The following is a 42,111-nucleotide window of genomic DNA, read 5'->3' on the forward strand; positions in this document are numbered from 1 at the left end:
CTGATCGCTGATTTTATTCGCCTGATTGAGAAGCTGGGCCTGCGGCCGGTGCTGCTGCCCTTTATGCCCAACGGCAAGGCGCAGCATGTTAAAGGCTTTCTGCAGCGCTTTGCCCGCACCGCCGGAAAAACCGCTGACTTTCTTAATCGCGTGGCGAAGCTCGGTATGCCGATGGTCGGGGTCGATCCGGCGACGGTGCTCTGCTATCGCGATGAATACCGACAGACGCTCGGTGAGAAGCGCGGCGACTTTCATGTACAGCTGGTACATGAGTGGCTGCGCGACGTGGTCAGCCCGCGCGCCGTCCAGCCGGGCAGCGGCGAAAGCTGGTATCTGTTTGCGCACTGTACCGAAGTGACGGCGCTGCCAGACACGCCGAATCAGTGGCAGGCGATCTTTGCACGCTTCGGCGCGAGGCTGGAGAATATTAACGTGGGCTGCTGCGGCATGGCGGGCACCTACGGGCACGAAAGCAAAAACCTCGACAACTCGCTGGGGATTTACGGGCTGTCGTGGCATCCGCAGCTGCAGAAACTGCCGCGCCAGCGCTGCCTGGCGACCGGGTTTTCCTGCCGCAGCCAGGTCAAAAGGCTGGAAGGCAACGGCATGCGTCATCCGCTACAGGCGCTGCTGGAGTTGATGTAACAAAATTGTGCGCGACGTCACGGCGCGGCTGGATTAGAATATCCAGCCCGCGTGACGCACGAAGTCGCTCTGCAGCGCGGTGGCTTTGTCCCACTCTCCGACCAGCGCCAGCTGATGGCACAGGCGGGTGAGGGAGAGGCGCGCCAGCTGATAGGCCTGGATGCGGAACAGCCTGTCGCGCTCGCTGTTGCCCATCTCCTGCACCAGCCGATGATGCAGTTTGCCCATGGCGTGCAGATAACTTTGATCGTCTCCGTTGATCTGGCAGATTTCGGCCATATCCAGACAGGTATCGTTAAACTGACGAAGCTGATGAATGGTGCAGTCGGCCCGGTTCAGCTTTGCCTGAGCCAGATAGAAGTCAACGGTGATATCGCGAACGGAAAATTTATAATCGTCGATTTTGCGCTGTAACCAGGCGGAGACGGAAAGCGTCATGGCGCCACCTCAAGTGGTTAATGATAATAATTATCATATTCAACTGGATGAGGATTGCAATTACGCAAGGCGAAAAATTTTACGATTTACTTAGCCTGTTAATAAAATCGGCAAGAACAATCCCCGGACAGGCGATAAAGGCGTAACCTATTAATAAGAAGTTATTAATAACTAGCCGAAAAAAATTTTACGTAATTTTAACAAGTTAGGGCGACCTCTGACGCCCGCACTGCCTCGCCGCAAAGGTCTGCGAAGCAGCTATGCTTAATAAAGCACCGATTAAAAACAGCACAAGATGATTATCCCTGCAAAACAAGAGGTTGAAGTGATCGCCCAGATCCTTACCATAGGGGGATAGCCTGAAAAGGTCCGGACTTACGAGGTATCAACATGGCATCTGTAAATGCAGCAACGTTCTCTCCTGATGATTTTGTCTGGAAAGGGGTCACGCTGACTGATTCCGCGGCAAAGCAAATTCTTAACCTGGTGGCGCAAGACCCTGAAGTCAAGGGACTGCACCTTGGTGTGAAACAATCCGGCTGCGCCGGTTTCGGTTACGTCATGGATCTGGTGAAAGAGCCTGCCGATGACGATCTGCAGTTTACCCATAACGGCGCAACGCTTTACGTGCCGCTTCAGGCGATGCCGTTTATCGACGGCACCGAAGTGGATTATGTCCGCGAAGGCCTGAACCAGATTTTTAAATTCAATAACCCTAAAGCTCAGCACGCCTGCGGGTGCGGTGAAAGCTTTGGCGTCGAGTAAGTGAAATATGTCACGACACAGCGAAACATCTGACGATGTACAAATGTGGGAAGGCAAGCTCAATTACAAAGAGGGCTTCTTTACCCAGTTGCAAACCGACGAAATGGCGCACGGCATCAACGAGGATGTGGTGCGCGCGATCTCGGCTAAACGTAACGAGCCAGAGTGGATGCTGGAGTTTCGTCTTAAAGCCTTTCGCGCCTGGCTCGAAATGGAAGAGCCACACTGGCTGAAAGCGCATTACGACAAACTGGATTATCAGGATTACAGCTACTATTCGGCGCCTTCATGCGGCAACTGCGACGACAGCTGCGCTTCAGAGCCGGGCGCGCTGCAGTCATCGGGCATCGAAGAGACCAACAACTACCTGACGCAGGAAGTTGAGAAAGCCTTCGATCAGCTCGGCGTGCCGGTGCGTGAAGGGCGTGAAGTGGCGGTTGATGCGATTTTCGACTCCGTTTCCGTTGCTACTACCTACCGCGGCAAGCTGGCGGAGCAGGGCATTATTTTCTGCTCGTTCGGCGAAGCGATTCAGGAACACCCTGAGCTGGTGCAGAAATACCTGGGCACCGTGGTTCCGGCTAACGACAACTTCTTTGCGGCGCTGAACTCTGCGGTCGCCTCTGACGGCACCTTTGTCTATATCCCGAAAGGGGTGCGCTGCCCGATGGAGCTGTCGACCTACTTCCGTATCAATGCGGCGAAAACCGGTCAGTTCGAGCGCACCATTTTGATTGCGGACGAAGACAGCTACGTCAGCTATATCGAAGGTTGCTCCGCGCCGGTACGCGACAGCTATCAGCTGCACGCAGCGGTGGTGGAAGTCATCATCCATAAAAACGCGGAAGTGAAGTACTCCACCGTCCAGAACTGGTTCCCGGGCGGCGAAGGCGAAGGCGGTATCCTGAACTTCGTTACCAAGCGCGCGCTGTGCGAAGGCGAGAACAGCAAAATGTCCTGGACGCAGTCTGAGACCGGTTCCGCCATCACCTGGAAATACCCGAGCTGCATCCTGCGCGGCGATAACTCGATTGGCGAGTTCTACTCGGTCGCACTGACCAGCGGTCGCCAGCAGGCCGATACCGGCACCAAGATGATCCACATTGGTAAAAACACCAAATCGACCATCATCTCCAAGGGTATCTCCGCCGGCAAGAGCCAGAACACCTATCGTGGCCTGGTGAAAATCATGCCGACCGCGACCAACGCGCGTAACTTTACCCAGTGCGACTCGATGCTGATCGGCCCTGACTGCGGCGCGCATACCTTCCCGTATGTGGAAACCCGCAATAACACCGCTCAGCTGGAGCATGAGGCGACCACCTCGCGCATCGGCGAAGATCAGCTGTTCTACTGCCTCCAGCGCGGTATCAGCGAAGAAGATGCGATCTCAATGATCGTTAACGGCTTCTGTAAAGACGTTTTCTCTGAGCTGCCACTGGAATTCGCCGTGGAAGCACAAAAACTGTTAGCCATCAGCCTTGAGCACAGTGTGGGCTGATGCCGTCACACGCGTTGCCGGAAGCAATGTGAAGGAATAAGTATGTTAAGCATTAAAGATTTACAGGTTAGCGTTGAAGATAAAGAGATTCTGCGCGGTCTTAACCTCGAAGTGAAACCGGGCGAAGTACACGCCATTATGGGCCCGAACGGCTCAGGCAAAAGTACGCTCTCTGCAACGCTGGCTGGCCGTGAAGATTACGAAATCACCGGCGGTTCCGTGAGCTTCAAAGGCAAAGATCTGCTGGAGCTTGACCCGGAAGATCGCGCGGGCGAAGGCATCTTTATGGCGTTTCAGTATCCGGTAGAGATCCCAGGCGTCAGCAACCAGTTCTTCCTGCAGACTGCGGTCAATGCGGTGCGTAAGTATCGCGGCCAGGATGAGCTGGATCGTTTCGACTTCCAGGACTTTATCGAAGATAAAATTCATCTGCTGAAGATGCCGGAAGACCTGCTGACCCGTTCGGTCAACGTCGGCTTCTCCGGCGGCGAAAAGAAACGCAACGACATCCTGCAGATGGCGGCGCTGGAGCCGGAGCTGTGCATCCTTGATGAAACTGACTCTGGTCTTGATATCGATGCGCTGAAAATCGTAGCGGAAGGCGTTAACAGCCTGCGCGACGATAAGCGCGCCTTTATCATCGTTACCCACTACCAGCGCATTCTGGATTACATCAAGCCAGACTTCGTGCACGTGCTGTACAAAGGCAAGATCGTCAAATCTGGCGACTTTACTCTGGTGAAACAGCTGGAGGAGCAAGGCTATGGCTGGCTTACCGACGAAGAGTGATAACGCCCTGCAGCAGTGGCACCACCTGTTTGAATCGCGCGGCGAGTCACGCTCGCTGCAGGCTCAGCAGCACTGGCAGCAGCTGATGCGCGTCGGTCTGCCGACGCGTAAGCATGAAAACTGGAAATACACCGCACTGGACGGGCTGTTCGCCCACCAGTTCGTGCTGCCGCAGGCGCAGAGCCTGAGTCAGGCGCAGGTCGATGCGCTGGCGCTGCCGCTGGACGCCATCCGTCTGGTGTTTGTCGACGGCCTGTTTCAGCCGTCGCTGAGCGCGGCCGATACGGAGCTGTTTGCGATCCAGCACAGCCGCGCCGCTGAGCGTCGCCCGCTGCCTGCGCCGGTTCAGCCGGAAGTGTTCCTGCACCTGACCGAAAGCCTGGCGGAAGAGGTAACCTCGATTCGCCTGGCGCGCGGCAAGGCGGCGGCGCGTCCGCTCTACCTGCTGCATATCACCAGCGGCCAGGCGGATGCGCTTAATACTGTGCATCATCGTCACCATTTTGAGCTGGAAGAGAGCGCGCAGGCGCAGGTTATCGAGCATTACGTGACCCTGGACGGCGCGCAGCACTTTACCGGCGCGCGCTTTACCTTCGCGGTCGGCGACAATGCCCAGCTGAAACACATCAAGCTGGCGTTTGAAGAGAGCAGCAGCTACCACTTCGCCCATAACGATATCGTTATCGGACGCGATGCGCAGGTGAGCAGCACCAGCTTCCTGCTAGGTGCGGGCCTCTCTCGTCACAACACCAGCGTGCAGCTCAACGGTGAAAATACCCAGCTGTCGCTGAACAGCCTGGTACTGCCGATGAATTCGGAAGTGGCGGACACCCGCAGCTATCTGGAGCACAACAAAGGCTACTGCCTGAGCCGTCAGCTGCATAAAACAATTTCGCGCGACAAAGGCCGCGCGGTGTTTAACGGCCACATCAAAGTGGCGCAGCACGCGCTGAAAACCGATGGACAGATGACCAACAACAACCTGTTGCTCGGTCGTCTGGCGGAAGTGGACACCAAGCCGCAGCTGGAAATCTACGCTGACGACGTGAAGTGCAGCCACGGCGCGACTATCGGCCGCATTGATGATGAGCAGATGTTCTACCTGCGCTCGCGCGGTATTGCAGAGGACGCGGCGCAGCAGATGATTATTCACGCTTTCGCAGCCGAGCTGACCGAAGCGCTGGATGATGAGACGCTGCGTCAGGCGGTTCTGCAGCGTATCGCGGCGCGCTTCCCTGGAGATGCCTCATGATGAACTTCGATCTCGAACGTATCAGGGCCGACTTCCCGATCCTGAAGCGTGAGGTCAACGGTCATCCGCTGGCCTACCTTGACAGCGCGGCCAGCGCCCAGCGTCCGCTGGCGGTGATTAACGCCGAAAGTCATTTTTATCAGTACGGCTATGCGGCCGTACATCGCGGCATTCACAGCCTGAGCGCGCAGGCCACTACCGATATGGAAAACGTCCGCCTGCAGGCGGCACGTTTTCTCAATGCCTCTTCACCGGAAGAGATTGTGTTCGTTAAAGGCACCACCGAGGGCATTAACCTGGTGGCGAACAGCTGGGGCGCAAGCCAGCTGAGAGCCGGCGACAACCTGATCATTACCGAGATGGAGCACCACGCCAATATCGTGCCGTGGCAGATGGTGGCGCAGCGCACCGGCGCGGAAATCCGCGTGCTGCCGCTGAACGACAGCGGAGAGCTGGCGATCGACGCGCTGGCGGGGCTGATCGACAGCCGTACGCGGCTGCTGGCGGTGACGCACGTCTCAAACGTGCTCGGCACCGTTAACCCGGTCAAGGCGCTGGTGGCGCAGGCGAAAGCCGCTGGCCTGGTTACGCTGGTGGATGGCGCGCAGGCGGTTATGCATGGCAAAGTTGACGTGCAGGATATCGACTGCGACTTTTACGTCTTCTCCAGCCATAAAATCTACGGCCCCAACGGCGTCGGCATTCTCTACGGGCGCAAAGCGCTGCTCGACGAGATGCCGCCGTGGGAAGGCGGCGGCTCCATGATCGATCAGGTCATGCTGCCGACTGGCACCACATGGAATAAAGCGCCCTGGCGATTCGAGGCGGGTACGCCTAATACCGGCGGTATTATCGGCTTCGGCGCGGCGCTGCGCTATGTGGAAGAGATTGGGCTTGATGCGATTCAGCAGCGCGAGCAGGCGCTGATGCGCTACGCGCTCGACAAGCTCGCTTCGGTGCCGGACCTGGTAATTTATGGTCCGCAGGAGCGCGCAGGCGTGATTGCCTTCAACCTGGGCAAGCATCACGCTTACGACGTCGGCAGCTTCCTTGATCAATACGGTATCGCCATTCGTACCGGCCATCACTGCGCGATGCCGCTGATGCGCCATTTTGCCGTACCGGCTATGTGCCGCGCCTCGTTCGCCTTCTACAACAGCGAAGAAGAGGCCGATCGTCTGGCGGCTGGTTTGACCCGTATTCATCGTCTGCTGGGCGGTTGAGCAGAGTTCTGGAGTAAGTCATGGCCACGTTGCCAGATAAAGAGAAGCTGGTGCGCAACTTTAATCGTTGCGCCAACTGGGAAGAGAAGTACCTCTACATCATCGAGCTGGGCGCGAAACTTCCAGAATCATCTGAAAGCCTGCACCAGCCGGAAAACGTTATCTCCGGCTGTCAGAGCCAGGTATGGATCAAGATGACGCCTCAGAGCGACGGTACGCTCGCCTTTGAGGGTGACAGCGATGCCGCTATCGTTAAGGGCTTGATTGCAGTGGTATTTAGCCTTTACCAGAACCTGACTGCGGCGGATATCGTCGCGCTGGACGTGCGTCACTGGTTCGAAGAGCTGGCGCTGACGCAGCATCTTACCCCGTCGCGGTCGCAAGGCCTTGAGGCGATGATTCGGGCAATTCGCCATAACGCTCAAAATCTCCTCTGAGTTAAACTAGCAGACGCCAACAGGCGTCTGTTTTTTATCTGAAAGAGAAGATTGCATGAAATCAGCCTTACGTTTCGCCGGTGCGCTGCTGCTAAGCGTTGGACTTGCCGCACCTGCTTTCTCCACGGAATATCCGCTACCTCCTGCTGACAGCCGCCTTATCGGCGAAAACCAGTTAACCACCGTTCCCGACGACAAACGCCCCCTTGAAGCCATTGCTGCAAAGTACCAGATTGGGCTACTGAGCATGCTGGAGGCCAATCCCGGCACCGATCCCTGGCTACCGAAGGCCGGGACGCAGCTAGTGGTGCCGCAGCAGATGCTGCTGCCGGACACGCCGCGTGAGGGCATTGTCGTCAACCTGGCCGAGCTGCGCCTCTACTACTATCCCAAGGGAGAGGATAAGGTCATCGTCTATCCGATCGGTATCGGCCAGCTCGGTGCCGCAACGCCGGTAATGGTGACCAGCGTCAGCCAGAAAATCCCTAACCCGACCTGGACGCCGACCGTCAATATACGCAAGCGCTACGCCAAAGATGGCATTACGCTGCCGGCAGTGGTGCCTGCAGGCCCGGAAAACCCGATGGGGCTGTTTGCGCTGCGTCTGGCGCGCGGCAGTGGCAACTACCTGATCCACGGCACCAATGCGGATTTTGGTATCGGTATGCGCGTCAGTTCCGGCTGTATACGTTTACGGCCGCAGGATATCGAAGCGTTGTTTAACAGCGTGCCGAAAGGGACGCGCGTGCAGGTTATCAACCAGCCGGTAAAATTTGCCGTTGAGCCGGACGGAAAACGCTACGTTGAGGTGCATCAGCCGCTGTCGCACAGCGACAAAGACGATCCGCAAACGATGCCGATAGCGCTCAGCCCTGCGCTGAAGAAGTTTATCAAAAGCCCGCACAGCGACAGCAAGCTGATTAAAGCGGCGCTTGAACGCCGTTCCGGGATGCCTGTGCTGGTATCGAACGGAGAAGCGGTCGGAGAGGGGGCTGAGACGGCTCCAGAGCAGGCGCAGAGTATCCAGACAACATCTGTGAGCCAGGCGGCGGCTGACACGCCCTAGGCGCTAAATCAGGGCAAAAAAAATGGCGCCACATGGGCGCCATTTTTAATACCAGAACTCTTACTTACGGTAAGAGTGAGCCTGGTTGTCCAGACGCTGGTTAGCACGAGCTGCGTCATCTTTAGCAGCCTGCACGTCAGAACGGATTGCGTTCACGTCGTTGCTCAGCTGGTCAACTTTAGCGTTCAGAGTCTGAACGTCTGAAGACAGCTGGTCGATTTTAGCGTTGCTTGAGCAACCAGCCAGCAGAGTTGAACCCAGGATTACCGCGCCCAGTACCAGTTTAGTACGATTCATTATTTATACCCTCTAGATTGAGTTAATCTCCATGTAGCGTTACAAGTATTACACAAAGCTTTTTAAGTTGAGAATAAATTTTTGATGAGAAGATGCTTAAATTTGATCGTTCGCTCAAAGAAGCAGCGCTTAACCGCATATGATAAAAATATTTAGCGAAAACAGAGAGATTTAATCGGGTTAACCTTAATTTCAGAGGATATTGAATAGTTATTATCGATTGGAAATTTTTTGGTTTTGTATTAGTGACGGAATAAAAAAAGCGCCTTTAAAGGCGCTTTTAAATAAATGCTTCTCGTAATTAAATGACGTGTACTGACGCGGTATTTGTGGTACCGCTTGGTACTAATGCGCCTGACACCATTACCACAACGTCGCCTTTTTGCGCGTAGCCGCTTTCGAGCGCCACTTCTTTACCGATGCGATAGAAATCATCGGTAGAAGCTATCTCTTTAACCAGACGCGTTTCAACGCCTTTGCTGAGAATCAGCTGACGTGCCGTGGTCTCGTTGGTGGTAAGCGCCAGGATAGTCGCATCCGGGAAGTACTTACGTACGGATTTCGCCGATTTGCCGCCTTCCGTTGCTACCACGATCAGCGGCGCTTCCAGTTTCTCTGCGGTTTCCACTGCGCCGCGACAGACGGCCTCAGTGATGCGCAGCTTGCGGGAATCGTCCAGCGTATCGATACGCGATTTCATCACGCGGTCGGTGCGCTCGCAGATGGTGGCCATAATGGTCACCGACTCCAGCGGATATTTACCTTTGGCGCTTTCGCCTGACAGCATAACCGCGTCGGTGCCGTCGAGAATGGCGTTAGCCACGTCGCCCGCTTCAGCGCGGGTAGGGCGCGGGTTTTTGATCATTGAGTCGAGCATCTGGGTGGCGGTGATCACCACTTTGCGCGCCTTGTTGCACTTCTTGATCATCATCTTCTGCGCGAAAATGACCTCTTCGACCGGGATTTCAACGCCCAGATCGCCGCGCGCTACCATGATGCCGTCAGAGGCGTCGAGGATTTCGTCGAAGTTGTTCAGGCCTTCCTGGTTTTCAATCTTGGAGATGATCTGAATATGTTCGCCGCCGTGGGCTTTCAGATGCTCACGAATTTCCAGCACGTCAGAGCGTTTACGAATAAACGAGGCCGCCACGAAATCAACGCCTTGCTCGCAGCCGAAAATCAGGTCGCGTTTGTCTTTTTCAGCCAGCGCAGGCAGCTGGATAGAGACGCCCGGCAGGTTAACCCCTTTATTCTCGCCAAGGTCGCCGTTGTTCAGGACGGTACACACCACGGTGTTCTCCGTCACTTCTTTTACTTCCATGCCGATCAAACCATCATCTACCAGTACGGTATTGCCGATTTTCAGATCTTCTGTAAAACCCGCATAGGTGACGGCTACGCGCTCGCTGTTGCCGATTACGCTCTGGTCGGTGGTAAAGGTGAAGGTCTGACCCGCTTTCAGCGAAACGTCGTTACCGCCTTCCAGTTTCATGGTGCGGATTTCCGGACCCTTGGTGTCGAGCAGGATAGCGGCCTGACGACCGGTCTTCTGCATGACCGCGCGCATATTGGTGATGCGCTGACCGTGTTCGGCGTAATCGCCATGCGAGAAGTTCAGACGCATAACGTTCATGCCGGCTTCCAGCAGTTGAGTCAGCATCTCTTCAGATTCGGTTTTCGGGCCGATAGTACAAACGATCTTGGTCTTTTTCATGACAGGTTATCTGTAAGTTGTGATGGATGATAAAGGTCGGAGTTCGATGACAGCGCATCGAAATGAGAATTCTGGTTGATAGCGAAACGGACGATACAGAATAAGAATAGGTGACGAAGGCTGAGCGTGCAGGGAAGTTGTGCGGTTACGTCTGGAAACCGCCAGGAGCGTGTTGCGCAAAGAGTATAAGTTATCGCCATAGGCACGCCGCGCTGAAACCTTTCAAGTGAAACAACGCGGGATAGTATAGACGCTAAGTATCCGAAAACCAATTAAAAAGCAGAAGGGGAAACGATGGAGATCAATAAAAGGTGAAGTTGCGCAAGGGGCGGATGCTGCAAGAGAGTGGTGCGTTCTAATGGACTCGAACCATCGACCCCCACCATGTCAAGGTGGTGCTCTAACCAACTGAGCTAAGAACGCATTGAAGAAATGGTGCGTCCGAGTGGACTCGAACCACCGACCCCCACCATGTCAAGGTGGTGCTCTAACCAACTGAGCTACGGACGCACTTGGTGCGTTCTAATGGACTCGAACCATCGACCCCCACCATGTCAAGGTGGTGCTCTAACCAACTGAGCTAAGAACGCAACGGCTGTCAGGGCGACAGCGGGGACGAATATTAACGACAGGCAGCAACGCTGGCAAGGGGAAAAACGTATTTTTCCGTCTGACTGACCAGCAACTGCGCTATGCGTCGTTTTTTTAGGCGCAACGGGCCTTTACAGGCCCGTTCAGAGAGATAAGCACCTTTTCCGCGTGGGGGCGTTAGCGCGCCGCGCGGGCGAGGATCACCTGCGCAGGCAGCTGCTGCAGACGGCGGATACGCCACAGCATCATGATCGCCGCCGAGGTCAGCCCGATAATAAAGCCGCACCAGAAGCCCGCCGGGCCGAGACGCGGCACGACCCAGTCGGTCATCGCCAGCGTATAGCCGCTGGGCAGCCCCAGGATCCAGTAAGCGATAAAGGTGATAAAGAAGATCGAACGCGTATCTTTATAGCCGCGCAAAATGCCGCTGCCGATCACCTGAATCGAATCGGAGAACTGATAGATAGCCGCCAGCATCATCAGCTGCGCCGCCAGCGCCACCACTTCCGGATTGTCGTTATAGAGCAGGGCGATTTGATGTCGGAAGGTGACGGTAAACAGCGCGGTGATGGCGACCATACAGACGCCGACCGCCTGTGCGGTCCAGGCGGCGACGCGCGCCTGCTCCGCCGAACCCTGTCCCAGCCGGTAGCCGACGCGAATAGTAGTGGCCACACCCAGCGAAAGCGGCAGAACGAACATCAGCGAGCTGAAGTTAAGCGCGATCTGGTGACCGGCGACATCCACAATGCCCAGCGGCGAAACCATCAGCGCCACCACGGCGAACAGCGTCACCTCGAAAAAGAGCGCCAGCGCCACCGGTAACCCCAGCGAAAACAGCCGCTGCAGCACAGCGCGCGACGGCGGCGACCAGCGGGTTTGCATACGAATATCGCGCAAGCCGCCCATCCGGCGCACCCAGAAACGCATCACCAGGAACATCACCCAGTATACCGAGCCGGTCGCTACGCCGCAGCCGACGCCGCCCAGCGCCGGCATCCCGAAGTGGCCGTTTATAAAGATCCAGTTCAGTGGGATATTGACCAGCAGACCGATAAAACCCATCACCATACCGGGCTTGGTTTTAGAGAGGCCCTCGCACTGGTTGCGCATCACCTGGAAAAAGAGGTAGCCAGGCGCGCCCCACAGCAGGGCGTGTAGATAGCCTTCCGCCTTCAGCGCCAGCTGTTCGTCGATATCATGCATGGCGCGGATAACGTAACCGGCATTCCACAGCACCACCATAATCAGGATAGCGACGAAAAACGCCAGCCAGTAAGCCTGCCGAACCTGTTCGGCAATGCGTTCGCGGCGGCCTGAGCCGTTGAGTTGCGCAACGGTTGGCGTCAATGCAAGCAGAAGACCATGGCCGAAAAGAATGGCCGGAAGCCAGATAGAGGTGCCGACTGCGACGGCGGCCATATCCGTGGCGCTTACTGCGCCGGCCATAATGGTATCCACAAATCCCATTGCGGTCTGCGCCACCTGAGCAAGGATGACCGGAATCGCAAGGGCAAGCAATTGACGCGCTTCTGTTAAATACTTCTGCACGTTAACACCTGTTTAAAAAAGAAAGGGGAGTAATCCCGAAGAAATGCGCGGTTAGTGTAGCGGCATTAACCGAATTCACCAAGTTTTGTCACGCTGTGCGTTATATTGCGGCTGTAAAGCGGACGCGACGCGGAAATAATATCCGCGCGCTAAGCTGTGATAAGCTAGGGCAAACTTCGCAGAGGCCAAAACTATGTTTACCGGAATTGTGCAGGGCACCGCAAAGATTGTGTCCATTGAAGAAAAAGATCTGTTTCGCACCCATGTCGCGGAGCTGCCGGAAGAGCTGCTGCCGGGGCTGGCGCTGGGCGCGTCGGTGGCGCATAACGGCTGTTGTCTGACCGTCACCGCGATTGAGGGCAATCGCGTCAGTTTCGATCTGATTAAAGAAACGCTGCGCGTCACCAATTTAGGCGATCTGCAGGAAGGCGACGTCGTCAATATTGAACGCGCGGCGAAATTCAGCGATGAGATCGGTGGCCACCTGATGTCTGGCCATATTATGACCACTGCGGAAATCTGCAAAATTATTCAGTCAGAAAATAACCGCGAAGTCTGGTTTAAAATTCAAGACGCCGCGCAGATGAAATATATTCTGCATAAAGGTTTTGTCGGTATTGACGGCATTAGCCTGACCGTGGGCGAAGTGACGAAAAGCAAATTTTGCGTCTATTTAATCCCGGAAACGCTGGAGCGCACCACGCTTGGCGCTAAAAAGCTTGGCCACCGCGTCAATATCGAGATCGATCCGCACACCCAGGCGATTGTCGATACCGTCGAACGCGTGCTGGCGCAGCGCGAAGCCGCCGCGCTTAGTCAAGACGCAGAATAAGCATAAAAAAAGGCGCTCCAGGCGCCTTATTTATCTGCTCGGTTTAGCGCGCAACGCGCAAACCGCCTTCCACACCGCGGCTAAACATGACCTGCCACAGCTGAATATCGCGGGCGCGAAACGCTCCGGCGCAGGCGTTGAGGTAGTAGCTGAACATCCGTTTGAAGCGTTCGCCATACTTCTCAGCCAGCTGCGGCCATGCCTGCGTGAAACGCTCATACCAGGCCATCAGCGTGGTATCGTAATCGGCGCCGAAATTATGCCAGTCCTCAAGAATAAAGTGGGGCTCGCTGGCATCCGCGATATGCCGTACCGACGGCAGGCAGCCGTTAGGGAAAATATATTTATTAATCCAGGGATCGACATTCATATCGGTGCGGATGGCGCCGATGGTGTGGAGCAGGAAGAGGCCGTCAGGCTTCAGGTTGCGATCCACCACGTCAAAGTAGGTCGCGTAGTTTTTCGGGCCAACGTGTTCGAACATGCCGACGGAAACGATACGATCGAACTGCTGATTGAGATCGCGATAATCCTGCAGCAGGATAGTCACGTCCAGCCCTTCACAGCGCTGCTGCGCCAGCTTTTGCTGCTCGGCCGAAATAGTCACGCCATGCACAACAGCGCCGTAATGACGGGCAGCGTATGCGGCGAGACCGCCCCAGCCGCAGCCGATATCAAGCAGCGTCATACCTGGCTCAAGCTGCAGTTTGCGGCAGATCATATCCAGCTTCGCTTCCTGCGCCTGTTCCAGCGTGTCGGCTTCTTTCCAGTAGGCGCAGGAGTATTGCATATAGGGATCGAGCATCAGCGAGAACAAATCGTTCCCAAGATCGTAGTGCTCTTTGCCTACTATCCATGCGCGTTTTTTTGACTGCAGGTTGGTAAGACGCGCGGCGGCCACGCGCAGCGTATCTTTAAAGTGGTGCGGCAACTGCTTATCCAGCTTGTGCTTCAGCACGCGGTGAAAAAACATATCCAGCCGTTCGCACTCCCACCAGCCATCCATGTAAGCTTCGCCAAGACCAAGTGAGCCTTCCTGAATCACGCGCTTAAAAAAGTCAGGATGTTTAATCTGAATATCCCAGGGGCGGCTGCCGTTGATTTCGATGTCCGCTTTTTCCAGCATTTCGTGGACAATTCGATACCAGTGGTTTTCTTCAAGGCTCACTTCTTCTATACACGATGAACTCATAGCTTCTCCATCACCTGTCCGCTTTGAACCTGAGAAAAAGAATAGTCAATTTCTCAAGGGTTGTGAGAAAAGTCACGGATTGCTCCGTGCGCCTGATATCCGACGTTTAACAGAGGATTGAATCTGAAAATCATGGTCTGACGCAACGGAATGGGAAGCGCGTGCAGACACCATCCGGGCGATAAGCTTCGCCTAATAATAAAACAATTATGTTATTGATTTGTTGCAGATTTATTGACCTGACTGAGTATAAGCTCAACCAGGTCAATATTCAACGACTTATTGTTAGGCAGCTAACTATGCAGGTCGCCTTAGTGCTGATCCTGGCAGGGAGCAGCGGGGCGAACAATATCCATTCGTGCGCAGGCGCGTCGCTGCCAGACATAGCCTGCTATCGCCAGCGCAATCGTTATTACCATAATCAGCGTAGTCATTAGCAGCGGCTGTTGTAAACCTGCAGAGACCGCCAGGCTGGCAAGAAAGCAGAGGCCCAGCTGCAGCGTGTTTTGCAGCGCCGCGGCTTTGCCGGTGGCGTGCGGGAAAGGCAGCAGCGCATTTGACACCACGACAGGGTAAATCGCGCCGTTCGCCAGCGCCATGCCGCAGAAAGGCAGCAAAAGGGCGATGAGGTGATGGCTGCCGGTCAGCGCCACGCCAAACAGCGTTGCTACGCTCAGGCTGTAGATCGTCAGTAGCCAGGGGAGCAGCAGCGTGCCGGAGAAGCGGTTAAGCAGCGCGCGACAGCCAAATCCGCCCAGTAAAAAGGCGATGGTTTGCGGAATATAGCTCAGGCCGATATCCGCCGGCGTTAAGCCTGCGTCGGCGAGGATAAAGGGCGACCCGGTGAGCCAGGCGAAAAAACTGGCGGAGCAGGCGGCATAGATCAAGACGTTGCCGCTATACACCCCGGAGCGCAACAGGGCGAAAAAGCCAGGCTGATCGGCGCTCTCTTTCGCCGTCGCGCGGCGGCTGGCGGGCAGGCGTAGCGTCGCCAGCATCAGCGCGATGGCGATCAGCGTCAGCACCAGAAAAATTGAACGCCAGTGAAAATGGCTGATTAGCCAGGCGCCGAGCAGCGGCGCAAGCGCAGGCGAAAGCGCAACCAGCGGCATAATGGTGGCGAATATCTTCCTGGCGCGGGCGTTGGGATAGCGATCCACTACCAGCGCCTGCCAGCTCACCGCGGCCGCGCACACGCCAATCGCCTGCAGAAAGCGCAGCGCCAGCATAAGCGCCACATTTTCTACCCACAGCATGCCAGCGCAGCCAAGCGCGAAGAGCGCCAGCCCCATCAGCAGCACAGGCTTGCGGCCGATGCGATCGGAAAGCGGTCCCCAGAAAAGCTGACCCACGGCGAAGCCCGCCAGGAACAGACTCATACTGGCGCTGATGACGCCGGGCGACGTGGCGAAGCTCTCCTGCATCGCGCCGAAAGCGGGAAGGTACATATCCGTCGCCAGGAAACCCAGCATGCTGAGCAGGGCGAGGTAAGGCATAAATCCTTTTGATGACAGCATGGTTTTACTCATTCTCATATTTGTCAGGCAGGTTGAACGCGGCAAAGTGTAAAAGGGTGCGCCCACAACTGTGAAACGTTAATATTTGCAGAATGCTATGAAAAATTTTGAAGGGAATAATTATGTGGTCTGAACATGCGCTTGAGGTGGTGGATGCCGTTGCGCGTACCGGCAGCTTCAGCGCCGCCGCTAAGGAACTGCATCGCGTGCCTTCTGCCATCAGCTATACGGTGCGCCAGCTGGAAACCTGGCTGGCAGTACCGCTCTTCGAGCGGCAGCACCGCGACGTGGCGCTGACCGCTGCGGGCGAACATTTCGTACGCGAAGGGCGTGAGGTTATCAAAAAAATGCTCGCCACCCGCAGGCAGTGCCAGCAGCTGGCAAACGGCTGGCGCGGCCAGCTGAGCATCGCGGTTGATCGCATCGTGAAGCTGTCGCGCAGCCGTCAGCTGGTCACTGACTTCTATCGCCATTTTCCTGATATGGAGCTGCACATCAGCTATGAAGTTTTTAACGGCGTCTGGGACGCATTGGCTGACGGACGCGTAGACGTGGCTATCGGCGCAACCCAGGCGATTCCGGTCGGCGGGCGCTTCTCCTTTCGCGATATGGGCGCGCTGAACTGGCGCTGCGTCGTGGCGCGCCAGCATCCGCTTACGCAGCAGTCGCGGCTCGACGACGACGCCCTGCGCGCCTGGCCATCGCTGGTGCTGGAAGATACCTCGCGCGCGCTGCCGCGCCGCATGACCTGGACGCTCGATAATCAGCGGCGTCTGGTGGTGCCGGACTGGCAGGCTGGGCTGGCGTGCGTACTGGATGGATTATGCGTGGCGATGATGCCGGGCCATCTGGCGCGTCCGCTGCTGGACAAGGGGGAGCTGGCGGAGCTGACGCTGCCTGCGCCGTTCCCGGAAAGTCCCTGCTGCGTGAGCTGGTCGGAAGCGCACGCATCGCCGGCGCTGGGCTGGCTGCTCAGCTATCTCGGCGATGCGCAAACGCTCAATCAGGAGTGGTTAAGCGAGGATTAACGGCGGTAGTCGCGGAAAGGGCCGTCACCGACCGAGCGGCGTTCAATCAGCGTCGGATGCACCTCAATGGTCTGCGACTCTTCGCGTTTACTGGTAATGCGATCCAGCAGCATCTCCAGCGCCTTCTCGCCCAGCTGGGCTTTGGGCTGATGGACGGTAGTCAGGGCTGGCGTAAAGTAGCGCGCGTTGCGCACATTATCATAGCCGATCACCGAAATATCCTGCGGCACGCGCAGACCCATCTCGTCAGCAGCGCAAATCGCCCCCATCGCCATAATATCGCCGCCGCAGAAAATCGCCGTTGGGCGCTGTTTCTGCTGCAGGATCTGTTGCATTGCCTGATAGCCCGATTCCGGCTCAAAATCGCCCTGTACAATCCACTCGGGACGCACCACGATACCTGCTTCCTGCAGCGCTTTTAAAAAGCCTGCGTGGCGTCCGCCGCCGGTGTTGCGCTCCAGCTGACCCGGTATGGCGCCGATGTCGCGGTGTCCGCGTTCAATCAGATAGCGCCCCGCCAGATAGCCGCCCTGGAAGGCGTTATCCAGTACGGTATCGGTAAAGTCCGCGCGCGATTCGCCCCAGTCCATCACGACCATCGGGATATTGCGATTCTCTTCCAGCATCTTCAGCAGGTCATCTGGATATTCGGAACACATTACCAGTAGTCCGTCGACGCGCTTTTGCGCCATCATCGACAGATAGGCGCGCTGCTTCTGCAGGTCGTTGTGGGCGTTGCCAAGAATCAGGGTATAGCCGCGCTCAAAGCAGTGGTGCTCCACCGCTTCGATAATTTCCGCAAAGTAGGGCGCCTCGCTGGAGGTGGCAAGCAACCCCAGCGTCTTGGTGTGATTGACCTTCAGGCTTCGCGCTACGGCGCTGGGCGAATAGTGCAGCTCCTGAATCGCCTGCCAGACGGCGTTGCGCGTCTCTTCCGCAACGAAGCGCGTTTTATTGATAACGTGGGAAACGGTGGTGGTGGAAACACCCGCGCGCTTCGCGACATCTTTGATTGTTGCCATTAAAAAGAGACTCCAGAACTTATCAATAACCCGTTGATAAGCATAATGTTAAACGTTTGCGTCCGCTAAGAGACTTTTCTGTTAATTCGCTACAGTTTTTGTCGGTGAAATATTCACTGGGCGGGACAAAACAGAGGCTGTTGCGTGCGAACGGAACCGGTGTTGCGTCAGTTGCGCAACAAAGCCGGAGATTCTAACAAGGCTTGCAGGATAAAACGAGATTTTTACCGGTAACTATGGGAAAATGCCTTAAAACCATAATGATTGTGTGGATAAGGAGAAGTGATGAGCACTGATTTGAAAATGGCACTGATAACGACCGGCGCCGCGCTGCTGATGATCGTAGCCTTTAGCTTTACCGCCGTGATGCACTGATACGCAGTAATAAAAAACCGGGGAAGCCCCCGGTTTTTCTTTTCTCTCTTAGCGTATGGTTTTCGGCGTCATCATCCGGCGCGCGCCGATATAGTGACGCTGCCAGTAATCTTCTGACAGCCCGCTAATCTGAATATCTTTTCCGGTGCGCGGCGACTGAATAAATTTGCCGTTGCCGAGATAAACGCCCACGTGATCGGCCGTACCGCGACCGTTGATACGGAAAAACACCAGGTCGCCTTTCTCCAGCGATTCGCGCTTCACCGGCGCGGCGTCGCGCAGGTGGTACATTTCATTGGCGGTGCGCGGAATTCTGAATTTCACTAAATCCTTATAGGCGTACCAGACCAGGCCGCTGCAGTCGAAACCGGTATGCGGAGAGGTGCCGCCCCACTGATAAGGTTTGCCCAGCTGTCCCATCAGTTTGGTCATCGCGGTTTCGCGCGCTTTCTGGTAACGCAGGCGATGAGACTTGCTCATTTTGATGGTGGTGCCGTCATCGGCGTCCAGCAGCTGCAGCTTTGCAGTTTTGGCCGTACCCAGCTCGCGCTGATGGCCATAACGTTTGCGGGAAGATTTAAGGGATTTTTTCTGTTCGCCAGCGGAATGAGAAAGTGAAGCCGTTTCGATTTTCTTCTGTTTTTTCAGTTTAATTTTTTGCGTAGCAGAAGAAGGGCGCGATTTTTTCGAGCTGCTTTTAACCGGCCGCCGTTTGCGTCGCTCATCTTCGCGCGCGCTTTTTTTCTCCGCCTTGTGCAGGCTGGCGTTAACCGGCGTTTGCGGCGAAGCTGAAGCGATGTTCAGAAACAGCTGCGCGAAAGCTAATATGAAAAGCGTAATCAGTAATCGCATAGTCCGGTTACAGGGTTAGCGGTTACGACGACAGGCCGTAACGAGGTTAGAAAAATCTGATCGAGGATCAGCGCCGGGGCCATTCTAAGCCAGGTTTTTTTCAAAAGTTAAGCCATTTTTCTATTAAACTGTTACAGGGTTGCAACTGACTCATAAATGAGCGATTTCAGAAGCTTATAGCAGCAAACTTATTACCAGTTATGAACAGCTTAAGTTTTGATTATCGTCAGGAAAAGTCAGAGCTTTACTTAAAAACTTAACAAACATGGCGGTTTCGCCTGGTAAGCGAGAAATTGTCGTTTTCAGTAACGGGGCGAAGTCGCTACAATAAACAAACACGAAGTAAGGAATTAAGGAAGGCAATTATGAGTACTGTAGAAAAAATTCAGCGCCAGATCGCAGAAAACCCGGTCCTGCTGTATATGAAAGGCTCGCCGAAACTGCCGAGCTGCGGTTTCTCTGCGCAGGCGGTGCAGGCGCTCTCTGCCTGCGGTGAGCGTTTTGCTTACGTGGATATTCTGCAGAACCCTGATATTCGCGCCGAGCTGCCGAAATATGCCAACTGGCCGACCTTCCCGCAGCTGTGGGTTGACGGCGAACTGGTTGGCGGCTGCGACATTATCGTTGAGATGTTCCAGCGCGGCGAACTGCAGTCTCTGATCAAAGAGACGGCAGAAAAGCATAAAGAAGCGGAATAAACAAAAAGGCCGACGCAAGTCGGCCTTTTTTATCACTACTCCGACGCAGGTTCATCCTCGTCGTCCGCTGCGGCCAGCGGCAAAGGCCAGCCCCCCAGTCGTTTCCAGCGGTTCACCAGCTCGCAGAACAGCGTCGCCGTCTGTTCGGTATCGTAAAGCGCCGAGTGCGCCTGCGTGCTGTCAAAATCCATACCTGCTGCTTTACAGGCTTTCGCCAGCACCGTCTGTCCCAGTACCAGTCCGCTCAGCGCGGCGGTATCAAAGGTGGCGAACGGATGGAAAGGGTTGCGCTTCAGCCCGGCGCGTCCGGCTGCAGCCATCATAAAATTCAAATCAAAGGTCGCGTTGTGCGCCACCATAATGGCGCGATTGCAGTGATGATCCTTGATGCCTTTGCGCACCATCTTGAAGATGGCGTGCAGCGCCTCATATTCGCTGACCGCGCCGCGCAGCGGATTGCTGGGATCGATGCCGGTAAAGGCCAGCGCTTCCGGATGAAGCAGCGCGCCTTCAAAAGGCTCGACGTGAAAATGCAGCGTCTGGTCGCGGTGCAGCCAGCCCTCTTCATCCATTTTCAGCGTGGTGGCGGCGATCTCCAGCAGCGCATCGGTCTGCGCGTTAAAGCCTGCGGTCTCGACATCGATCACCACAGGATAGAAACCTCGGAAACGTTGATTCAGCGCGTTCAGGGAGTTCGTTTCAGACATCAGCATCTCATAGCAGAAATTAGGCAGCGCGCATTATGGCAAAAAAAAGGTGAGGGTGCAGCAGAAGGGAAGGCTTCAGCCTGCCGCAAACAACAGACTGAAGCGGCAAACTTAGTTGCCCAGGCCGTTACCGGCGTCTTTGTTTTCGATCAGCTCGATTTTGTAGCCGTCTGGATCTTCAACGAAAGCGATAATGGTTGAGCCGCCTTTAACCGGACCCGCTTCACGCGTTACGTTGCCGCCCGCGTTGCGAATACGGTCGCAGGTCGCCGCCACGTCATCCACGCCCAGCGCGATATGGCCGTAGGCGTTGCCGAGATCGTAGCTGTCTACGCCCCAGTTGTAGGTCAGCTCGATCACCGCGCCTTCGCTCTCTTCGGTGTAGCCCACGAATGCCAGCGTATATTTGTATTCAGTGTTTTCGCTCTGACGCAGCACGCGCATACCGAGAACGCGGGTGTAAAAGTCGATGGAGCGTTGCAGATCGCCAACGCGTAACATGGTGTGGAGTAAACGCATAACTTCCTCTTTTATTAAACGGTCATCTTCTGATGACGCAAATGCTAAGTATAGCGATGAAAATAGCAAAAAACGGCCGCTGGCGTAACCGTCGTTACGCCAGCGCTTCGCTTAGAGCGTCGGGTAGTCGGTGTAGCCTTCCGCGCCGCCGCCGTAGAAGCTCTCGGGACGCTGCGGGTTGAGCGGGGCATCCTGCTGCAGACGCGCCACCAGGTCGGGGTTGGCGATAAAGTCGCGGCCAAACGCCACGGCATCGATCAGACCGCGTGAAATAAGGTTATCCGCTTTTTCGACGGTATAGGCGCCAGCGCCGATAATCACGCCAGGGAAGATCGCGCGCACTTTTTCGCGGAAGGCATCACTGTAGGGCTTGCCGCCCGCCCAGTCCGGCTCGGAAAGGTGCAGGTAGGCGATATTGCGCTTCGCCAGCTCGCCGATATACCACAGCGCGGCTTTCTCTTCTTCAGGGCCGTTATCCAGATTCTGGAAGCTGCCTATGGGCGAAATGCGAATGCCGATGCGGTCGGCGGACCAGTTGGCAATAGTGGCATCAACCACTTCCAGCGCGAAGCGGCCGCGTTTCTCAATGCTGCCGCCATATTCGTCGGTGCGACGGTTGGAGTCGGGTGCCAGGAACTGGTGCATCAGGTAGCCGTGCGCCGAGTGCAGCTCAAGCAGATCGAAATCCGCCTCGCGCGCGTTGGCGGCCGCCTGGCCAAAGTCCGCCACAATCTGCTTAATCTCGGCAACGGTCAGCTCACGCGGCGTTGAGGTCTCTTCACGATAAACGCTGCCATCCTCCGCGCGCAGCGAGGTGCGCGTGCCGGCGGCAATAGCAGAGGGCGCGACAGGCGCTTTTCCTTCCGGCTGGACGCTGTGGTGCGAAATACGGCCGGTGTGCCACAGCTGAACGGCGCTGTGGCCACCCGCCTCGTGAATGCCTGCGTTAATCGCTTTCCAGGCGGCAATCTGCTGCTGGGTATGCAGCCCCGGCGCGCCGGCATAGCCTTTCGCCTGGAAAGAGACCTGGGTTGCCTCGGTAATAATCAGCCCGGCGCTGGCGCGCTGACGATAATATTCCCCCATCAGCGGAGTAGGAATATCGCCAGGCTCGATGCTGCGCAAACGCGTCAGCGGCGCCATAAATACGCGGTTCGGTACGGTAATCGCACCCACTTTAAGCGGGCTAAACAGCTGGGTACTTGCCATAACAACTCCTGTAGTAGACCGGTCTGCTATAAAACGGCGTTTTTAAAATCAGTGGGCTTGCAACCACTGTTCGAGAGTGCGTAATGCCAGACGCAGCGGCTCGGGCTCGCGCGATAGCTTGCTCTGCAGGCTTGCGCCCAGCCACAAAATATAGATGACTTTCGCCATCTCCTGCGGCGCATGAGGCAACACCAGCTTCTCCTGCTGCAGGGCCGCCTCCAGCGTTTGCGCATAGGCCGCGATAATACGGCTGGCGCCATGCTGCAGCGCGTCGCGCATCGGTTCAGAGAGATCGCAGACTTCGGCGGAGAGTTTTACCACCAGACAGCCAACGATATGCCCCTGTTCGCTGAACAGCCGCTCAGCCTGACGGAAGAAGGCCAGCAGGCGCTCGCGCGGCGTCTCTTTGTTATGCTGTAGCTGCGCGTTGACCTGCTGATGAAAATGAAGGAAGTAGCGCTCCAGCAACGCCACGCCAAACGCCTCTTTCGAGCGGAAGTAGTAGTAAAACGAGCCTTTCGGCACCTGCGCCAGCGTCAGCAGTTCGCTGAGTCCCATTCCGGTAAACCCCCGCTGCAGACAGAGCTGCTCGCCGGTGGCGAGCAGATGTTCACGAGTTTCATTGCGTTGCAGCGTCTTGTTCATGGCGCTTAAGGTAGTAGACCGATCGGTCGAATGCAACGCTTAGCCCGTTTTACGGCACGTTCTGATCATGTCTAGCTGCGGCTGATACTCGCTGGTCTGTACGTCAAACATACCCAGCAGCGTATGGAAAAGGTTGTCCTGCGACACCTCTGCCGCAGGTGCCTGACGGCGCAGGCAGGCCTGATCAATACCGTAGGTTTTGGCGTAATCGTCTGACATCCACAGCAGAAAAGGGATATGCGTCTGTTGAGACGGCGCAAACAGATAAGGCGCGCCGTGAAGATACATACCATGCTCACCCAGCGACTCACCGTGATCGGAAAGATAGATCAGCGCCACGTTAAAGCGGTCGCTGAGGCCTTTCAGCTTATCGATGGTGCGGCTGATCATATCGTCGCTGTAAAGCAGAGAGTTATCGTAGGTATTCATCAGCGCCTGATGATCGCAGTCCTGAATCTGGTTGCTGTCGCAGGTCGGGGTAAACTTGCGGAACTGCGGCGGATAACGGCGATAGTAGGCGGGGCCATGACTGCCCATCTGATGCAGCACGATAATGCCGTCGTTATGCAGGCTGTCGGTATAGTTATCGAGCCGGTGCAGCAATACATCATCCAGGCAGGAACCCTGCTGGCACCAGGCATCCAGTTTCCACAACGTCATATCGGTATGCGGCACACGGTCGCAGGCGCCTTTGCAGCCGCCGTCATTTTCGCGCCACAGTACGCTGATGCCCGCATGTCCCAGCACGTCCATCGCGCCATCCTGGTGGTGCGCCAGATTAGCGTCGTAATGGGCGCGCGGCATATTGGAGAACATACAGGGTACGGAGATGGCTGTTTCAGTACCGCAGGAGGTCGCCTGCGGATAGTAGATAACATTCTGCTTCTTCAGTTGTGGATTGGTCTCTCGTCCATAGCCGCCCAGCGAAAAGTTTTCCGCGCGCGCGGTCTCGCCCACGACCAGCACTACCAGCGTTTTTTTCTGCTCCGCCGCGATAGTCGGCCCCTTATGCGCATCCTGACCGATATGCACCCACTCCTGGCTGCCTTTCATCCAGCGATTGTTAACGTAGTGACCCGTACCGCTGACGATGTTGGCAGGCGTCACCATCTTGACCAATCCTTTATTGTTGCGGATCAGCGACGCGTAGTCTTTATAAAATAGTAATGCCATCAGTACGATAACGCCCAGCGATGCCGCCATTAACAGCGCACGCCACGCCAGATTCATCCACCAGGAGTCGCGGCGTTTAAAACGCACCAGGCAGATGAGGAGAGTGGGCACCACGCCCATCAGGGTAACCCAGATGACGGCATTAGGGCTGAGCAGCGCGGTGGACTCCTGCAGATCGGTTTCGAAAACGTTCTGCACCATATTGGTATCGATAATGGTGCCAAAGCTATACATAAAGTAGTTTGCCGCCGCGCTCGACAGGATCAGCACCGCCAGCAGCGGCTTACGCAAATAAGGCCAGGCGATCAGATTAAAGATCAGCAAGAACGCCGCCGTCAGCACCACCGGAAGGCTAAAGGCAAAAAAGTAATCGTGCAGCGAGGTATAAGGGATACGTTCCCAGGCGCGGAACACAAACAGTCCATTTAAAACTAACGCGAAGAACAGAGAAACAGCCAGATTAAAGGTGCTTTCGTGACAGCGTAACTTTTTCAACAGCATGAGTATCCAGTAAAAAAATAAAGAGTCGCCAGAGGAGAATAACGCCAACAACTTTATGAAGCCTTAACAAAAGGTCAACACTATGCGGGGAATTTCCAGATAAGCCAAACTAATTAGTTACATTTAGTGACCAGACCCGCTTGTGCTGCCGTAAAAGGCACAGAGAATGAGCTATCTTTACAGGAGATATTGACCGATACGGAGATGCTGTGGCGGAGCAACTTGAGTTTTTTCCTGTACCCAGTCCCTGTCGTGGCATCTGCCAGGTAGATGCGCGCGGCTACTGCATTGGCTGCCTGCGCAGCCGTGACGAGCGTTTTCACTGGATGAAATTCAGCGATGCGCAGAAGCGTGAAGTGCTGCGCCTGTGCCATCAGCGCCGTCTGCGCATGCTGCGCACGCAGAAACAGGATGAGGATCAGGAACCGCAACAGCCATCCCTGTTCTGATCGCTTTTCGTTATACTCCCTGACACTAACTGAGATAGCACACAGGGATATCACTATGCTGCAACCGCAACCCGTCTCGCCACAGGGACCCGATTTCTCTCCGCTGATCATGGGCTACTGGCGCCTGATGGAGTGGGGAATGACGCCGCAGCAGCGCGTCAGCTTTATCGAACACCATCTCTCTCTGGGCATTACCACGGTCGATCACGCCGATATCTACGGCGATTACCGCTGCGAGGCTGCATTTGGCGAGGCGCTTAAGCTGTCACCCGGCCTGCGCGACCGCCTGCAAATTGTGACCAAATGCGGTATCGCTACGCGCGCTAAGCCAGAGCATCACATCGGACACTACATTACCGACAAAGCGCATATCGTACAGAGCGCGGAGAATTCGCTACGTCACTTCGCCACCGATCGCCTGGATCTGCTGCTCATTCACCGTCCCGATCCGTTAATGAACGCCGATGCGGTCGCCGAGGCGTTTCTGATGCTGCATCAGAGCGGCAAGGTGCTGCACTTCGGCGTATCGAACTTTACCCCGTCGCAGTTTGCGCTGCTGCAGTCGCGTCTGCCCTTTACGCTGGTGACCAATCAGGTAGAGATCTCGCCCGTTCAGCAAAATGTGCTGCTGGACGGCACGCTCGACCAGTGTCAACAGCTTCGCCTGCGGCCGATGGCCTGGTCCTGCCTGGGCGGCGGCGAGCTGTTTCATGATCCGCACTACCAGCCGCTGCGCGATGAGCTGGAAAAGGTACGCCTTGAGACCGGCGCCGCCAGTCTGGCGCAGGTGGTGTACGCCTGGGTGCTGATGTTGCCCAGCCAGCCGCTGCCGATTATTGGCTCCGGCAACGCTGAGCGCGTCAGCGAAGCGGCGGCCGCGCTGCGCGTCCGGCTGGACCGGCAGCAGTGGTTCCGCATTCGCAAAGCGGCGCTGGGTTACGATGTACCCTGAAGCGTAAAACTGTGTCAAACAGGAGCAGGGATCGGAAATTGCGGCCAGGCTTATCACATCCTGTGGGAAAGATAAGAGGCAATAATGAAAAAATCGGTCTTAGCGTTGTTATTACTGGCGGGCGGCGGGCTGGCCGCCAGCGCGCAGGCGCAAGAGGTGACGCTGCATAAAGTGAGCGCCGAGGGGGCTGGTGAAGCGATCGGCTCGGTCGATATCGAGCAGACAAAGTATGGCCTGCAGCTTACGCCGAAGCTCAATGGCCTGACGCCGGGCGTACACGGCTTTCATATTCACGCTAACGGCAGCTGCGAGCCAGCCGTCTCTGAAGGCAAGAAGGTTGCGGCAGGCGCGGCGGGCGGGCATCTCGATCCGCAAAAAACCGGCAAGCACCTTGGCCCTTATGCAGAGGGACACCTCGGCGATCTGCCGGCTATTTACGTTGACGATAAGGGCAACGCCACCTATCCGGTGCTGGCGCCGCGCCTGAAATCTCTGGATGAGATCAAGGGCAAGGCGTTAATGGTGCATATTGGCGGCGATAACCATGCCGACCATCCGCAGCCGCTGGGCGGCGGCGGCGGGCGCTACGCCTGTGGGGTTATCTGAATGCTCGCCTGCTGACGGCTCCGTAAGAGAGCCGTTTAATTATCATTTAGTTTATAGCTATATTCTCCTGATAAATTACCGCCTATGATACTGATTCTGGACACTTTCATCTGGCGCGGTCAAAGGAGAAAAGGAATGAGAAGAACAGGCGTACTGCTGTTCTGTCTGCTGCTGGCGGGCTGCGATCAACCCAATGCGACCCAGCTTATGACCGAAACAGGACGTCAGCTGCAGCGCACCATTGACGTCAACCCGGCGCGCGGCGAGTGTGAAGATATTGCGAAAGGACGCGAGTGGCTGAGCCACAGCGCGCGTAAGCGGCTTGAAGAGAAGGGCTGCCAGTTTGTGTTGCGCAGCGCAACCGAGACTAACTTCGAGCAAACGGCGGTCTACCACACCAGCATGACCATGGTGTGCGGCAGCATTGTCGGCAAGAGCTTTACCGGCAGCGAAATCCGGCGTCGTTTTATCTACTCGCCGGAAGAGCGCGAGCTGGTGATTGAGCCGATGTCCCCCAACGATAAAACCCGTTTCGAGCAGCGTAAAACGCTGGCGCAGCTGCAGGCCGATTTTGAACGCCAGCAGCTGCAGTACTGTAAATAGCTATTCCGGCACCGCCTGCTTCAGCTGCGCCAGCGAACAGCGCAAGCGCCACAAAATGCCCGCCAGCGTATTCGCCTCCGTATCGCCATCCGCCACCAGCTGGCGGATCATCTCATCAAGCTTCGTCAGCGTCTGGTCGAGCGACCTGTGCCGCACGCCGCGCGCGCTCATAATGCGCTGCAAATCCTGCAGGCTCGCCTCACGCATCTGCGCCAGCGTGGCCGACGCAGGCTGCCAGTCGCGCAGATGCCAGACGATATGCGAACAGTTAAGCAGCACCACGCCCCAGCGCAGCAGCCAGACGCGCGCCTGTTCATCGCGACTGCTGCTCAGCTGGCTGATGCGATGATAGATCTGCGATTCAAAGCGGCTTTCGCTCAGACGCGGACGGCGGCGCAGCTGATCGAGAAACGCCATGCGCAGCGCGCGGATATGGCGGCGGCTGCGGCGCGCGTCGGAGCTGGGGCGCAGGATCTGGAATGCCAGCCAGGCGAGCATCACGCCGCAGACTTTGGCGATATTATCATTGAGGAAATCGGCGTAATCCCAGCTGGGCGGGTTAGTGACCGCGATAAACGATCCCATAAAAACGATAAACTGGCCCCAGAGCGCGGCGCGCTGCTTTTGCTGTAGCTTAAACAGCTGCAGCGTCAGCAATAACGGAAACAGAAACAGTAAAAACTGCCACAGCTGGGAAATCTGCACCATCAGGCCGAACTTCACCACAAAGCTGAACAGCGACAGCCAGAGCAGGGTTTTTAACAGCAGCGTTACGCTGCCGCTCGGTGAGGGCGCAGAGGAGTAAAGCACGCAGGCGATGGCGGTCAGCGTCAGCGCCGCCGCTCCGGAAGACCACTGGGTGGTAATCCAGAAGGCGCAGCCCGCGACGACCACGCAAAAGGTGCGCAGCGCGCTCCAGCCCGCCTCGGCACTGTCGCTCTCCCGCGCCAGCGAGGGCACGCGCGGCGGCTGAAAGCGGGTATCCGCATCGGCGCGGGCGAGCAGGCGGATCCAGCGGCTGACGTTCAGATACATCCAGCAGAAATAGCGTAGCCGCTGGCAAAACGCGCGCTGACGGTAATCGCCGTCGGCAGCGGGCGTCACGCTGCGCAGAATCTGCGCCAGCCGGTATTTGTTGCACTCCGCGCTGGCCAGCTCCTGCATCAGCGCGCTGATGGCGTCGTAGAGCGCCTGCGGCGCATCGGGCCAGTTAAGCAGCATGCGGCGCAGGCTGGAGAGCACGCTGGTCAGGCGCAGCTGCTGGTGCAGCACATAGTTAAGGACATTGTTCTGACGGCGAAAGCGGTAGTGGCTCCAGAACGCCTGGATGCGCAGCAGGTTCATGGTAAGGATCTGACTAATGACCGCTTCATGCGCGGCGCGCACATTCTCGACGTCGGTGGGCTGCAGCAGTAGCCCGGCGTGCTCCAGCAGGCGCGTATGCATCTTCTGCAGCGACGTAATCAGCGCCTCGCCGTCCGAGGTGCTCGGCAGCACCATCATCATAAAACCGGCGCACAAAATGCCTGAAATCACCTCGCATACGCGCGCCTGGGTCAGGGTCCAGAGATCCGTCGCGTCGGTCAGGTCAACGCTGCTGAAAACAATAATCGCGGCGGTATAGCCCGCCAGCGAAAAGGCGTAGGCCACATTATTCTGATAGTGGTTGGCGATGCCGGTACAGAATGCCAGCCAGCCGGCGATAAAAAAGGTAAACAGCCAGGGATCGTTAAGGGTATGACCGGCGATCAGCAGCGCGGCGCCCGCGCCCATCAGGCTGCCGACGATACGCCCCAGGCTTTTGCTTATCGCGCCGCCGACGGTGGGAAAGCTGATGACCGCCGCTGAGGTCATCGCCCAGTAAGGCTCATCCAGATCGAGCGCGTAGGCGATGCTGAGTGCCAGGCACATCGCGATAGCGTTACGCAGCGCGTAGCGCCACTGGTTCGCGTCTGCCTTAACCCAGGGCAGCTGATCCCATGCCAGCCATTGCAGATTCATGACGCGCTCACGGCTGTACGGAGATAGTGCAGGTGGTGCCCGCCACCAGCGGCACGTTATCCGGTATCTGGGCTAAGCGAATGCGTACCGGCACGCGCTGCGCCAGCCGCACCCAGGGCACGTTCGGTTTGATATCCGGCACCAGCCCACTGTCGCTGTCGATGCTCTGGTCATAGATAGCGCGCCCAATGCTTTCGACTTCGCCCTGCAGCCGCGCGCCATTGCTGTAGAGCACGATCTGCGCCGGCGCACCGGGACGAATATGGCGCAGCTTGGTCTCTTCGAAATAGCCCATGACGTAATAGGAATGGCTGTCGACCAGCGCGAAGAGCGGCGTGCCCGTCGTGGCGTAATCGCCAACGCGCAGCGTCAGGTTGCTGACCCAGCCGTCGGTCGGCGCGACCACGGTGGTTTGCTGCAGGTTCCAGCGCGCCTGGTCCAGCGCCGCCTGTGCCGCTTTGGCGCTGGCCGCCATCGAAGCGGCGTTGAGCTGCGCGGCGTCAAGATCTTCCGCGGAGATGACATTGCGCGGCAGGCTGGCGCGGCGGCGGGCCTCATGCTGCGCTTTGGCCAGATCGGCCTGCGCTTTCGCCAGCTGCGCCTCGGCGTTGTCCAGCGCAATCTGTAAGGGTACGGTATCCAGCGTCAGCAGCGTCTGCCCCTGATGCACAAACTGATTATCTTTCACCGCCACGGAGACGATGCGCGCCGAAACCTGGGGCGTAATCTGCACCAGCTCGGCGCGGACCTTGCCGTCGCGCGTCCAGGGCGACTGCATGTAGTAGTTCCACATCCACCAGCCCGCCAGCAGGGCGGCCGCGAAGACGATCAAGGTCGAAAAGTATTTCACTGCGTTAAATTTCATGGCGAGTATCCCTGTCCCAGCAGCAAAAGCGCGGCGGCGACGCAAAGCACGAAAAGAGAGAGATCCAGCAGCGTGGGATGCCAGATATCGCCCGAGTAAATCCAGCCGCGCAGCAGCGGATGGAGAATCAACCAGAAAAAGAAGCCGAGCAGGACAGCTTTAAAGAGCGGTGGAAAAAACAGCGAAGCGCCGAACACCAGGTCAGTCAGGGGGCTGGCGGCATGAAAGGGAGAGATTGTCACGTATCGTCCTTCTGATATCACCCGGGCATCGGTCTCAAAAAGCGTAGATGAAGCGCTGCGGCTTCGCCTGGGGTTTGTAATTTGTCCTTTAAACTCGCAGAATAGTGTAAAATCTGGCTTGATAGCTAGCAAGCTAATTATAAGGAGATGAAATGGATACGCCCCTTGGAACGGATTTGTCTCGGCTGGTGCGCATCTGGCGCGCGTTGATCGATCAGCGCTTAAAGCCGCTTGAGCTTACGCAGACCCATTGGGTCACGCTGCATAATATTCATCAGCTGCCGCCAGAACAGTCGCAGATCCAGCTGGCGAAGGCCATCGGCATTGAACAACCGTCGCTGGTGCGTACGCTGGATCAACTGGAAGAGAAAGGCCTGATTACCCGCTCGACCTGCGCTAACGACCGTCGTGCAAAGCGCATCAAGCTGACGCGTCAGGCGGAACCGATTATTGAGCAGGTGGAAAGCGTTATCGACGCGACCCGCGACGATATCCTGGCCGGCATCAGCCGCGAGGAGATCAACCAGATGGTGACGCTGATTGCCCGTCTGGAAAAAAATATTCTCGAACTACAGAATCGGGAAAAATAAAAAAACCGACGCAGCGGCGTCGGTTTTTTTTTGCTGAGGCGATCAGCGTGGCGAAACGGTAATTTGGCTGCCGTTAGACGCCAGCGCCACTCGCTGGCCAACAGAGTAGCGGGTAGCCGCCTGTTTCTGCACCACCATAATGGTGTTGCCGTCATCTTTACGAATTTCCAGCTCAACGCCGTCGGTCTTATTGATTGCGCCCTGAACGCCCTGGCCCGCCAGACCGCCTGCAATAGCGCCGCCTGCGGTAGCAAGGCTACGACCGGTGCCGCCGCCGATGGTGTTGCCGAGGAAACCACCCAGCACCGCGCCGCCGATAGCGCCGATCACGTTGCTGTCATCGCCGCCCTGAATCTTAACCGGGCGAACCGACACCAGCGTGCCGTAAGAGACGCTCTGAACCTGTTTGGCCTCACTGGCACTGTAGGTATCGCCTGACAGGGTACTGTTATTTGCGCACCCGGCCAGGGTAATACCAGCCAGTGCGACCGCAACGAAACGCTTGATCATTTGTCACTCCTTTCTTAAGCAATGCGCCATGTGTATCGCGAAATCCTGCAAACAGTATAAGACACAAAGCAAATTAATCTTAGTCTGAGTAAAACATGGTGAACCCAAGCATAGACTATTGGCGATCAACAAAAATTCAACCGGGCGGTAAAAAAAGCCCTGCAATGTTACCTGTTACATAAAGTCGGTGAAAAACATCAGGTAATCGTCGAATCAGGCGTAAGAATTTGCCAGACTTAACAAAGTTGAATCGCCTAAAGGACCCGAAATGAAATCAGGACGTTATATCGGCGTTATGTCAGGCACCAGCCTGGACGGCGTTGACGTGGTGCTGGCCGCCATTGATGATAATATGGTGGCGCAACAGGCCAGCTACTGCCATCCCATGCCGGGCGAGCTGCGCCAGCAGATTCTGTCTATTTGCCAGGGCCAGACGCTGACGCTCTCGCAGCTTGGCCAGCTTGATACGCGGCTTGGCCGATTGTTTGCCGAAGCGGTGAATACGCTGATGCGCCGCGAGGCGCTGGAGCCGAGCGATATCGTCGCGATCGGCTGTCATGGCCAGACCGTCTGGCACGAGCCGCAAAGCGACGCGCCCAACACGCTGCAGATTGGCGATAATAATCAGATTGTCGCGGCGACGGGCATTACGGTGGTGGGCGATTTCCGCCGCCGTGATATGGCGCTGGGCGGTCAGGGCGCGCCGCTGGTGCCCGCGTTTCATCAGGCGCTGCTGATGGACGGGGTGGAGCGCCGCATGGTGCTCAATATTGGCGGCATCGCCAATCTTTCTCTGCTGCTGCCCGGCCAGCCGGTGCGCGGTTTCGATACGGGCCCCGGCAATATGTTGATCGATGCGTGGATCTGGCGCCATCAGGGCAAGCCTTTCGATCAGGATGCCAGCTGGGCGCGCGGCGGCAAAGTGGTGCCCGCGCTGCTGGAGCAGATGCTGCGCGATCCCTGGTTTGCGCTGCCGTCGCCGAAAAGCACCGGTCGCGAATATTTCAATCTGGGCTGGGTTGAACGCCAGCTACAGAATTTCCCGGGTCTGGCGCCGCAGGACGTGCAGGCGACCCTGACGGAACTGAGCGCCGTCTCTATCGCCCAGCAGGTACAGCTCAACGACGGCTGCGATCGGCTGCTGGTGTGCGGCGGCGGTGGCCGCAATCCGCTGCTGATGGCGCGCCTCGCCGCGCTGCTGGCCGGAACCGAAGTCACCACCACCGATGCGGCGGGCATTCGCGGCGACGATATGGAGGCGCTGGCGTTCGCCTGGCTTGCCAGCCGGACGCTCTCCGGGTTGCCGGGCAATCTGCCCGCCGTAACCGGCGCGGCCGAAAAAAGCGTGCTCGGCGCTATCTATCCGGCTAATCCGCTCTTTTGACCGTAAGGAGAATCATGATGAAACAGGGGTTAATTTTTGCCGCCGCGCTGCTGCTCTCGGGCTGCGGCCTGATGCACAAGCAGGCTGAAGCGCCGCAAACGCTGCACTATCGCTGTGGAACCTTGCCGCTGACCGTCACGCTCGACAACGCCAGCGAACAGGTCAGCTTTATTATGGATGGCCAGCCATTAACGCTGAAGCGAGCGATTTCCGCCTCAGGCGCGCGCTACAGCGACGGGAAATATGTATTCTGGAGCAAAGGCGAAACCGCCTTTATCGAGCGTGACGATAAAATCGTCGTTAACGACTGTGCGCTGCAGCCTGCCAGCCAGTCGGTTCATGTTGAGTGACCCCTATGAGCACTAATTTTACTCTGCAAGATATCGCCAGCCTGCGTCGCGAATATACGCGCGGCGGGCTGCGCCGCAAGGATCTGCCGGACCAGCCGCTGGCGCTGTTTGAAACCTGGCTGCAGCAGGCGTGCGAGGCGCAGCTGCCCGATCCCACCGCCATGACCGTGGCGACGGTGGATGAGCAGGGCCAGCCTTACCAGCGCATCGTGCTGCTCAAACACTACGATGACAACGGCCTGGTGTTTTATACCAACCTGGGCAGCCGCAAAGCGCAGCATCTTGCCGGCAATCCGCGCATTTCGCTGCACTTCCCGTGGCACTTCCTTGAGCGTCAGGTGATGGTGCTGGGCGAAGTGGAGAAACTGTCGGCGCTGGAAGTGCTGAAATATTTCCATAGCCGCCCGCGCGACAGCCAGATCGGCGCCTGGGTATCGCGTCAGTCGAGCCGTATCTCGGCGCGCGGCGTGCTGGAGGGCAAGTTCCTCGAGCTGAAGCAGAAGTTCCAGCAGGGAGAGGTGCCGCTGCCGAGTTTCTGGGGCGGATATCGCGTTAAATTTCATACCATGGAGTTCTGGCAGGGAGGCGAACATCGCCTGCATGACCGTTTCCTCTACCAGCGCGACGACAACGGCTGGAAAATCGACCGCTTAGCCCCGTAAAACAGCGTTTTTCTCCTCTCTCAGCGCTGGCACAGAAGTCGCCAGCGCTTTATGCTATAGCCCTCTTTTTTTTCCGCACTCAGCGGAGAGCTGTGTACCAGCATAGGTGCAGTCTGATCAATTTGGAGTCAGTGATGACCAGCAGTAACCTGATACAACAATTGCAGGAACGGGGCTTAATCGCCCAGGTAACGGACGAGGAAGCGTTAGCAGAGCGACTGGCGCAAGGGCCGATCTCCCTCTATTGCGGCTTCGATCCGACCGCTGACAGCTTGCATTTGGGCCATCTGGTGCCGCTGCTCTGCCTGAAACGTTTTCAGGATGCCGGACACAAGCCGGTCGCGCTGGTGGGTGGTGCCACCGGTCTGATTGGCGATCCCAGCTTTAAAGCAGCAGAACGTAAACTCAATACCAGCGAAACCGTAGGCGAGTGGGTCGAGAAGATCCGCAAGCAGGTTGCGCCTTTCCTCGATTTCGACTGCGGCGACAACAGCGCTATCGCCGCTAACAACTACGACTGGTTCGGCGGCATGAACGTGCTGACCTTCCTGCGCGATATCGGCAAACACTTCTCTGTGAATCAGATGATCAACAAAGAAGCGGTGAAACAGCGCCTGAACCGCGACGACCAGGGGATCTCCTTCACCGAGTTCTCCTACAACCTGCTGCAGGGCTACGACTTCGCCGAGCTGAACAAGCGTCACGGCGTGTCGCTGCAGATTGGCGGTTCCGATCAGTGGGGCAACATCACCTCCGGCATCGACCTGACGCGTCGCCTCCACCAGAATCAGGTCTTTGGCCTGACGGTGCCGCTGATCACCAAATCGGACGGCACCAAGTTCGGTAAAACCGAAGGCGGCGCGGTGTGGCTCGATGCGAAGAAAACCAGCCCGTATAAGTTCTACCAGTTCTGGATCAATACTGCGGACGCCGATGTCTACCGTTTCCTCAAGTTCTTCACCTTCCTGAGCCTGGAAGAGATCAACGCGCTGGAAGAAGAAGACAAAAACAGCGGCAAAGCGCCGCGCGCGCAGTATGTGCTCGCCGAGAGCGTTACGCGCCTGGTACACGGCGAAGCGGGTCTCGCCGCGGCGAAGCGTATTACCGAAAGCCTCTTCTCCGGCGCGCTGAGCGACATGACCGAAGCGGACTTCGAACAGCTGGCGCAGGATGGCATGCCGACCGTTGAGCTGGGCGCGGAAGACGATCTGCAGCAGGCGCTGGTGAATGCTGAGCTGGTGCCGTCACGCGGTCAGGCGCGCACCATGATCGGCTCCAACGCCGTCACCATCAACGGCGAGAAGCAGTCAAACGCGGAATACCGCTTTAGCGAGAGCGATAAGCTGTTTGGTCGCTACACGCTGCTGCGTCGCGGTAAAAAACACTACTGCCTGATTGTCTGGCAGTAAGCGCTTCAGGGCCGGTCTCCGGCCCTTTTTTATGGACGGCAAGGGCAAGGCAATACAGAACATAATGAAAAATATTCTCGCAATTCAGTCGCATGTGGTATTCGGCCACGCAGGCAACGCCGCCGCCGAGTTTCCGATGCGGCGCATGGGGGCCAATGTCTGGCCGCTTAACACCGTACAGTTCTCCAACCACACCCAGTATGGTCACTGGACCGGCACCGTGATGCCCGCGACGCACCTGACGGATATCGTCAAGGGCATCAGCGATATCGATCGCCTGAAAACCTGCGATGCGGTACTGAGCGGCTATCTTGGCTCCGCTGAGCAGGGCGAACAGATCCTTGAAATCGTGCGTATGGTAAAGGCCGCTAACCCCGACGCCTGGTTCTTTTGCGATCCGGTGATGGGCCATCCTGAAAAAGGGTGTATCGTGGCGCCCGGCGTGGCGGAGTATCACTGCAAATATGCCATGCCCGCCAGCGACATTATTGCGCCCAATCTGCTGGAGCTGGAGATGCTCAGCGAGCGTAGCGTGACCAGCGTAGAAGAGGCGACGGCGGCAGCGCGCGCGCTGATTGCGCAGGGGCCGCGCGTGGTGCTGGTGAAACACCTGGCGCGCGCCGGACGCCGCAGCGATCGCTTCGAGATGCTGCTGGTGACGGCGGAAGAGGCCTGGCATATCAGCCGCCCGCTGGTGGATTTCGGCGTGCGGCAACCGGTCGGCGTAGGCGATCTGACCAGCGGCCTGCTGCTGGTGAATCTGCTACACGGCAAGGATCTGAAAAGCGCTCTGGAGCATGTCACCGCCGCCGTCTACGAAGTGATGCTGACGACCCATGCCATGGGCGAATATGAACTCCAGCTGGTGGCGGCGCAGGACGCTATCGCGCAGCCGACCCAGCATTTTACCGCCGAGCCTCTGTAAGCTCGCACCGGGCCGATATCCTGTCGGCCCCGCTTGTTACGCCATCCCTTCCGCCTTCAGCGCCGCCTGCACCGCGGGCCGCTGGGAGGCGCGCTGGAACCAGGCTTCCAGCGCGGACAGCCCATCCAGCTCCAGCTTCAGGGCATGCGCCCAGCGCACCACCACATAGAGATAGGCATCCGCCACGCTAAAGCGCAGCCCCATCAGCCACTGCTTATCCTGCAGCGCCTTATCGACGTAGCGGAACTGTTGTTCCAGCCGGGCGCGCAGCAGAGGCTTATAGTCGTCAGGGGTGTCGGGTTTAAACAGCGGGGTGAAGGTTTTATGCAGCTCGCTGCTGATAAAGCTGAGCCACTCCAGCGTATGGTAGCGCGTCAGGCTGCCGACCGGCGCCAGCAGCTGGCGATCGGGCTTCAGATCCGCCAGATACTGCACAATCGCCACGCCTTCGGTCAGAACGGTGCCGTCATCCAGCTCCAGCGCCGGCACCTGACCCTTGGGGTTGATTTGCCAGTAATCTTCGCTGCATTCAGTGACTTTTTTCATCAGGTCGACATTAACCTGGGTGAAGTCTAGCCCGCACTCACGCAGCACGATATGCGGCGAAAGAGAGCAGGCGCCAGCCTTACAGAACAGTTTCATATTGGACCTCCGGGTTGCGACAGCATCATTGCAGCTTAATGCGTCGCCGCGGATTTGCCAGTGACCGCGGTCAAGCGTTCTGTCTGGTCCGAAAAAGGATAAAAAAAAAGCCGGGCGCATGGCCCGGCTGCATAGAAGCTGAATAATCAGGCCTGCGCTTTTTCCAGCTCCGCCTGCGGCGTCTGCGTCATGCGGTTCAGCAGCGGCGCCGTCAGCAGCATCAGTACGGCAATCACGCCGGTAACGATACCAATCTGCTGGAAGACGCTGCTGTAGACGCTCAGCGAGGCGACAGGGTCGGTTACGTTCTCAGGTACAGCCATCAGGCCCGCCACTTTACCGGCGATCATCGCTGCGCCAGCGGTGGTGAGGAACCAGGAACCCATAATAAAGCCCATCAGACGCTGCGGCACCAGCTGCGCGACCATCGCCAGGCCCAGCCCGGAGATCATCAGCTCGCCCACGCTCTGAAACGCATAGCTGAGGATCAGCCAGTTAACCGAGACGATACCAGCATCTGAAGCGAACTTCGCGCCCATCGGCAGCACCAGGAAGGCGGCCGAGCAGAGCACCATGCCGATAGCGAACTTAAACGGCATCGGCAGCTTGTCGCCCAGCTTGTTATAGACCGCCGCCAGCAGCGGGCTCGCCAGCATAATCCAGAAGGGATTCAGCGCCTGGAACTGTTCCGGCTCAAAGGTAATGCCCAGAATGGTGTGCCCGACGTTGCGAATCGCAAAGAAGTTGAGCGAAGTCGGCATCTGCATATAGAGCACGAAGAAGACAATCGCCTCGACCATCAGCAGGAACGCCACGATCATCTTACGGCGCGCTGCGCCATGCAGGGCAAAGGCTTCTTTCGCGAAGATCAGGATAATGCCCAGCGCAACTACGCCCAGGGTGATGCGCGCAATAGTCTGGTTATGCAGCAGCCAGGTCGCGATGGCGACCAGCACCACAACGCCGACCAGCGTCATCAGCAGCTTGCCGACGTTCAGCGGCGCGAAGTCGGGCTTAGAACCGTAGTTCTTAACCAGACCTTTGCAAAACAGGAAGTTAAGTAGGGTGATGATCAGGCCCACCACCGAAAGCGAAAACGCCACGCTCCAGCCATATTTTGCCGCCAGCCAGGGGGTCAGCATCATAGAGAACAGCGAGCCGACGTTGATTGACATATAGAACATGGTGAAGGCGCCATCGAGACGCGGATCGTCTTTCTCGTAGCAGGTCGAGAGCAGCGACGAAGGGTTAGCTTTAAACAGACCGCTGCCCACCGCGATGGTCGCCATGCCGATATAGACCATGCCGACGTGATGGCCGGAGAAGGCGACCAGCGCATAACCCAGTGCCAGCACGAGCACGCCCAGCATAATGACGCGTTTGGTGCCGAGCACCTTATCGCCCAGCCAGCCGCCGATAGCCACCAGGCCGTAGACCAGCGCGCTAAAAGAGGCGAAGAGGGTAATAGAGTCCGCTTCTGACATGCCCAGCTGTTTCACCAGGTAAACAGCCATAATGGCCTGCAGGCCGTAGAAGCCGAAACGTTCCCACAACTCAATTGAGAAGATCAGGTAGAACGCCTTCGGCTGTTTGAACGCATTGAGGCTGACGGCCTCATCAGTGTGTTTGTTTGCAGTTGACACGTGTACCTCAGTTTTTCTCGTACCCTGTTTTACGACAGGAAATAAGTCCGCGTCATGTCAGGTTTCCATGCGCGACATTGTTATTAGTAGGGAAAAGCGGCGCCTAATGTGGCTGATAACGCGCATCAGGGCAAGAATTTTTTCAGTGCTGTAAAGCCAGGGTTGCGTAAGATTTAAAACCCGAACGGCGTTTGTTAAATGGATTTTAATTTCAGTGCGGATGATTTTATCAGAATAAACATTTGTTTTTCAGCTATGGGTAACAACAATAACCATATAAGCTGCTTTTGCCTTATTTTGCAGGCCAAGGTGTCGCAGTTGGTTAATTAGCCAGTTTATTGTTTCGTATGTGATCGACTTATCAGCTAATGTGAACAACAAAGCGGCAAAAAAGCTTCGCGCTATCATAAGCCAGGCGCGAAAGTTGATCCTGCGCACACAATCACTAATTAATTCAATATGTAAAAGAAGAAAGCGTTTGCATAGCTGAAAAGGGCGTTAAAAACGCTCTGAAAATGCCAGGCGGTAGCGGTTAATCGCGCCTCGCCATGCCGTGGAACAGATGCCGGAAGGGTGAGCGAAAATTCCTTCGCAGCCAGATGAAAATTGCGATTTTTACCTTCTCGACAACAAATTATCGATCCGGTAACCTCGAAATTTCCTTTTGCAGGACGTTACCATGACAGCTTGTTTAAACCTGGCGCTGGTGGGCGATTACCGCGCCAGCGCCGTTGCGCATCAGGCCATTCCGCTGGCTATTGAGCGCGCCGCCGCGCACCTGGGCGTTTCCGCTAGCTTCAGCTGGCTTGCTACCGACCAGCCTGGCGTTTCAGAGGCGGTACGCAGCAGCGATGCCGTCTGGGTGGTGCCTGGCAGCCCTTATAAAAATGATGACGCGGTATTTGAGACCATCCGCTGGGCGCGAGAGCAGCAACACCCGTTTCTTGGCTCCTGCGGCGGTTTTCAGTATGCGGTGATTGAGTATGCCCGTAACGTGCTGGGCTGGCAGGATGCGAATCACGCCGAGACCGACGAAGGTGGGCGCATGGTGATCGCGCCGTTGAGCTGTTCGCTGGTGGAACAGCGTGGAGAAGTGAGATTCGCGCCGGGATCGCGCATTGCCGGGGCCTATGGCGCGCAGTCAAGCGATGAGGGCTACCACTGCAACTTCGGCGTTAACCCCGCCTTCAGCGAGGCGCTTGAAGGGAAAAACCTGCGCATTACTTCCTGGGACGCATCGGGCGATGTACGCGGCATCGAACTGAACGATCACCCTTTCTTTATCGCGACGCTGTTTCAGTCGGAGCGGGCCGCGCTGCAAAATAAAAATTCGCCGCTGGCTATCGCCTGGCTGCAGGCGGCACTGGCGCGCCGCTAGCTTGCTACGGGCGTTTTCGCGCCCGTTAAATCTCCGTCTTGTCCGGAAACTCGCACAGATCTTCAATCAGACAGGCACCGCAGCGCGGCTTGCGCGCAACGCAGGTATAGCGGCCATGCAAGATCAGCCAGTGATGGCAATCGACCTTGAACTCGCTGGGGACCACCTTCAGCAGCTTCGCCTCAACCTCTTCCACGTTTTTTCCCGGCGCAAAGCGGGTGCGGTTGCTGACGCGGAAAATATGGGTATCAACGGCGATGGTCGGCCAGCCAAAAGCGGTATTCAGCACCACGTTGGCCGTTTTGCGGCCTACGCCTGGCAGCGCCTCCAGCGCGGCGCGATCTTCCGGCACTTCGCCGCTGTGCTGCTCCAGCAGAATACGGCAGGTCTTGATGACGTTCTCAGCTTTGCTGTTATAGAGCCCGATGGTTTTGATATGTTCCTTCACGCCTTCCACGCCCAGTGCCAGCATGGCGGCGGGGGTATTCGCGACGGGATAGAGCCTGGCGGTTGCCTTGTTGACGCTGACGTCGGTCGCCTGCGCCGACAGCAGAACGGCGATCAGCAGCTCAAAAGGCGAGGTGAAGTTAAGTTCGGTCGTAGGGTGCGGGTTGTTATCCCGCAGCCGACGGAGAATTTCTACGCGCTTTGCCTGATTCACACTGCTTTCCCGGCATGGGCGTGCGGTTCAGCCGCCGCCGCTTCAGCGGCGCGACGCACAGCGCGCTGCTTCATCTTCTGATCGATAACGTACTTCGCCGCCAGCAGCATGCCCAGCCCGATAAAGGCGCCCGGCGGCAACATCGCCAGCAGCATCGGCGAATCGAAATGCACCACCTCGATGCGCAGCGCCTTCGCCCAGGGGCCGAGCAGCTGATCTGCGCCGTTAAACAGCGTGCCGCTGCCGATCAGCTCACGAATCGAGCCGAGCGTGACCATGGCGCAGGTCGCGCCCATGCCGATAGCGAAGCCGTCGAGCGCGGCAAGGGGAATGCTGCTTTTTGAGGCGACCGCTTCGGCGCGGCCGACCACGATGCAGTTGGTCACGATAAGCGGAATAAAGATGCCGAGCGACTCATAGAGGCCATAGGCGTAGGCGTTGATCAGCATCTGCACGCAGCTCACCACCGAGGCGATAATCATGACGTAAATTGGGATGCGGATCTCCGACGGCACCCAGCGGCGCGAAGCGGAAATAGCGCTGTTGGTAATGGTCAGCACCAGCGTAGTCGCCAGACCGAGGCCCAGCGCGTTGGTCGCCGTCGAGGTTACTGCCAGCAGCGGACAGAGCCCCAGCAGCTGCACCAGCGCCGAGTTATTTTTCCACAGGCCGCCAACCAGCAGATTTTTGGCTTCACTCATTTGCATCTCCACATTCGGGCAGCGACGAGAGCCTGCCGCTCAAAGTTTCAATCAGTAGTGCGGTGCGTCGGGTGGCGTTGACCACCGCGCGCGGAGTAATTGTCGCGCCGGTAAACTGATCAAATTCGCCGCCATCTTTCTTCACCGCAAAGGCTTTATCATCAGCGCCGTGTACAACTTTGCCATTAAAGCTGTTAATCCAGTTGGAAATACGCAGTTCGATCTTATCGCCGAGGCCAGGGGTCTCGTGGTGTTCAATAACGCGCACGCCCAGCACTTTACCGTGAAAATCAGCGCCAACCAGCATCTGTATCGCACCAGAATAGCCATCCGGCGCGGTGGTCTCAAGGGCGGCCGCAACCGGCGTATCGCCTTTACGCGCCAAATAGAGATGGTGCGGCGAGGCCGTCCCCAGCGCTGGATCGGTGACAAGGTAACATTCGCGCTGGATCTGATTATCGTACAGATCCACAGGCACCACCTGATCCAGCAGGTTTTTCTGATTCAGCGCCGTCTGGTGCGCGATAGTGGGTTTGGTGACGTAGTTCACCACGGCGGTTAAACCGGTGGTAAAGACGGCGAACAGCGCCAGGGTGACGGCGTTTTTGCGGATAGTCTCAAGCATCGATCACTCCTTGCGATGGCCGTAGACGCGCGGCTGCGTGTAGTAATCGATCAGCGGCACGCAGATATTCGCCAGCAGGACGGCAAAAGCCACGCCGTCGGGATAGCCGCCGAAGCTGCGGATTAGCCACACCAGCAGACCAATCAGCGCGCCATAGAGCAGGCGCCCGCGGTTGGTGGTGGAGGCGGTAACCGGGTCGGTGGCGATAAAAAACGCGCCGAGCATGGTCGCGCCGGAGAAAAGGTGGATCAGCGGGGTATTCAAACTTTGCGGCGAGATCAGCCAGCCCAGCGTGGCGCAAAACGCCAGCGAGAGCAGCATCGCCGCGGGAATATGCCAGCGAATCGCATTCTTCCACAGCAGGAACAGCCCGC

At 57.1% G+C, this 42,111-nt stretch carries 45 protein-coding genes, 3 tRNA genes and 1 pseudogene; 23 read left to right on the plus strand and 26 right to left on the minus strand.

Features of this window, described 5'->3' with window-relative positions:
* A pseudogene (locus tag B3797_RS16435) lies at positions 1 to 645 on the plus strand ((Fe-S)-binding protein); the annotation flags it as partial.
* A 33-nt stretch (positions 646 to 678) separates the two neighbouring features.
* On the opposite strand, the gene B3797_RS16440 reads toward B3797_RS16435, so the two are convergent.
* Positions 679 to 1,083 (minus strand): hypothetical protein, encoded by a 405-nt coding sequence (locus B3797_RS16440; RefSeq protein WP_120452397.1) that lies wholly within the window; start codon positions 1,081 to 1,083, stop codon positions 679 to 681.
* Between the two features lie 390 nt (positions 1,084 to 1,473).
* Here B3797_RS16440 and sufA point away from each other — a divergent pair, with 390 nt between their 5' ends.
* Genes sufA through B3797_RS16475 form a run of 7 tightly spaced genes read left to right on the plus strand, consistent with a single transcriptional unit; the run spans position 1,474 to position 8,116 of the window.
* Positions 1,474 to 1,848 (plus strand): Fe-S cluster assembly scaffold SufA, encoded by a 375-nt coding sequence (sufA, locus tag B3797_RS16445; protein ID WP_120452399.1) that lies wholly within the window; start codon positions 1,474 to 1,476, stop codon positions 1,846 to 1,848.
* Positions 1,849 to 1,855: 7 nt separating this feature from the next.
* Entirely contained in the window at positions 1,856 to 3,349 is a 1,494-nt protein-coding gene (gene sufB, locus B3797_RS16450) for a Fe-S cluster assembly protein SufB (protein WP_120452401.1), read from the plus strand.
* A 42-nt stretch (positions 3,350 to 3,391) separates the two neighbouring features.
* Positions 3,392 to 4,138, plus strand: a complete 747-nt coding sequence (sufC, locus tag B3797_RS16455) for a Fe-S cluster assembly ATPase SufC (protein WP_311781538.1) — start codon at positions 3,392 to 3,394, stop codon at positions 4,136 to 4,138.
* Complete coding sequence (gene sufD / locus B3797_RS16460; protein ID WP_311791622.1) at positions 4,113 to 5,390, plus strand: Fe-S cluster assembly protein SufD; 1,278 nt, start codon at positions 4,113 to 4,115, stop codon at positions 5,388 to 5,390. The genes sufC and sufD overlap by 26 nt, the downstream gene beginning before the upstream one ends.
* Positions 5,390 to 6,613 carry a cysteine desulfurase SufS gene (gene sufS / locus B3797_RS16465; protein ID WP_311791635.1) on the plus strand — a complete coding sequence of 408 codons (1,224 nt, stop codon included), beginning with the start codon at positions 5,390 to 5,392 and terminating at the stop codon, positions 6,611 to 6,613. The genes sufD and sufS overlap by 1 nt, the downstream gene beginning before the upstream one ends.
* 20 nt (positions 6,614 to 6,633) lie before the next feature.
* Positions 6,634 to 7,050, plus strand: coding sequence for a cysteine desulfuration protein SufE (gene sufE / locus B3797_RS16470; RefSeq protein ID WP_120452406.1), 417 nt, complete (start codon positions 6,634 to 6,636; stop codon positions 7,048 to 7,050).
* A gap of 55 nt (positions 7,051 to 7,105) precedes the next feature.
* Positions 7,106 to 8,116 (plus strand): L,D-transpeptidase family protein, encoded by a 1,011-nt coding sequence (locus B3797_RS16475; protein ID WP_311791623.1) that lies wholly within the window; start codon positions 7,106 to 7,108, stop codon positions 8,114 to 8,116.
* Between the two features lie 60 nt (positions 8,117 to 8,176).
* Here B3797_RS16475 and B3797_RS16480 read toward each other — a convergent pair whose 3' ends face one another.
* From B3797_RS16480 to B3797_RS16505, 6 genes are all read right to left on the minus strand, one after another.
* Positions 8,177 to 8,413 carry a major outer membrane lipoprotein gene (locus tag B3797_RS16480; RefSeq protein WP_007374746.1) on the minus strand — a complete coding sequence of 79 codons (237 nt, stop codon included), beginning with the start codon at positions 8,411 to 8,413 and terminating at the stop codon, positions 8,177 to 8,179.
* A gap of 301 nt (positions 8,414 to 8,714) precedes the next feature.
* Complete coding sequence (gene pykF / locus B3797_RS16485; RefSeq protein WP_311781536.1) at positions 8,715 to 10,127, minus strand: pyruvate kinase PykF; 1,413 nt, start codon at positions 10,125 to 10,127, stop codon at positions 8,715 to 8,717.
* A 346-nt stretch (positions 10,128 to 10,473) separates the two neighbouring features.
* Positions 10,474 to 10,550: transfer RNA gene (locus B3797_RS16490), tRNA-Val, on the minus strand.
* A gap of 10 nt (positions 10,551 to 10,560) precedes the next feature.
* A tRNA-Val gene (locus B3797_RS16495) sits at positions 10,561 to 10,637 on the minus strand.
* A 3-nt stretch (positions 10,638 to 10,640) separates the two neighbouring features.
* A tRNA-Val gene (locus B3797_RS16500) sits at positions 10,641 to 10,717 on the minus strand.
* A 178-nt stretch (positions 10,718 to 10,895) separates the two neighbouring features.
* The gene (locus B3797_RS16505; RefSeq protein WP_311781535.1) at positions 10,896 to 12,269 is read right to left on the minus strand and encodes an MATE family efflux transporter; all 1,374 of its coding nucleotides are present in this window, start codon (positions 12,267 to 12,269) and stop codon (positions 10,896 to 10,898) included.
* Positions 12,270 to 12,462: 193 nt separating this feature from the next.
* Here B3797_RS16505 and B3797_RS16510 point away from each other — a divergent pair, with 193 nt between their 5' ends.
* Positions 12,463 to 13,101 (plus strand): riboflavin synthase subunit alpha, encoded by a 639-nt coding sequence (locus tag B3797_RS16510; protein ID WP_311781534.1) that lies wholly within the window; start codon positions 12,463 to 12,465, stop codon positions 13,099 to 13,101.
* Between the two features lie 43 nt (positions 13,102 to 13,144).
* Here B3797_RS16510 and cfa read toward each other — a convergent pair whose 3' ends face one another.
* Both cfa and punC read right to left on the minus strand, forming a co-directional pair.
* On the minus strand, positions 13,145 to 14,293 hold the full coding sequence (cfa, locus tag B3797_RS16515; RefSeq protein WP_311781533.1) for a cyclopropane fatty acyl phospholipid synthase: 1,149 nt from the start codon (positions 14,291 to 14,293) through the stop codon (positions 13,145 to 13,147).
* Between the two features lie 311 nt (positions 14,294 to 14,604).
* Positions 14,605 to 15,810, minus strand: coding sequence for a purine nucleoside transporter PunC (punC, locus tag B3797_RS16520; RefSeq protein WP_311781532.1), 1,206 nt, complete (start codon positions 15,808 to 15,810; stop codon positions 14,605 to 14,607).
* Positions 15,811 to 15,932: 122 nt separating this feature from the next.
* Here punC and punR point away from each other — a divergent pair, with 122 nt between their 5' ends.
* Positions 15,933 to 16,838, plus strand: coding sequence for a DNA-binding transcriptional activator PunR (gene punR / locus B3797_RS16525; protein ID WP_311791624.1), 906 nt, complete (start codon positions 15,933 to 15,935; stop codon positions 16,836 to 16,838).
* Here punR and purR read toward each other — a convergent pair.
* Complete coding sequence (gene purR / locus B3797_RS16530; protein ID WP_311781530.1) at positions 16,835 to 17,860, minus strand: HTH-type transcriptional repressor PurR; 1,026 nt, start codon at positions 17,858 to 17,860, stop codon at positions 16,835 to 16,837. The genes punR and purR overlap by 4 nt on opposite strands.
* 285 nt (positions 17,861 to 18,145) lie before the next feature.
* Here purR and B3797_RS16535 point away from each other — a divergent pair, with 285 nt between their 5' ends.
* Positions 18,146 to 18,235 carry a YnhF family membrane protein gene (locus B3797_RS16535; protein WP_311791625.1) on the plus strand — a complete coding sequence of 30 codons (90 nt, stop codon included), beginning with the start codon at positions 18,146 to 18,148 and terminating at the stop codon, positions 18,233 to 18,235.
* Between the two features lie 48 nt (positions 18,236 to 18,283).
* Here B3797_RS16535 and B3797_RS16540 read toward each other — a convergent pair whose 3' ends face one another.
* Positions 18,284 to 19,087, minus strand: a complete 804-nt coding sequence (locus B3797_RS16540; RefSeq protein ID WP_120452423.1) for a C40 family peptidase — start codon at positions 19,085 to 19,087, stop codon at positions 18,284 to 18,286.
* Positions 19,088 to 19,449: 362 nt separating this feature from the next.
* Between B3797_RS16540 and B3797_RS16545 the strand changes: the two genes are divergently transcribed.
* Positions 19,450 to 19,785 carry a Grx4 family monothiol glutaredoxin gene (locus B3797_RS16545; protein ID WP_179256429.1) on the plus strand — a complete coding sequence of 112 codons (336 nt, stop codon included), beginning with the start codon at positions 19,450 to 19,452 and terminating at the stop codon, positions 19,783 to 19,785.
* A 35-nt stretch (positions 19,786 to 19,820) separates the two neighbouring features.
* Here the strand turns inward: B3797_RS16545 and rnt are convergent, their stop codons facing one another.
* The 5 genes from rnt to eptA form a co-directional block, all read right to left on the minus strand.
* Complete coding sequence (gene rnt, locus B3797_RS16550; RefSeq protein WP_311781528.1) at positions 19,821 to 20,492, minus strand: ribonuclease T; 672 nt, start codon at positions 20,490 to 20,492, stop codon at positions 19,821 to 19,823.
* 111 nt (positions 20,493 to 20,603) lie between these two features.
* A complete protein-coding gene (gloA, locus tag B3797_RS16555) occupies positions 20,604 to 21,011 on the minus strand; it encodes a lactoylglutathione lyase (protein WP_120452425.1) in 408 nt (135 codons plus the stop codon).
* A gap of 111 nt (positions 21,012 to 21,122) precedes the next feature.
* Positions 21,123 to 22,220 carry an alkene reductase gene (locus B3797_RS16560; RefSeq protein ID WP_311781527.1) on the minus strand — a complete coding sequence of 366 codons (1,098 nt, stop codon included), beginning with the start codon at positions 22,218 to 22,220 and terminating at the stop codon, positions 21,123 to 21,125.
* Between the two features lie 48 nt (positions 22,221 to 22,268).
* The gene (locus tag B3797_RS16565) at positions 22,269 to 22,865 is read right to left on the minus strand and encodes a TetR/AcrR family transcriptional regulator (protein WP_311791626.1); all 597 of its coding nucleotides are present in this window, start codon (positions 22,863 to 22,865) and stop codon (positions 22,269 to 22,271) included.
* Between the two features lie 39 nt (positions 22,866 to 22,904).
* Entirely contained in the window at positions 22,905 to 24,539 is a 1,635-nt protein-coding gene (gene eptA, locus B3797_RS16570; RefSeq protein WP_311791627.1) for a phosphoethanolamine transferase EptA, read from the minus strand.
* A 209-nt stretch (positions 24,540 to 24,748) separates the two neighbouring features.
* Here eptA and B3797_RS16575 point away from each other — a divergent pair, with 209 nt between their 5' ends.
* The 4 genes from B3797_RS16575 (at position 24,749) to B3797_RS16590 (ending at position 27,149) form a co-directional block, all read left to right on the plus strand.
* The gene (locus B3797_RS16575; protein WP_311781524.1) at positions 24,749 to 24,988 is read left to right on the plus strand and encodes a DUF1289 domain-containing protein; all 240 of its coding nucleotides are present in this window, start codon (positions 24,749 to 24,751) and stop codon (positions 24,986 to 24,988) included.
* Between the two features lie 55 nt (positions 24,989 to 25,043).
* The gene (locus tag B3797_RS16580; protein ID WP_311791628.1) at positions 25,044 to 25,940 is read left to right on the plus strand and encodes an aldo/keto reductase family oxidoreductase; all 897 of its coding nucleotides are present in this window, start codon (positions 25,044 to 25,046) and stop codon (positions 25,938 to 25,940) included.
* Positions 25,941 to 26,024: 84 nt separating this feature from the next.
* Complete coding sequence (gene sodC, locus B3797_RS16585; protein ID WP_311791629.1) at positions 26,025 to 26,546, plus strand: superoxide dismutase [Cu-Zn] SodC; 522 nt, start codon at positions 26,025 to 26,027, stop codon at positions 26,544 to 26,546.
* A 135-nt stretch (positions 26,547 to 26,681) separates the two neighbouring features.
* Entirely contained in the window at positions 26,682 to 27,149 is a 468-nt protein-coding gene (locus B3797_RS16590; RefSeq protein WP_311781521.1) for a hypothetical protein, read from the plus strand.
* On the opposite strand, the gene B3797_RS16595 is transcribed toward B3797_RS16590, so the two are convergent.
* The 3 genes from B3797_RS16595 to B3797_RS16605 are packed head-to-tail and all read right to left on the minus strand — an operon-like array spanning position 27,150 to position 30,257.
* Positions 27,150 to 29,150, minus strand: coding sequence for an FUSC family protein (locus B3797_RS16595; RefSeq protein WP_311781520.1), 2,001 nt, complete (start codon positions 29,148 to 29,150; stop codon positions 27,150 to 27,152).
* 7 nt (positions 29,151 to 29,157) lie between these two features.
* Positions 29,158 to 30,015, minus strand: coding sequence for an HlyD family secretion protein (locus B3797_RS16600; protein ID WP_120452440.1), 858 nt, complete (start codon positions 30,013 to 30,015; stop codon positions 29,158 to 29,160).
* A complete protein-coding gene (locus tag B3797_RS16605; RefSeq protein WP_311781518.1) occupies positions 30,012 to 30,257 on the minus strand; it encodes a DUF1656 domain-containing protein in 246 nt (81 codons plus the stop codon). The genes B3797_RS16600 and B3797_RS16605 overlap by 4 nt, the downstream gene beginning before the upstream one ends.
* 152 nt (positions 30,258 to 30,409) lie before the next feature.
* Between B3797_RS16605 and slyA the strand changes: the two genes are divergently transcribed.
* On the plus strand, positions 30,410 to 30,847 hold the full coding sequence (slyA, locus tag B3797_RS16610; protein WP_311781517.1) for a transcriptional regulator SlyA: 438 nt from the start codon (positions 30,410 to 30,412) through the stop codon (positions 30,845 to 30,847).
* A 42-nt stretch (positions 30,848 to 30,889) separates the two neighbouring features.
* Here slyA and slyB read toward each other — a convergent pair whose 3' ends face one another.
* The gene (gene slyB / locus B3797_RS16615; RefSeq protein WP_311781516.1) at positions 30,890 to 31,357 is read right to left on the minus strand and encodes an outer membrane lipoprotein SlyB; all 468 of its coding nucleotides are present in this window, start codon (positions 31,355 to 31,357) and stop codon (positions 30,890 to 30,892) included.
* 268 nt (positions 31,358 to 31,625) lie between these two features.
* Between slyB and anmK the strand changes: the two genes are divergently transcribed.
* From anmK to pdxY, 5 genes are all read left to right on the plus strand, one after another.
* Positions 31,626 to 32,741, plus strand: a complete 1,116-nt coding sequence (gene anmK / locus B3797_RS16620; RefSeq protein WP_311791630.1) for an anhydro-N-acetylmuramic acid kinase — start codon at positions 31,626 to 31,628, stop codon at positions 32,739 to 32,741.
* Positions 32,742 to 32,758: 17 nt separating this feature from the next.
* The gene (locus B3797_RS16625) at positions 32,759 to 33,091 is read left to right on the plus strand and encodes an MliC family protein (RefSeq protein WP_311781514.1); all 333 of its coding nucleotides are present in this window, start codon (positions 32,759 to 32,761) and stop codon (positions 33,089 to 33,091) included.
* A 5-nt stretch (positions 33,092 to 33,096) separates the two neighbouring features.
* On the plus strand, positions 33,097 to 33,753 hold the full coding sequence (gene pdxH, locus B3797_RS16630; RefSeq protein WP_269949090.1) for a pyridoxamine 5'-phosphate oxidase: 657 nt from the start codon (positions 33,097 to 33,099) through the stop codon (positions 33,751 to 33,753).
* Between the two features lie 134 nt (positions 33,754 to 33,887).
* Positions 33,888 to 35,162, plus strand: coding sequence for a tyrosine--tRNA ligase (tyrS, locus tag B3797_RS16635; protein ID WP_311781513.1), 1,275 nt, complete (start codon positions 33,888 to 33,890; stop codon positions 35,160 to 35,162).
* 64 nt (positions 35,163 to 35,226) lie between these two features.
* The gene (gene pdxY / locus B3797_RS16640; RefSeq protein WP_120452879.1) at positions 35,227 to 36,087 is read left to right on the plus strand and encodes a pyridoxal kinase PdxY; all 861 of its coding nucleotides are present in this window, start codon (positions 35,227 to 35,229) and stop codon (positions 36,085 to 36,087) included.
* A 36-nt stretch (positions 36,088 to 36,123) separates the two neighbouring features.
* On the opposite strand, the gene gstA is transcribed toward pdxY, so the two are convergent.
* Together gstA and dtpA are read right to left on the minus strand one after the other, a co-directional pair.
* Positions 36,124 to 36,729: a glutathione transferase GstA gene (gene gstA / locus B3797_RS16645; RefSeq protein ID WP_311791631.1), complete on the minus strand. Its 606-nt coding sequence runs from the start codon at positions 36,727 to 36,729 to the stop codon at positions 36,124 to 36,126.
* 146 nt (positions 36,730 to 36,875) lie between these two features.
* A complete protein-coding gene (dtpA, locus tag B3797_RS16650; RefSeq protein ID WP_311791632.1) occupies positions 36,876 to 38,372 on the minus strand; it encodes a dipeptide/tripeptide permease DtpA in 1,497 nt (498 codons plus the stop codon).
* A 679-nt stretch (positions 38,373 to 39,051) separates the two neighbouring features.
* Here dtpA and B3797_RS16655 point away from each other — a divergent pair.
* Complete coding sequence (locus tag B3797_RS16655) at positions 39,052 to 39,750, plus strand: CTP synthase C-terminal region-related (seleno)protein (RefSeq protein ID WP_311781511.1); 699 nt, start codon at positions 39,052 to 39,054, stop codon at positions 39,748 to 39,750.
* 25 nt (positions 39,751 to 39,775) lie between these two features.
* Here B3797_RS16655 and nth read toward each other — a convergent pair whose 3' ends face one another.
* From nth to B3797_RS16675, 4 genes are all read right to left on the minus strand, one after another.
* Positions 39,776 to 40,411: an endonuclease III gene (gene nth / locus B3797_RS16660; protein ID WP_311781510.1), complete on the minus strand. Its 636-nt coding sequence runs from the start codon at positions 40,409 to 40,411 to the stop codon at positions 39,776 to 39,778.
* Positions 40,408 to 41,112, minus strand: a complete 705-nt coding sequence (locus tag B3797_RS16665) for an electron transport complex subunit E (RefSeq protein ID WP_311781509.1) — start codon at positions 41,110 to 41,112, stop codon at positions 40,408 to 40,410. The genes nth and B3797_RS16665 overlap by 4 nt, the downstream gene beginning before the upstream one ends.
* The gene (rsxG, locus tag B3797_RS16670) at positions 41,105 to 41,737 is read right to left on the minus strand and encodes an electron transport complex subunit RsxG (protein WP_311781508.1); all 633 of its coding nucleotides are present in this window, start codon (positions 41,735 to 41,737) and stop codon (positions 41,105 to 41,107) included. Before rsxG ends, B3797_RS16665 begins: the two co-directional genes overlap by 8 nt.
* Before the next feature lie 3 nt (positions 41,738 to 41,740).
* The coding region (locus tag B3797_RS16675; RefSeq protein ID WP_311791633.1) for an RnfABCDGE type electron transport complex subunit D at positions 41,741 to 42,111 on the minus strand (371 nt) is incomplete at its 5' end.

It is taken from the genome of Pantoea sp. UBA5923, from assembly GCF_002431095.1.
Lineage (GTDB): Bacteria > Pseudomonadota > Gammaproteobacteria > Enterobacterales > Enterobacteriaceae > Pantoea > Pantoea piersonii.

Coding starts and splice junctions, on each gene's coding strand:
- B3797_RS16440 (WP_120452397.1), bottom strand. CDS start 1,083: ATGACGCTTTCCGTCTCCGCCTGGTTACAGCGCAAAATCGACGATTAT.
- sufA (WP_120452399.1), top strand. CDS start 1,474: ATGGCATCTGTAAATGCAGCAACGTTCTCTCCTGATGATTTTGTCTGG.
- sufB (WP_120452401.1), top strand. CDS start 1,856: ATGTCACGACACAGCGAAACATCTGACGATGTACAAATGTGGGAAGGC.
- sufC (WP_311781538.1), top strand. CDS start 3,392: ATGTTAAGCATTAAAGATTTACAGGTTAGCGTTGAAGATAAAGAGATT.
- sufD (WP_311791622.1), top strand. CDS start 4,113: ATGGCTGGCTTACCGACGAAGAGTGATAACGCCCTGCAGCAGTGGCAC.
- sufS (WP_311791635.1), top strand. CDS start 5,390: ATGAACTTCGATCTCGAACGTATCAGGGCCGACTTCCCGATCCTGAAG.
- sufE (WP_120452406.1), top strand. CDS start 6,634: ATGGCCACGTTGCCAGATAAAGAGAAGCTGGTGCGCAACTTTAATCGT.
- B3797_RS16475 (WP_311791623.1), top strand. CDS start 7,106: ATGAAATCAGCCTTACGTTTCGCCGGTGCGCTGCTGCTAAGCGTTGGA.
- B3797_RS16480 (WP_007374746.1), bottom strand. CDS start 8,413: ATGAATCGTACTAAACTGGTACTGGGCGCGGTAATCCTGGGTTCAACT.
- pykF (WP_311781536.1), bottom strand. CDS start 10,127: ATGAAAAAGACCAAGATCGTTTGTACTATCGGCCCGAAAACCGAATCT.
- B3797_RS16510 (WP_311781534.1), top strand. CDS start 12,463: ATGTTTACCGGAATTGTGCAGGGCACCGCAAAGATTGTGTCCATTGAA.
- cfa (WP_311781533.1), bottom strand. CDS start 14,293: ATGAGTTCATCGTGTATAGAAGAAGTGAGCCTTGAAGAAAACCACTGG.
- punC (WP_311781532.1), bottom strand. CDS start 15,810: ATGCTGTCATCAAAAGGATTTATGCCTTACCTCGCCCTGCTCAGCATG.
- punR (WP_311791624.1), top strand. CDS start 15,933: ATGTGGTCTGAACATGCGCTTGAGGTGGTGGATGCCGTTGCGCGTACC.
- purR (WP_311781530.1), bottom strand. CDS start 17,860: ATGGCAACAATCAAAGATGTCGCGAAGCGCGCGGGTGTTTCCACCACC.
- B3797_RS16535 (WP_311791625.1), top strand. CDS start 18,146: ATGAGCACTGATTTGAAAATGGCACTGATAACGACCGGCGCCGCGCTG.
- B3797_RS16540 (WP_120452423.1), bottom strand. CDS start 19,087: ATGCGATTACTGATTACGCTTTTCATATTAGCTTTCGCGCAGCTGTTT.
- rnt (WP_311781528.1), bottom strand. CDS start 20,492: ATGTCTGAAACGAACTCCCTGAACGCGCTGAATCAACGTTTCCGAGGT.
- gloA (WP_120452425.1), bottom strand. CDS start 21,011: ATGCGTTTACTCCACACCATGTTACGCGTTGGCGATCTGCAACGCTCC.
- B3797_RS16560 (WP_311781527.1), bottom strand. CDS start 22,220: ATGGCAAGTACCCAGCTGTTTAGCCCGCTTAAAGTGGGTGCGATTACC.
- B3797_RS16565 (WP_311791626.1), bottom strand. CDS start 22,865: ATGAACAAGACGCTGCAACGCAATGAAACTCGTGAACATCTGCTCGCC.
- eptA (WP_311791627.1), bottom strand. CDS start 24,539: ATGCTGTTGAAAAAGTTACGCTGTCACGAAAGCACCTTTAATCTGGCT.
- B3797_RS16580 (WP_311791628.1), top strand. CDS start 25,044: ATGCTGCAACCGCAACCCGTCTCGCCACAGGGACCCGATTTCTCTCCG.
- sodC (WP_311791629.1), top strand. CDS start 26,025: ATGAAAAAATCGGTCTTAGCGTTGTTATTACTGGCGGGCGGCGGGCTG.
- B3797_RS16590 (WP_311781521.1), top strand. CDS start 26,682: ATGAGAAGAACAGGCGTACTGCTGTTCTGTCTGCTGCTGGCGGGCTGC.
- B3797_RS16595 (WP_311781520.1), bottom strand. CDS start 29,150: ATGAATCTGCAATGGCTGGCATGGGATCAGCTGCCCTGGGTTAAGGCA.
- B3797_RS16600 (WP_120452440.1), bottom strand. CDS start 30,015: ATGAAATTTAACGCAGTGAAATACTTTTCGACCTTGATCGTCTTCGCG.
- slyA (WP_311781517.1), top strand. CDS start 30,410: ATGGATACGCCCCTTGGAACGGATTTGTCTCGGCTGGTGCGCATCTGG.
- slyB (WP_311781516.1), bottom strand. CDS start 31,357: ATGATCAAGCGTTTCGTTGCGGTCGCACTGGCTGGTATTACCCTGGCC.
- anmK (WP_311791630.1), top strand. CDS start 31,626: ATGAAATCAGGACGTTATATCGGCGTTATGTCAGGCACCAGCCTGGAC.
- B3797_RS16625 (WP_311781514.1), top strand. CDS start 32,759: ATGAAACAGGGGTTAATTTTTGCCGCCGCGCTGCTGCTCTCGGGCTGC.
- pdxH (WP_269949090.1), top strand. CDS start 33,097: ATGAGCACTAATTTTACTCTGCAAGATATCGCCAGCCTGCGTCGCGAA.
- tyrS (WP_311781513.1), top strand. CDS start 33,888: ATGACCAGCAGTAACCTGATACAACAATTGCAGGAACGGGGCTTAATC.
- pdxY (WP_120452879.1), top strand. CDS start 35,227: ATGAAAAATATTCTCGCAATTCAGTCGCATGTGGTATTCGGCCACGCA.
- gstA (WP_311791631.1), bottom strand. CDS start 36,729: ATGAAACTGTTCTGTAAGGCTGGCGCCTGCTCTCTTTCGCCGCATATC.
- B3797_RS16655 (WP_311781511.1), top strand. CDS start 39,052: ATGACAGCTTGTTTAAACCTGGCGCTGGTGGGCGATTACCGCGCCAGC.
- B3797_RS16665 (WP_311781509.1), bottom strand. CDS start 41,112: ATGAGTGAAGCCAAAAATCTGCTGGTTGGCGGCCTGTGGAAAAATAAC.
- rsxG (WP_311781508.1), bottom strand. CDS start 41,737: ATGCTTGAGACTATCCGCAAAAACGCCGTCACCCTGGCGCTGTTCGCC.